At 72.9% G+C, this 42,628-nt stretch carries 41 protein-coding genes and 2 pseudogenes (1 of these 43 cut by a window edge); 30 read left to right on the forward strand and 13 right to left on the reverse strand.

Going from position 1 to position 42,628, the window contains the following annotated elements; translation table 11 throughout:
• From ACH495_RS23215 to ACH495_RS23260, 10 genes are all read left to right on the forward strand, one after another.
• Nucleotides 1-94: the final stretch of a cell division protein FtsK gene (locus tag ACH495_RS23215; RefSeq protein ID WP_396859846.1), read on the forward strand. It extends 1,436 nt beyond the left edge of the window; 94 of the gene's 1,530 nt are visible here — the last part of the coding sequence; its start codon lies off the left edge, out of view; it ends in the stop codon at nt 92-94.
• 6 nt (nt 95-100) lie between these two features.
• Nucleotides 101-355, forward strand: coding sequence for a hypothetical protein (locus ACH495_RS23220; protein ID WP_396859796.1), 255 nt, complete (start codon nt 101-103; stop codon nt 353-355).
• Nucleotides 356-361: 6 nt separating this feature from the next.
• A complete protein-coding gene (locus ACH495_RS23225; protein WP_184687099.1) occupies nt 362-553 on the forward strand; it encodes a hypothetical protein in 192 nt (63 codons plus the stop codon).
• Nucleotides 550-1,095: a DUF2637 domain-containing protein gene (locus tag ACH495_RS23230; RefSeq protein WP_396859797.1), complete on the forward strand. Its 546-nt coding sequence runs from the start codon at nt 550-552 to the stop codon at nt 1,093-1,095. Before ACH495_RS23225 ends, ACH495_RS23230 begins: the two co-directional genes overlap by 4 nt.
• Nucleotides 1,092-2,846 (forward strand): replication initiator, encoded by a 1,755-nt coding sequence (locus ACH495_RS23235; protein ID WP_396859798.1) that lies wholly within the window; start codon nt 1,092-1,094, stop codon nt 2,844-2,846. Before ACH495_RS23230 ends, ACH495_RS23235 begins: the two co-directional genes overlap by 4 nt.
• Nucleotides 2,846-3,025: a helix-turn-helix domain-containing protein gene (locus ACH495_RS23240; RefSeq protein ID WP_396859799.1), complete on the forward strand. Its 180-nt coding sequence runs from the start codon at nt 2,846-2,848 to the stop codon at nt 3,023-3,025. The genes ACH495_RS23235 and ACH495_RS23240 overlap by 1 nt, the downstream gene beginning before the upstream one ends.
• A complete protein-coding gene (locus ACH495_RS23245) occupies nt 3,025-3,318 on the forward strand; it encodes a hypothetical protein (RefSeq protein ID WP_396859800.1) in 294 nt (97 codons plus the stop codon). Before ACH495_RS23240 ends, ACH495_RS23245 begins: the two co-directional genes overlap by 1 nt.
• A gap of 518 nt (nt 3,319-3,836) precedes the next feature.
• A complete protein-coding gene (locus ACH495_RS23250) occupies nt 3,837-4,220 on the forward strand; it encodes a tyrosine-type recombinase/integrase (protein WP_396859801.1) in 384 nt (127 codons plus the stop codon).
• A 50-nt stretch (nt 4,221-4,270) separates the two neighbouring features.
• Complete coding sequence (locus tag ACH495_RS23255) at nt 4,271-4,627, forward strand: hypothetical protein (protein ID WP_396859802.1); 357 nt, start codon at nt 4,271-4,273, stop codon at nt 4,625-4,627.
• A gap of 432 nt (nt 4,628-5,059) precedes the next feature.
• Nucleotides 5,060-6,415 (forward strand): GrpB family protein, encoded by a 1,356-nt coding sequence (locus tag ACH495_RS23260; protein WP_396859803.1) that lies wholly within the window; start codon nt 5,060-5,062, stop codon nt 6,413-6,415.
• Nucleotides 6,416-6,443: 28 nt separating this feature from the next.
• On the opposite strand, the gene ACH495_RS23265 is transcribed toward ACH495_RS23260, so the two are convergent.
• Entirely contained in the window at nt 6,444-7,649 is a 1,206-nt protein-coding gene (locus tag ACH495_RS23265; RefSeq protein ID WP_396859804.1) for a pyridoxal phosphate-dependent aminotransferase, read from the reverse strand.
• A gap of 113 nt (nt 7,650-7,762) precedes the next feature.
• Nucleotides 7,763-7,929, reverse strand: a pseudogene (locus ACH495_RS23270) (ADP-ribosylation/crystallin J1); the annotation flags it as partial.
• Nucleotides 7,930-8,128: 199 nt separating this feature from the next.
• On the opposite strand from ACH495_RS23270, the gene ACH495_RS23275 reads away from it, so the two are divergent.
• Nucleotides 8,129-8,755 (forward strand): hypothetical protein, encoded by a 627-nt coding sequence (locus ACH495_RS23275; protein ID WP_396859805.1) that lies wholly within the window; start codon nt 8,129-8,131, stop codon nt 8,753-8,755.
• 94 nt (nt 8,756-8,849) lie between these two features.
• Here ACH495_RS23275 and ACH495_RS23280 read toward each other — a convergent pair whose 3' ends face one another.
• The 3 genes from ACH495_RS23280 to ACH495_RS23290 form a co-directional block, all read right to left on the reverse strand.
• Nucleotides 8,850-9,203, reverse strand: coding sequence for a hypothetical protein (locus tag ACH495_RS23280; protein ID WP_396859806.1), 354 nt, complete (start codon nt 9,201-9,203; stop codon nt 8,850-8,852).
• A gap of 71 nt (nt 9,204-9,274) precedes the next feature.
• Nucleotides 9,275-9,832 carry a hypothetical protein gene (locus tag ACH495_RS23285; RefSeq protein WP_396859807.1) on the reverse strand — a complete coding sequence of 186 codons (558 nt, stop codon included), beginning with the start codon at nt 9,830-9,832 and terminating at the stop codon, nt 9,275-9,277.
• Between the two features lie 214 nt (nt 9,833-10,046).
• The gene (locus ACH495_RS23290) at nt 10,047-11,315 is read right to left on the reverse strand and encodes a LysR family transcriptional regulator (RefSeq protein WP_396859808.1); all 1,269 of its coding nucleotides are present in this window, start codon (nt 11,313-11,315) and stop codon (nt 10,047-10,049) included.
• A 178-nt stretch (nt 11,316-11,493) separates the two neighbouring features.
• Between ACH495_RS23290 and ACH495_RS23295 the strand changes: the two genes are divergently transcribed.
• Nucleotides 11,494-12,450, forward strand: a complete 957-nt coding sequence (locus ACH495_RS23295) for a threonine/serine dehydratase (RefSeq protein WP_396859809.1) — start codon at nt 11,494-11,496, stop codon at nt 12,448-12,450.
• Nucleotides 12,451-12,463: 13 nt separating this feature from the next.
• Here ACH495_RS23295 and ACH495_RS23300 read toward each other — a convergent pair whose 3' ends face one another.
• Complete coding sequence (locus tag ACH495_RS23300; RefSeq protein ID WP_396859810.1) at nt 12,464-12,925, reverse strand: Lrp/AsnC family transcriptional regulator; 462 nt, start codon at nt 12,923-12,925, stop codon at nt 12,464-12,466.
• A gap of 96 nt (nt 12,926-13,021) precedes the next feature.
• Between ACH495_RS23300 and ACH495_RS23305 the strand changes: the two genes are divergently transcribed.
• On the forward strand, nt 13,022-13,654 hold the full coding sequence (locus ACH495_RS23305) for a LysE family translocator (RefSeq protein WP_396859811.1): 633 nt from the start codon (nt 13,022-13,024) through the stop codon (nt 13,652-13,654).
• A 77-nt stretch (nt 13,655-13,731) separates the two neighbouring features.
• On the opposite strand, the gene ACH495_RS23310 is transcribed toward ACH495_RS23305, so the two are convergent.
• Both ACH495_RS23310 and ACH495_RS23315 read right to left on the reverse strand, forming a co-directional pair.
• A complete protein-coding gene (locus ACH495_RS23310; protein WP_396859812.1) occupies nt 13,732-14,208 on the reverse strand; it encodes a roadblock/LC7 domain-containing protein in 477 nt (158 codons plus the stop codon).
• 5 nt (nt 14,209-14,213) lie between these two features.
• Entirely contained in the window at nt 14,214-14,585 is a 372-nt protein-coding gene (locus ACH495_RS23315) for a hypothetical protein (RefSeq protein ID WP_396859813.1), read from the reverse strand.
• Between the two features lie 286 nt (nt 14,586-14,871).
• Between ACH495_RS23315 and ACH495_RS23320 the strand changes: the two genes are divergently transcribed.
• From ACH495_RS23320 to npdG, 6 genes are all read left to right on the forward strand, one after another.
• Entirely contained in the window at nt 14,872-15,204 is a 333-nt protein-coding gene (locus ACH495_RS23320) for a PadR family transcriptional regulator (protein ID WP_396859814.1), read from the forward strand.
• Entirely contained in the window at nt 15,198-16,157 is a 960-nt protein-coding gene (locus ACH495_RS23325; RefSeq protein ID WP_396859815.1) for a hypothetical protein, read from the forward strand. Before ACH495_RS23320 ends, ACH495_RS23325 begins: the two co-directional genes overlap by 7 nt.
• 135 nt (nt 16,158-16,292) lie before the next feature.
• Nucleotides 16,293-16,496, forward strand: coding sequence for a hypothetical protein (locus ACH495_RS23330; RefSeq protein WP_107161651.1), 204 nt, complete (start codon nt 16,293-16,295; stop codon nt 16,494-16,496).
• A 78-nt stretch (nt 16,497-16,574) separates the two neighbouring features.
• On the forward strand, nt 16,575-17,204 hold the full coding sequence (locus ACH495_RS23335) for a histone (RefSeq protein WP_396859816.1): 630 nt from the start codon (nt 16,575-16,577) through the stop codon (nt 17,202-17,204).
• An 80-nt stretch (nt 17,205-17,284) separates the two neighbouring features.
• Nucleotides 17,285-18,721, forward strand: a complete 1,437-nt coding sequence (locus ACH495_RS23340; RefSeq protein WP_396859817.1) for an RNB domain-containing ribonuclease — start codon at nt 17,285-17,287, stop codon at nt 18,719-18,721.
• An 80-nt stretch (nt 18,722-18,801) separates the two neighbouring features.
• Entirely contained in the window at nt 18,802-19,500 is a 699-nt protein-coding gene (gene npdG, locus ACH495_RS23345; RefSeq protein ID WP_396859818.1) for an NADPH-dependent F420 reductase, read from the forward strand.
• 105 nt (nt 19,501-19,605) lie between these two features.
• Here the strand turns inward: npdG and panB are convergent, their stop codons facing one another.
• A complete protein-coding gene (gene panB / locus ACH495_RS23350) occupies nt 19,606-20,451 on the reverse strand; it encodes a 3-methyl-2-oxobutanoate hydroxymethyltransferase (RefSeq protein ID WP_396859819.1) in 846 nt (281 codons plus the stop codon).
• A gap of 117 nt (nt 20,452-20,568) precedes the next feature.
• The gene (locus tag ACH495_RS23355) at nt 20,569-22,329 is read right to left on the reverse strand and encodes an NAD+ synthase (protein WP_396859820.1); all 1,761 of its coding nucleotides are present in this window, start codon (nt 22,327-22,329) and stop codon (nt 20,569-20,571) included.
• Between the two features lie 197 nt (nt 22,330-22,526).
• Between ACH495_RS23355 and glnA the strand changes: the two genes are divergently transcribed.
• The 6 genes from glnA to ACH495_RS23385 all read left to right on the forward strand — a co-directional run bounded on the left by glnA (nt 22,527) and on the right by ACH495_RS23385 (nt 32,184).
• A complete protein-coding gene (glnA, locus tag ACH495_RS23360) occupies nt 22,527-23,876 on the forward strand; it encodes a type I glutamate--ammonia ligase (protein ID WP_396859821.1) in 1,350 nt (449 codons plus the stop codon).
• Between the two features lie 83 nt (nt 23,877-23,959).
• Nucleotides 23,960-24,385, forward strand: a complete 426-nt coding sequence (locus ACH495_RS23365) for a DUF350 domain-containing protein (RefSeq protein ID WP_107161579.1) — start codon at nt 23,960-23,962, stop codon at nt 24,383-24,385.
• 32 nt (nt 24,386-24,417) lie between these two features.
• On the forward strand, nt 24,418-25,110 hold the full coding sequence (locus ACH495_RS23370) for a helix-turn-helix transcriptional regulator (protein WP_396859822.1): 693 nt from the start codon (nt 24,418-24,420) through the stop codon (nt 25,108-25,110).
• 68 nt (nt 25,111-25,178) lie between these two features.
• Nucleotides 25,179-28,538, forward strand: coding sequence for an NACHT domain-containing protein (locus ACH495_RS23375; RefSeq protein ID WP_396859823.1), 3,360 nt, complete (start codon nt 25,179-25,181; stop codon nt 28,536-28,538).
• Nucleotides 28,539-28,578: 40 nt separating this feature from the next.
• The gene (locus ACH495_RS23380) at nt 28,579-28,950 is read left to right on the forward strand and encodes a VOC family protein (RefSeq protein WP_396859824.1); all 372 of its coding nucleotides are present in this window, start codon (nt 28,579-28,581) and stop codon (nt 28,948-28,950) included.
• A 201-nt stretch (nt 28,951-29,151) separates the two neighbouring features.
• Entirely contained in the window at nt 29,152-32,184 is a 3,033-nt protein-coding gene (locus ACH495_RS23385) for a carbohydrate binding domain-containing protein (protein ID WP_396859825.1), read from the forward strand.
• Between the two features lie 63 nt (nt 32,185-32,247).
• On the opposite strand, the gene ACH495_RS23390 is transcribed toward ACH495_RS23385, so the two are convergent.
• Together ACH495_RS23390 and ACH495_RS23395 are read right to left on the reverse strand one after the other, a co-directional pair.
• Nucleotides 32,248-32,694, reverse strand: coding sequence for a hypothetical protein (locus ACH495_RS23390; protein ID WP_396859826.1), 447 nt, complete (start codon nt 32,692-32,694; stop codon nt 32,248-32,250).
• Between the two features lie 189 nt (nt 32,695-32,883).
• Complete coding sequence (locus tag ACH495_RS23395) at nt 32,884-33,813, reverse strand: LD-carboxypeptidase (RefSeq protein WP_396859827.1); 930 nt, start codon at nt 33,811-33,813, stop codon at nt 32,884-32,886.
• A 66-nt stretch (nt 33,814-33,879) separates the two neighbouring features.
• Between ACH495_RS23395 and ACH495_RS23400 the strand changes: the two genes are divergently transcribed.
• From ACH495_RS23400 to mptB (ACH495_RS23420), 5 genes are all read left to right on the forward strand, one after another.
• Nucleotides 33,880-34,647 carry a type 1 glutamine amidotransferase gene (locus ACH495_RS23400; RefSeq protein WP_396859828.1) on the forward strand — a complete coding sequence of 256 codons (768 nt, stop codon included), beginning with the start codon at nt 33,880-33,882 and terminating at the stop codon, nt 34,645-34,647.
• A 1-nt stretch (nt 34,648) separates the two neighbouring features.
• The gene (locus ACH495_RS23405; protein WP_396859829.1) at nt 34,649-37,666 is read left to right on the forward strand and encodes a bifunctional [glutamine synthetase] adenylyltransferase/[glutamine synthetase]-adenylyl-L-tyrosine phosphorylase; all 3,018 of its coding nucleotides are present in this window, start codon (nt 34,649-34,651) and stop codon (nt 37,664-37,666) included.
• Nucleotides 37,659-39,308, forward strand: a complete 1,650-nt coding sequence (locus tag ACH495_RS23410; RefSeq protein WP_396859830.1) for a hypothetical protein — start codon at nt 37,659-37,661, stop codon at nt 39,306-39,308. The genes ACH495_RS23405 and ACH495_RS23410 overlap by 8 nt, the downstream gene beginning before the upstream one ends.
• Before the next feature lie 93 nt (nt 39,309-39,401).
• Nucleotides 39,402-40,814: a polyprenol phosphomannose-dependent alpha 1,6 mannosyltransferase MptB gene (gene mptB / locus ACH495_RS23415; RefSeq protein WP_396859831.1), complete on the forward strand. Its 1,413-nt coding sequence runs from the start codon at nt 39,402-39,404 to the stop codon at nt 40,812-40,814.
• Nucleotides 40,815-40,825: 11 nt separating this feature from the next.
• Nucleotides 40,826-42,289, forward strand: coding sequence for a polyprenol phosphomannose-dependent alpha 1,6 mannosyltransferase MptB (mptB, locus tag ACH495_RS23420; protein ID WP_396859832.1), 1,464 nt, complete (start codon nt 40,826-40,828; stop codon nt 42,287-42,289).
• Nucleotides 42,290-42,365: 76 nt separating this feature from the next.
• On the opposite strand, the pseudogene ACH495_RS23425 reads toward mptB (ACH495_RS23420), so the two are convergent.
• Nucleotides 42,366-42,628 (reverse strand): annotated as a pseudogene (locus ACH495_RS23425) (type I glutamate--ammonia ligase); the annotation flags it as partial.

A 42,628-nucleotide genomic window follows, 5' to 3' on the forward strand; every position in this document is an offset into this window, starting at 1 on the left:
CGAACCGGTACGCCTTCCGTTGCCGCGTAAGCCGTCCGGGCGGCTGCTGCCCGACGCGCTGCGCAACCTGCTCGACTCCGACGGCGAGGGGTGAGCCGCGGTGACCACCCTGCCGAACGGTCGCCGGTTCTACCGGCTGCGCACCCCCGAACCGGTCACGGCTGTGTCCGTCCGCGTCGACTCGGAACGGCCCGACCCGTACTCGGTGTATCTGGCGGTCGGTGCGGGCCGGCGACGGATGTCCCTGACGCCCGACGAGGCGTGGGCGCTGTGGCGCTGCCTCTCCGAAGCCGTCGCCGCGCTCGGCGCCCCTCCCGACTACATCCGCACCGACATCCGACCGGCCAGGAGGTAACCCGTGATGACCACCCTCACCCGCATCGTCAACCGACTCCGTCGCCCGCTGCGCATCCGCCTGGTGGGCCCCGCCGACCAGACCGCCGCCGCCCTGCACGGCCTGGCGCACATGGTCAACCGCCGCCCCGACATGGCCGACCGGCGCATCCGCATCGACCTGACCATCCGCGAGAAGCCGTTGCAGGAGTGGCGATGACCGAGCGCACCGAATCCGCCGTACGGCTGGTGATCCTGCTCGCCATCGCCGCCATGGCCGGCGCCGCCGCATTCACCCACGTCCACGACCTGTCCGTCGCCCACGGCCAACCCGACTGGATCGGCTGGGCCAACGCCGTAGCGGTCGAGCTGATGACGATCTACCTCGGCCTGGAACTATGCGCCCGCCGTCGCACCGGTCGACCCGTCGGCCTGGTCGGCTCGCTCCTGGTGGCGTTCGCGGTGCTGTCCCTCGCCGCCCAGGTCGCGGAAGCCGAACCGTCGGTGTGGGGCTGGACCGTGGCGGCGGTGCCGTCGCTGGCCTTCCTCGCCCTGGTCAAGGTCGTCCTGTCCAACGCCCCGGTCACGCCGCCGGCTGTCGAGCCGGACCAGCCCGACGCGTACCGGTACGAAGAGCCGTCGGAAGCCACCGAGGTCGAACCGGTCCGCCCGACCGTGCCGGCGTCGCCCGTCGTCCCGGCGGTGCTGCCTCCGCGCGCTGTCCAGTCCAACCGGCCGCACGTCGTCGGGATCATCCGATGACCGCGCCCACCCTGCCCGGCCTCGCGCCGACCGCCCCGACCCCGGCTGCTGCTCCTCGGCCGGGGTCGCGGGCGGCCCGCATGGCGCTACCCCGCTCGGTGGACGTGCTCAAGGAGATCGCCGCCGAGTACGGCGTGTGCGTGCGCCCCCTCGCGATGCGCCGCACGGATCTCGACACCGGCCGGACCGAGGTCATCGACCTGCCCTGCGGGGCGACCCGGGAGGACAAGTGCGCCCCGTGCGCGAAGAAGAACCGCCGGCTGCGGCAGGCCCAGATTCGGGAGGGCTGGCACCGCGACGACGAACCGCTACCGCCCCCGGAGCCAGCGACCGAGGAACAGGAATCCCTGATCCTCTTCCGCGCACACCTGGAGTTCTCGCGTGACGAGGCGTCCCGGGCGTGCCAGTGGGGCCAGGTGGAAGACCTCGACGAGGCGATCCGCGAAGTGGAAGAGGCGATCGCGGCCGAAGGGCTCCGGGGACGGGTCGCCCCGCCGCACGCGACCGGCGATGAGGACCAGGGCGACGACGACGCCGGCCCGCGTCGCAAGCGGTCCACCCGGCGGCGTCAGGACGCCCCGGAACTGCCTCGCCGCAAGGTGGAGGCGCGCACGGTCGGCAGGACGTACACCGCGTCGGACGGGGCTACCTACCGGCCGTCGATGTGGCTGACGCTCACCCTCGACTCGTACGGCCCGGTCCGTCCCGACGGCACGCCGCTCAACCCCGACCGGTACGACTACCGCCGGGCCGCGTGGGACGCGGTGCACTTCCCTCGGCTGCTCGATCGGTTCTGGCAGAACCTGCGGCGGTGTGAGGGCTGGAACGTCCAGTACGCCGGCTGCGTCGAGCCGCAACGCCGACTCGCCCCACACGCGCACTTCGCCATCCGGGGCACCATTCCCCGCGACATCCTGCGCACCGTCGCGGCGGCGACCTATCACCAAGTGTGGTGGCCGGCGGTCGACGTCGCGCGGTACACCGTCGACCGGCCTCCGGTGTGGGACGAGGACGCCTCGGCGTGGGTCGACCCGGACACCCGCCAGCCGTTGACCACCTGGACGGAAGCCCTCGACGCCATCGACGCCGACCCGGACGCGGAACCGGTGCACGTGGTCCGCTTCGGCGCCCAGGTCGACGCCCGCGGCGTCATGCCCGGCACCGCCGACGCGGAACGGACCATCCGGTACGTCACGAAGTACATCACCAAGCACACCGGCGACGTCCACAAGGCGACCACCGACCGGCAGCGGGCGCACCTGGACCGGCTGTGGCGGGAACTGCGCGTGACCCCCTGCACCGACCGCTGCGCGAACTGGCTGCTGTACGGCGTCGCACCGAAGAAGGCACACGCGAAGCTCAAGCCGGGCCGCTGCAAGGGCAAGGTCCACCAGCGCGACACCCTCGGCATCGGCGGCCGGCGCATCCTCATCTCCCGCGACTGGTCCGGCAAGACCCTCAGTGACCACAAGCACGACGTGCGGGCCTGGGTGCGGGCGCTGCTCGGCGTCACCGTCGGCCTCGATGGCGTCGACGACCAGGGCGCCACCGTCGAACCTGTCCGCCACGCCTGGGAACTCGCCCGGCCCGATGATCCCGACGTGCCGGCGATGGCTCACCGGCTGCTGCGGTCGATCAGCGAACGCGCCCGCTGGCGCTCCGAACTGCTCGCCGCCAAGGACCGCGCGGCCCAGCTCCCCGACGACAGCTCGACGACGGAAGCGGACGACAAGACGGGGGAGGGGCTGTAATGGCCAAGGACGAGCTGTGGACGGTTCAGGACGTGTCGACGTACCTCCGGGTACCGCAGGAAACGCTGTACCGCTGGCGCAAGGTCAAGTACGGTCCGCCGGCGGCCAGGGTCGGCCGACACCTGCGCTACGAACCGGAAGCCGTCCGGGCCTGGGTACGTGAGCAGGCGGCAGCCTGATGGGGCACGTCGAAGACCGCTGGTACAAGGTGATCCGGCATCCCGGCGGCCGGAAGGAGCGAATCAAGTCGGCCCTGTTCGGCACGGGGATGCGCTACCGGGTCCGCTACATCGGCCCGGACGGGAAGGAACGCAGCCAGTCCTTCCCGGACCGGGCCAAGCGCGACGCTGACGCCTTCCTGGTCTCCACCGAGACGGACAAGCTGCGCGGCTCCTACGTCGACCCGTCCGCCGGCCGGATCACCTTTCGCCGAGTACGCCGAATCCTGGCTCCGCACTCGTTCCTTCGATGAGTCGACGTTGGAGGTCACGGAGCATCGGGTAGGCAAGTACCTGTTGCCGTTCTTCGGCTCTCGGCAACTGGGGGCGATCAAGCCGGGCCACATCCGGGAGTGGGACGCCGCGTTGGTCGGCAAGCTGGCTCCGGCGACCCGGGCCGTGATCTTCGCGCACCTGCGGACCATCCTCGGCGCGGCTGTCGACGACGAACGCATCGCGAAGAACCCGTGTTCGGCAAAGTCGATCACCCCGCCGCGACCGGTGCAGCGCCGGGTGGTGCCGCTGCGCTACGACCAGGTTTCGGCAATCCGCGGTGGCCTCGCCCAGCGGTACCGGGCGATGGTCGACTTGGGCGCCGGCTGCGGTCTGCGGCAGGGCGAAATCCTCGGGCTCGGCGTCGACGACATCGACCTCGACGCCCGATGGGTGCACATCACGCGTCAGGTCAAGCTCGTCCGCTCCCGGGCTAGTCTTCGGCCTGCCCAAGAACGACCGGGACCGCCGGATACCGCTGCCCGACTCCGTCGCCCTGGTGCTGCGCCAGCACATCGACGACTTCCCGCCCGTGTCGCTCACCCTGCCGTGGGAGAACCCGGCCGACGAGGAGCGGGTGACGGTGCCGCTGCTGTTCACCACCACCCGCCGGGGTGCGATCAACCGGCACACCTTCGACGACAAGAGTTGGCGTCCCGCCGTACGCGCGGCCGGCATCACCCCGACCCGGGCCACCGGCATGCACGCGCTGCGCCACTTCTACGCCTCGTCGCTGCTGGACGCGGGGGAGAGCATCAAGGCCCTGGCGTCGTACCTCGGCCACGCCGACCCCGGCTTCACGCTCCGGGTCTACACCCACCTGATGCCGGCCAGCGAAGAACGCACCCGCCGCGCGATCGATGATCTGTTCGCGGCATCGTAGATCCCAAAGCGCCATGACCCGAGATACGTCGACAGGCAGGATGCGAACAGATGGACCGACCCGCCCTCCGACCTGGTGATCACGTCGAGCTTTCCTGCGAAGCGGTCGAGTGCATGGACCGGACCTCTTTCCCGGCCGTGGTGCGGGTCGTGTTCACCGATGCGCAGGGTCGTGCATGGTCGCTCGTCGACAAGGCGCCCATCTTCGGTGGCGACCTCGACCCCGAGTCGACGTTGCCGACGCCAGCTGCGGTGCGGTGCGTCGTCAAGGAGTTCCGCGACATGCCTGACGCCTCGTCGGTGCCGTTGGTCCTGGTCTCGACCGAGCCTGACGGCGTAACGGCCGAGGACGGAACGGCCGTCTTCCTCGTCTCCGTGGATCTCCTGGGTCCGGCGGCATCCAGATAGTTGGGCGTGATCCGGTCGGCTTGTGACCCCGGCGGACGTGCGGTCGTCGAGGCTTCCGAAATTTCGCCAGACGGCCTGGCGACGGCCTGAGAGGGTGTCGGAAGGGTAAAACGCCTGCTCAGAGTACGTGCAACCTTCACAATCCGGCGTACAGGTCGACTCGTCCGTCGCCCACCAGCTCAGAGCCGTGGTCAAGGCTCTGAGCTGGCCGTTTATCCGGTGCTGTTGGTTGAGCTTGGTCATCGTTGGGTGGCGTTTGGCGGCCCGGGACGGCCTGAGTGCTGGCTCAGTTGGCCTCGCTTCGTCCCTCGGGCACTCCGACCCCGGCTTCACGCTCCGGGTCTGTACCCACCTGATGCCGGCCAGCGAGGAACGCACCCGGCGTGCCATCGATGATCTTTTCCAGGAACCCTCGTTCACTACGGTGGCGACGTGAAGGACGCTAAGCCTGTAGTCGAAGTGGTGCCCTACGATCCGGCCTGGTTGAAGCTATTCAGGGTCGAACAACGGCTGTTGTCTGAGGTGTTGCCTATGGCGCTGAGCGTCGAGCACTTTGGGTCGACCAGCGTTCCTGGACTGGCGGCCAAACCCATCATTGACATCATGGTGGTAGTACCCGAGGTTGATGCGGTTGTCACTGACCTCCGGGTACTTGAACAGCTCGAGTACGTCTATCGTCCGACGGCTTTTTCTGAGGACAATGACCACTTGTTCTTCGCGAAGGACACCGCCGGCATTCGAAGCCACCACCTGCACGTCTTCGGCGTCACGTCGCTGGTGCCGGAAGCGAACCGCGTCCTTCGCGCCTACCTCGCGGCCACCCCCGACGCTGCCCGTCGCTACGAGGCGGCAAAGCGGCGTGCAGCCGAGCTGTACCCCTACAGCCGAGCCCAGTACGGCGCCGCAAAGGAAGAAGTGGTGGCGCACTTGTCGGCCGAGGCCCGCCGGTGGAGCCTGCGAAATTCGCTGTCCGGTCGTCGGGGCCCAGTGGTAGAAAGCCGGGTGCGCAACATTCTCACGTTCTCTGACCATCTGCGGCTGATCGACGAACGGTCGACCGCCTTCCGCGCCGCGGTCGCCGCGGCACCCAGTCTCGACCTGCAGGTTCCGACCCATCCCGAGCGGACGCTGGTCGATCTCGTGCACCACGTGGGCCTGGCCCGCCGCAAATCGGCCGCCATCGTCGCCGCCGGGCCGGCAGACGCGCCCCCGGAGAAGTCGGCTTGGGACGACGGCACGGGTGCGCCTCGGGAACGCGAGGCACTGCTGGCCTGGTGGACCGAGTCCGTCGAGCAACTGACGAGCGCACTGCGTGAGGCCGGTCCGGATCGCCGTTGCTGGACGTGGTGGGACGACTCGCCGTCGCCGCAGACCTCTGGTGCCTGGGCGCGTCGACAGGTCCCCGAGATCGCGGTGTACACCTACGACGTCCAGCTCACCCTGGGTGCCCCGCAGCCGCTACCGGACGAGGTCGCCCTCGACGGTTTCGACGACTGCCAGTTCACCCTCTGTGCGACCACGGTCGCCTGGCCACACCACCCCGCCATCGTCGACTACCACGCCACCGAGGGCCGCTCCTGGCGCCTTCGGCTTTCCCGCGACGGGGCACAGGTCGCCCGCGTCACGCCCGCTGCCGGCGAGGATCCCGAGACGGCCGACGCCTCCGCCCGGGGTACGGCAAGCGACCTGGTCCTGTTCTTCTACGGCCGCATACCGCTGGAGGCGCTGACGTTCGAAGGCGACCGTTCCATCTTCGATCAGCTCGCCGCCTGGGACCCGTCCGTGTGACCACCGACGACTTGCGCTCCGACTTCTCCTACTGCCGGTAGGTGGCCAGGAAGGTTCGGATGCGGCCGACCGCGTCGTCGAGCACGTCGGTCGGCGCCAGGAAGACCAGGCGCAGATGATCCGGGGTGTCGATGTTGAAGCCGCTGCCGTGCGAGATCAACAGATGCTGTTGCTCCAGCAGGTCGATCACCAGCTTCTCGTCGTCGTGGATCTTGTGGACGGCCGGGTCGAGGCGGGCGAAGAGGTAGAGCGCGCCGGCCGGCTTGACGCAGTCGACGCCGGGGATCGAGACGAGTTCGCGCCAGGCGTGGTCGCGCTGTTCCAGCAGGCGACCGCCGGGGCGGATCAGCTCGTCGATGCTCTGGTATCCGCCGAGTGCGGTCTGGATGGCGTGCTGGGCCGGCACGTTCGGGCAGACCCGGAGGTTGGCCAGCAGTTGCAGCCCGTCCAGGTAATCGGTGTCGGTGCCGGTGAAACCGCTGGTGGCGAGCCAGCCGGAGCGGAAACCGGCGGCCCGGTAGACCTTCGACAGGCCGCCCATGCTGACCACCGGCACGTCCGGGGCGAGCGCCGCGAGCGGGTGGTGCGTGGCGCCGTCGTACACGATCTTGTCGTAGATCTCGTCGGCGAAGATCAGCAGGCCGTGCCGGCGGGCCAGTTCGATCATGCCGTGCAGGGTTTGTTCCGAATACACCGCGCCGGTCGGGTTGTTCGGATTGATCACCACGAGGGCGCGGGTGCGTTCGGTGATCCGGGAGGCCATGTGCTCCAGGTCGGGCTGCCAGCCGGCGCCCTCGTCGCAGCGGTAGTGCACCGCCTGCCCGCCGCACAGGGTCACCGCGCCGGTCCAGAGCGGGTAGTCGGGGCTGGGCACCAGCACCTCGTCGCCGGAGTCGAGCAGCGCCTGCAACACCATCACGATCAGCTCGGAGACCCCGTTGCCGAGCAGCACGTCGTCCGGCTGCACGCCGGTCACGCCGAGGCTCTGGTAGCGCTGGGCGACGGCGACCCGGGCCGAGTAGATGCCCCGGGCGTCGCTGTAGCCCTGCGCCTCGACGATGTTCTGCACCACGTCGGCGACGATCGGCTCGGGCGTGGCCAGCCCCCACGGCGCCGGGTTGCCCAGGTTCAGCTTGAGGATCCGGTGGCCGGCGGCTTCCAGCTCCTGCGCCCGCCGCAGCACCGGGCCCCGGATGTCGTACCGGACGCCTTTCAGCCGTTGCGCCTGCCGCAAAAGGACCTCCTTAATCGCGGTAAACACGTCATCCGGGAAAATGGCGTCGGAACAGTCTATCAAGCCATGCATTCGAGCCGTCGATGACCAAGAAGGAATTGACCTCGCGAATTGATGGTCTGCCCGCCGGCCTGGCGCACCGGGTAGCGCGTGAGGAACTCCGACTGCACGTGGAAGCGGGTCACGTAGCCGACGCCGGAGGCCGGCACGTTCCAGTCCCGGGCGATCCCGACGCCCGGACGAGGGCCAGCTCTTCCGGCCCGGTCGGGCGCCACCGCACCGTCGTACCGTCATCGGCCGGGACGCTGGTTGACGCGGCACCTGCCGAAAACCGCTCATATTGACGGATCTCGGTCTTTGCGCGCGGTTGCCGATAGATGGGCCATAACGTCTCCCTTGCCGGGCACCGTCCGCCACACCGGCCCGAGCCGGCGAAAGTTGGCGGACGGGGGTGATCGACCCGGCGAATGGAGGACATCATGAGGTTCCGTTCCAGGACCGTCGGGGCGGTGCTCGCCGTGGCCGCCGTGAGCACGCTCGTCGCCGCGGGCGTCGTCAAGAATCCCGCCAGCGCGGATGGGCGCACCTTCTCGTTCGCGATGGTCCGCTCGCAGGGCGCCGAGGCCGCCAACTGCATTCCGAACGCTCGTGCCGTCGTACGGGTCCACCCGGAAGGGCCCAACGAGATCCTGACGATCCGGGCCGCCGGCCTGCCACCCCGTACCAACTTCGATCTGTTCGTCCTGCAACTGCCCGACGCGCCGTTCGGGGTGTCGTGGTACCAGAGCGACATGCGGTCCAATCAGTACGGCGTCGCCCGGGTGACGGTGATCGGGCGGTTCAACATCGAGACGTTCGCCGTCGCGCCCGGCAGTGGGCCCGCGCCGAACACCCATCCTGGCCTCGACGCGACGACCAACCCGCCGTTCGGCCCGGTCCACACCTACCACCTGGGCCTCTGGTTCAACTCGCCGCAGGAGGCGGTGGCGGCCGGCTGCCCGGGCGCGACCACCCCGTTCAACGGTGATCACACCGCGGGTGTCCAGGCCATGAGCACCCGTAACTTCCCGAGCCTGGCCGGTCCCCTGAGCCAGGTCGGCTCCTGATCCTCCGGCAGCGGCGCCACGGGTGAACGTGGCGCCGCTGCCCGTGCCCCGCGACCGCGACCGGCGTCATGCGCCGGCCGCCGCCGCGCACCGGTCAGTACGGGTAGATGGTGAACCTGTTCAGGTAGGCGCAGTTGGGGTCGTTGGCCAAGACCTGGGACACGTACCAGCCGTCCGGCACGTTGCTCGCCGCGCACATGCTCATGCCGGGGTAGATCTCGTTGGTGATCTGCCAACGGTTCAGGTAGCCGCAGCTCGGGTCGTTGGAGCGGCCCAGGGTGGCGACCCATCCGGCGGGAATCGAGCCCACCGCACAGATGGAGGTCGACGCGGCCTGTGCCGGGCTGCCGATCGCCAGGGACGCGCCCACTCCGGCCACCGTGACGGCCAGTGCCACCGCGCCGTTCCGGGTCGTCGTCGCCCACGTTCTGAGGTGTCTTCTGTCCATTGTCTGCTGCCTTTCTCGGGTGCGGGATGCTGACTGCGCGGAATGGGATTCCGCTGGAGGGCGAACCGGGATCAGAGCCGTCGAATGACGTACCGGTTGAGGTATGCGCAGTTCGGGTCGTTGGCCAGCACCTGCGTGACGACCCAGCCGCCGGGGACGTCGGACGCCGCGCACATGGAGATGCCGTCGTAGAGGCTGGAGGTGATCTGGTAGCGGTTGAGGTTCGCGCAGTTCGGGTCGTTGGAGCGGGCGCCGGTGGCGATCCAGCCGCCGGGAATGCCGGTCGCCGCGCAGACGGAGATGCCGTCGTAGAGGCCGGCCCTGATCTGGAAACGGTTGCTGTATCCGCAGGTGGCGTCGTTGGCGGCGCCGCCGGTGGCGTACCAGCCCCCGGGGATGCCCCACAGGCTGCAGACGGGGATGCCGTCGTAGAGGTCGTTGGTGATCGCCAGCCGGTGGTAGCCGGCGCACTGGTTGATCCCGACGCCGGTGACCACGTAGCCGGCCGGCACCCCGGCGTTGGCGCAGACGACAGTCGAGTCGGCGCGGGCGGGTTCGGCGTTGCCGGCGACGGTGCCGACGAGGGTCAGGCCGAGCACGGCCAGGGCGGCGAGTCCGTGCCGCAGCATTGCTCCCATCCGGCGGGGAACGCGTTGTCGCATACGTCTTACCTCCAGTTCGCGAGCCACTTCGGAGCGTGGACAATTGCTCGCCGTCACATTGACGACGAACGCTCAACGAGATCGGACGTTAGCAACCAGAGGTGAATCGCGCGAAGCGAGGATCCGGCTTTTCCGCTCCGGAAAAGCCATTCCGCCAAGGCTAAGACAATGTTAGCTGCGGCTATGTGTTGTTGGAGATCAGCGGCGTCCCGGCGGTCAGTTCCGCATCGCGCGCCGCCTGCGCCCGGTAGAGGTGGTGCAGCAGCAGGAAGCCTCGTACGGTCGGCTCCGGCCGGCCCTCGGCGGACCGCTCCAGCAGCGTGCCGCCCAGCTGGCGCTCCAGCCGGTGGAGGCGTCGTTGCACGGTGCTCGGCGAGCAGCCCAGCCGGGTGGCGGCCTGCGGGGCCGAGCCGGTGCGCAGCATCTCGAAGGCGGCCTGGAGGTCGTTCCAGTCGATGACGTCGCGGGCCGGGGCGGGGTCGCCGGTTTCGTCGACGTCTATCGTCGCACCGCTGAACACCTCGGCGTGGTGCGCGTCCAACCAGGACCGGAAGGGCGACACGGACCACGCGCGGTAGAGGTACCAGCCGATGAGGACGCCGCAGAACTGGTCGGCGAGTGCGGCGGAGAGCCGGTCGGGATTCCAGGCCACCACCAGGTCCAGGCTGGGCAGGCCGGTCACCGGGCGGACCACCACCTCGTCGTCGGTGCGCGCGACCGGCACGCAGAGCGTCACCGCGTGCCCGCCCGCCACCAGGTCGCGGATGCTCCGGGTGCGGTCGGTCCGGTACGCGATCCGAGGGTGGAAGCCGTAGCCTCGGCACGCCTCGACCAGGAGTTGCTCGACCGCCGGGTCGTTGCTGGTCAGCCAGGGCTCGTGCCGGAGTTCGGCGAGTGTCAGCACCGGGTTCCGGGCGAGCGGATGCCGGGTGCTCATCGCCAGCCGCAGGGGATCGCGGACGGCCACGTGCCGCCGTACCGATGCGGCAACCGGCGCGTGGTGCAGCGTGTGCACCCCGAGGAAGACGTCGAGGGCACCCCGCGACAGGTCGGCCATCGCGAGGTCCGGCCGGAGTTCGGCACCGTGCCACCGACTCGTCGGCCAGCGCTGCGAGAACCACCGCACCAGCTCGCCGAGCGAGGTCACGTAGGTGGCGAAGGCGCACTCCGGCGGGCCGGCGACCGGGGGAACGGTGGCGGCCCGCAGCGGGCCCGCCATGCGCCGAGCGGCGTCGGCCAGCGTCCGACCGGCGGCGGTGACCTGCACCCCGCTGCCGGTACGGTCGAACAGGTCGGCGCCGGCGAGTTGTTCGGCGGCGTTCACCCGTCGGCTCAGCGCCGGCTGCGAGACCCGTAACAGCTCGGCGGCGCGGGTCATGCTCGGCGTCGTGCTCACCACGCCGATGGTGTGCAGCATGCCCCACGGCAGCGCGGACCCGGGTTCGGACATCGCGCTCACCGTCCCGCCGGGAGGGTGGCGAGGGCGACCGCCCCGCACCGCGCCACGGCACCACCGGCCACCGGCAACGACATGCGCGCAGCCTAGGCGACCGACCGGCGTCCCGCCGCCCAGGGCCACCGGGACGGCTCGCCCGTCCTGGACCGAGGGGTTGTGGCACGCTGCGGTGATGATCGAACTTGCGGACATCGAGGCGGCCGCCGACCGGATCGCCGGTCATGTGGTCCACACGCCCACCGTGCCCAGCCCCGGTCTGTCCGAGCTGCTCGGCGTGCCGGTCACGGCGAAGCTGGAGCTGTTGCAACGTACCGGATCGTTCAAGGCCCGGGGTGCGGCGGCGAAGCTGCTCGCGCTGGACGAGGCCGAGCGGGCGGCCGGGGTGGTGGCGGTCAGCGGCGGTAACCACGGCATCGCGGTGGCGGTGATGGCCGGCACGCTGGGCGTGGCGGCGACAGTGGTGATGCCCCGGACGGCGCCGGCGCGGGCGGTCGAGGTGGCACGCGCGGCCGGTGCCGACGTCCGCCTGACCGACGACATGGCCGCCGCGTTCGCGCTCATGTCGCGGTTGCGGGAGGACGGTCGCACGCTGCTGCACCCGTTCGACGACCCGGTGGTGCTCGCCGGGCAGGGCACGGTCGGGTCGGAGTTCGCCGACGACGCCGGTGAGCTGACCGACGTGCTGGTCAGCGTCGGTGGCGGGGCGCTGATCTCCGGGGTGGCCGCGGCCCTGCGGGCCCGCCGGCCGGGGGTACGGGTCTGGGGCGTGGAGACCGAGGGCGCGCAGGCGATGTCGCAGGCTCTCGCGCAGGGCGGGCCGGTCGAGGTGCCGCTGTCGTCGATCGTCACCACGCTCAGCGCGCCGACCGTCTCACAGCTCACCTACGATCACGTGACTGCGCTGGTCAGCGACGTGCTGGTGGTCTCCGACGCCGAGGCGGTGCGGGGCACGGTGGAGCTGGCCGAACATGCGAAGGTGTGGGCCGAGCCGGCCGCCGGATGCCTGCTGCCGGCGGCCCGCCGGGTACGCGACCGGGTGGGCGCGGACGCCCGGCTGGGCCTGGTGCTCTGCGGCGGCAACACCACAGTCGCCGACGTGGCCGCCTGGACCACGCGCTTCGGCGACTGAGTGCCCTCGGGCACTAACCGAGGTCGGTGGGGTAGGGCCGGTCGAGCACGAAGCTCTTCATCACGAGCGTGGAGTTCAACCGCTGGACGCCGGGGAGTGCCGACAGCACGTCGTCCTCGAGCCGCGCGTACGCGTCCAGGTCGGCTGTCCGTACGCGTAGCAGGTAGTCCGGGTCACCGAACAGGCGCTGGGCCAGCAGGACGTTCGGGACGGCTGCCACGCGCTCCTCGAAGGCGAGCAGCGTGGCCCGGTCCTCCTGCCTCATGGTGACGAACACCAGGGCCTCGAAGCCCAACCCCAGCTTCTTCGGGTCCACCACCGCCCGGTAGCCCACTATCGCCCCGGACGCCTCCAGGTCGCGCACCCGCCGATGCGTCGGAGACACCGTCAACCCGATCCGTGCCGCCAGGTCGGTCAGGCTCAGCCGCCCGTCCTGCTGGAGCTCAGCAAGAATCTTCCGATCGAACGCATCCACCGTCGAGATTCTTCCACAACCTGCGGTCATCGTCGCAAAAGAAGGAAACACATTCTGCTGCTCGGCCGGTAGGTTTCCTCGCAGGAGGGAGGAATCGTGGACCTCGCTGCCGTGCTCGCGTTCTCCGCCGTCGCATTCGCCCTCATCGTCGTCCCCGGTCCCGACTGGGCCTTCGTGCTCGCGGCCGGCACCCGGGACCGGGTCGTGGCGCCGGCCGTGGGTGGCCTCATGGCCGGCTACGCGCTCATCACGCTCCTGGTCGCGGTCGGCGTCGGTCCGCTGGTCGCGAGCCTGCCCCTCGCCCTGACCGGGCTCACCGTGGGCGGGGCCGCCTACCTGATCCACCTCGGCGTCCGGACCCTGCGCGGCAGCGGGCGCATCGGCGACGTCGACGCGCACACCGCGCCCGCGTCGTCCCCGGCCCGCTGCTTCACCCGAGGGGTCGGCGTGAGCGCCTTGAACCCCAAGGGCCTCCTGATCTTCCTGTCGGTCCTGCCGCAGTTCACCGTGGGCACCGGCGGATGGCCCCTGCCGGTGCAGCTCGCGGCCCTCGGCGGCATCTTCGTGCTCATCGTCGCCCTCTTCTACCTCCCGCTCGGTTACGCCGCCGATCGCATACTCGGGGTGCGACCCCGCGTCGCCCGGATCACGACCGACGTCGCCGGCGCGGCCATGGTCCTCGTGGGAGCGGCGCTGCTCGTCGAGCGGCTCGTCAAGACGGCCGCGTAGGACCGCGGGACGTCCGCCGGTGACGCGACGACCCGGTCGCGCCGAGCCTCGGGGGCCGGCGCGACCGGGTCGGTCGGTCAGGGCGTGGTCGGGGTGACGCCGTCGAGCAGGTCGGCGAGGCGGGCCGCGACGGTCGGGGCGTGCAGGTGCAGGCGGGCCACGTTGATGCTGTCCGTGCCGACCACGGCGAGCAGCGCCTGCGGGCTGACCGCGTACACGCTGAGGTAGCCGTGCTCGTTGCGCACCGTGGACTGCTGGAAGTCGCCCTGGCCCAGCCGGAACCCGACCTGCCGGCCCAGCCCGAACATGGTGGCGGCGAGTGCCGCCAGGTCGTCCGGGTTGGCGTCGTTCTGCAGGTTGTGCGTGATGAGCAGGCCGTCGACGCCGCCGAGGACGCAGCCGTGCACGCCGGGGATCTGCAGTCGCAGCGAGGACAGTTCCTGGCCGATGGCCGGGTACGGCAGCGCCGGGTTGCCGGCCAGCGACGGCGGCAGCCGCCGCGCCGGTGGCAGCGTCCCGGCCGCGGCCGGCGTACGGCGGGGGAGATTTTCCACCCGGCTCACAGTTCCAGGCTCTCCTCGATCGTGCGCAGTTGATGCCGGGCCATCGCCAGGTTGGCCCGGCTCTTGCTCACCATGAGGTAGAGGAACAGGCCCTTGCCGGTGCGGTTGCTCAGCGGCCGGATCAGGTGGTATTGGCTGCCGAGCGTGATGAGGATGTCCTCGATCTCGTCGTCGAGCTTCAGCATCTCGATGGTGCGCAGCTTGGCGCGGACCACGTCGGTGTTGCCGGCGGCGGCGACCGTCAGGTCGATCTCACCGGTGCCGCCGGCCACGCCGAGTGTCATGCCGCTGGTGTAGTCGACGAGCGCGGCTCCGATCGCGCCGTCGATGCTCATCGCGTTCTTCAACGCGACGTCGAGGTTGCCCACGGTGTTCCCCCCAGGGTGTTGGCCGGGTGGGCCGGTCTCCGCTCGGGGTGTCGTGCGGGCTGACAGCCGGCGCCTCCCGTGAATATGCTTCGTCGAAGGCTTCCACAGGGAGGTCCGGCCTGCCACCTGCCCGGCCGGTGATCCACCTGTGCGGTCCACCCCCGGCCGACCGCTGGTCCCGTAAATGGGACTCACCGGCCGATGGTCGATCGTGGACCCACCTGCTAGATGTCGCCGAGCATTGATGCGGGCCCCGACCTATGTAGAGAAGCGATACAGTACGGCGGTGCGACTGACCATCCCGGTGGTGAAGGTGCTCTCGGCGTTGCTCGCCGCGCCCGACGAGCCGCGCTACGGCCTCGACCTGATGCGCCTCACCGGCCTGCCCAGCGGGACGCTCTACCCGGTGCTGCACCGCCTCCGGGCGGTCGGCTGGCTCACCGCCGAGTGGGAGGACGTCGACCCGGTCGCGGCCGGCCGGCCCGCCCGCCGCTACTACCGCCTCACCATCGACGGGATCGGCGCGGCCCGGCTGGCCCTGGCCGAACTGCGCGCGCTGGCACCCGGGGAGCGTCCGCACGTCGGCGGCGTCGGGCCGGCCGGAGCCCCGGCGTGGTGACCCGGCGGGTGGCCGCGCTGCTGCTGCGCGCGGCGGTACGCCGCTGGCCGGCGGCCTCGCGGGCCGAGCTGGGCCGGGAGTGGGCCGCCGAGCTGCACGAGCTGGCCCGGACCGGGCGGCGGTGGACGATGCTCCGTTTCGCCACCAGGCTGGCGACCAGCCGGTCGGCCCCGCCACTGGTCGACCGGGCGGCACCGCGCCGGGACGTGTGGCGTACCGCCGGGGTGTTGCTGCTCGCGCCGCCGGCCTGCCTCGTCGCCCTCGTGCTCGCCGCGACGGTGATGAACCTGACCGACGAGTGGCTCGCTGGCCACCTGGCCTGGGCCACGGCGGCGCAGTTACCGGTCTGGGCCGGCGGCACCGCGCTGCTGGGGGTGCTGCTCGCGTGCGCCGTGACCCGGGGCGCGCGGCGGACCGTACGCGTCGGGGCGCTGCCCACGGCGCTCGGCGTGGTGCTGCCGATCGCCGCGACGGCGGCGGTGGTGCTGGGCCTGTTCGCCGGCCGGGGCGAGAGCGGCGTGGCGGAGATGGTGCCCGGCGTGCTGCTCTGGCTGGCGCTGCTGGCGCCGGCCGTCTGGGCCGCCGGGGCGCTGGCCCGGCGGGGGCGGACCCGGGCGGCCTGGCTGGTCGGGGTGCTGGGCGCGCTGGTCGCGGCCGACGCGGCGGTGGCCCTCACGGTGATCGCCACGATTCCGGCCGCCGCCCCCGCCGCCGCCGACCTGCCGCCGGACGCGGTGGACCGGGTCTCCGCGCCGCTCTGGCTGCTGACCTGCTGGACCGACTCGTCGTGGGGGCTGCCCCGCCCGACCGAGTGGGAACGGTTCCTCATCACCGACCGGGTGGGGGTCGAGCCGATGTTCTACCTGGCCTGCACGCCCTACGCGGTGGCGTACGCGGTCGCGGCGGCCCGGGTCGCGGCACCCGGTCCGGAGCCCGTCGCGGCACCCGCCTGACGCCCTGCGGGACCCGGCGGAGGTCTTCCGTCGTTCCCCGCCGCAACGGCCCCGAACACGTCTAATGTGGAGAAGGCGGCGACTATTTGTGGCGTTCCGGTGGCGGCCGGGCGGTTCCCGGTGCACAGTGATCGCATGAGCGACGACGGAAGTGGTGGGCACTACTACTGGTGCACGCGACACCACCGGGTCGAGACCGATGCCGACGTGTGCCCCGCGAAGCACGTTCTCGGACCGTACGCCTCAGCCGCCGACGCGGAGAACGCCCTGCAACAGGTGCGGGAGCGGAACGACGCGTGGGACGCCGAGGACGCCCGTTGGGCCGGGGAGGGCCGATAGACGGCGCGGGATGGACCGCGTCGAGGTGATCCGTGCTCTCGCGAGGGCGAGAGCACGTCCCCAGGAAAGGGAACCGAGATGGCCGTAGCACAGCAGGCCACCCGCCCGGCCGCGAAACGGACGACCGCGAAGAGGACGACGACGGTCACCAAGGCGTCGCCGAACGCCTCGGGCGCCGGCGCCGGACGGACGCCGGCCAGGAAGGCGGTCGCGAAGAAGGCGGCGGCCAAGAAGGTCGTGTCGGCGGCGCGCAAGGCGCCCGCCTCCAGGACCACCGCCAAGAGCGCGCCCGCCAAGAAGGCCACCGCGAAGAAGACGGTCGCGAAGAAGACCACGGCGGCGAAGACCACGGCGGCGCGGAAGACCACGGCGGCGACGAAGACCACGACCGCGAAGCGGACCACCGTCGCGAAGAAGGCGCCGGCCAGGAAGACCACCGCCGCCAAGAAGACCACGGCGGCCAAGAAGACCACCGCCGCCAAGAAGACCACGGCCGCGAAGAAGGCGCCGGCGAAGAAGACCACCGCCTCCACCCGGCCGACGGCCGGCAAGGCGGCGGCCAAGAAGGCGCCCGCGCGCAAGACCACCACGGCGCGCAAGACCACCACCGCCGCGAAGAAGACCACGGCGGCCAAGAAGGCGCCGGCCCGCAAGACCACCACCGCCCGCCAGACCACCGCCCGGAAGGCGCCGGCCCGCCGGGCCTGACGGCTGATCTCGACCCGTTCACCGGCGGCACCCGCCGCGCCGGTGAGCGGAACGGGCGGGGCGCTGTCAGGATTGACCGCGTGGTGATCCGACGCGTACTGGCGCCCCGCATCGACTTCGGCGCGCTGCGCCGCGAGCTGGGACTGCCCGAGAGCTTCCCGGCCGCGGCGCAGCGCGAGGCCGACTCCGCGGCCGCGGCGCCGCTGCCGGCCGTCGCCGACCGGACCGACGTCCCGTTCGTCACGGTCGACCCGGCGACCTCGCGCGACCTCGACCAGGCCATGCACCTCGCCCGCCGGCCCGGTGGCGGCTACCGCGTCCGGTACGCGATCGCGGACGTCCTCACCCACGTCCGCCCCGGTGGTGAGCTGGAGGCGGAGACCTGGCGCCGGGGCCAGACGGTCTACCTGCCGGACGGCAACGTGCCGCTGCACCCGCACACGCTCAGCGAGGGCGCGGCCAGCCTGCTGCCCGACGTCGACCGGGCCGCCGTGCTCTGGACCATCGACCTCGACGCCGACGGCGGCACCGTCGCGGTCACGCTCGAACGCGCCCGGGTCCGCAGCCGCGCCAAGCTCGACTACGGCGGCGTGCAGCGCGACGCCGACGCCGGCCGGCTGCCCGAGCCGATCGCGCTGCTGCCCGAGATCGGCGCGCTGCTCACCGAGCGCGGGCTGCGCCGCGGCGCGATCAACCTGCCGCTGCCCGAGCAGGACGTCGAGCCCGACGGCGACGGGTGGCGGCTGGTGCTGCGCGGCCCCGGCGCGATGGAGGAGCACAACGCGCAGATCTCGCTGCTGACCGGCATGGCCGCCGCCGACATCATGCTCGCCGGCGGGATCGGGTTGCTGCGGACGATGCCCCGCCCCCGGCCGGAGGCGGTCGACCGGCTGCGGCTGGCCGCCGGCCCGCTCGGCGTGCCCTGGCCGGACGGCACGTCGGTCGGTCAGGTGCTGGCCGGGCTGGACGCGTCGCAGCCCCGGGCCGCCGCGTTCGTCGACCAGGCGGCCGAGCTGATGCGCGGGGCCGCGTACACCGCCTTCGACGGCGCGGTGCCCGAGCAGCCGGAGCACGGCGGGGTGGCCGCCGCGTACGCGCACGTCACGGCGCCGCTGCGCCGGCTCGCCGACCGGTACGCCACCGAGGTCTGCCTGGCCCTGCACGACGGCCGGGAGGTGCCCGCGCACGTCCGCGAGGCGTTGCCGAAGCTGCCGGAGGTGATGGCGGCGACCGACCGGACCGCCGGCGCGGCCACCCGCGGCGCGGTGGAGCTGGCCGAGGCGGTGCTGCTGGCGCACCGGGTGGGGGAGGAGTTCGAGGCGGCGGTGCTGGACGTGGACGAGCCACGCCCGGCGGGCAACGGCCGGCCCGGTCGCCCGCCCGGCGGCACGGTCGCGCTGGACGAGCCGCCGGTGCGGGCCCGCTGCACCGGTGAGCTGCCGCTCGGCGAGCGCGTGCGGGTCCGGCTGACCGTCGCCGACCCGACCGAGCGGAAGGTCGCCTTCGAGCGCGCCTGACCGTTGATCGCCCGCGCGCGGGGACATTGTCACAGCGCCTCGACGCGCGGCGCGGCGCCGCCCTTTGCGAGGATGGCCGCATGGCTTACGACGCGACCACGCTGCCCGACGTCTCCGGGCTCACCGTCGGCATCATCGGGGGCACCGGTGACCAGGGGCGGGGTCTCGCCTACCGGTTCGCCCGGGCCGGGCAGACCGTGCTGATCGGCTCCCGCGCGGCCGACCGGGCCGCCGAGGCCGCCGCCGAGATCGCCGCGCTGCCCGGCGTGCCGGCCGACGCCACGGTCGCCGGCGCCGGCAACGACGAGGTCGCCCGGCGCAGCGACGTGGTGATCGTCGCGGTGCCGTGGGACGGGCACGCCGCCACCGTCACCGCGCTCGCCGAGCCGCTGGCCGGCAAGATCGTGGTGGACTGCGTCAACCCGCTCGGCTTCGACAAGCAGGGCCCGTACGCGCTCACCGTGGCCGAGGGCAGCGCCGTGCAGCAGGCCGCCGCGCTGCTGCCCGACTCCCGCGTCTGCGCCGCGTTCAACCACGTCAGCGCGCCGCTGCTGGCCGACCCGGAGGTCGACCGGATCGACCTCGACGTGCTCATCTGCACCGAGGACCGCGACCTGGTGGGCGTGGTCGCCGCGCTGGCCGCGCGGATCCCCGGCATGCGCGGCATCTACGCCGGCCGGCTGCGCAACGCCCACCAGATCGAGGCGTTCACCGCGAACCTGATCGCGATCAACAAGCGCTACAAGGCGCACGCCGGCATCCGGGTCACGGATCTCTGAGCGGCGTCGCCCCCGCGGTTAGGCGGGGGCCCCGGTTAACAGTCGGCTGTTAAGCGGGGGCCCCGCCTCTACCGAATGCGTTAAGCGGGGCCCCCGCCTTACATCTCAGAAGGTGTGTTCGGGGGCGGGGAACTCGCCGGTGCGTACCTCGTCGGCGAACCGGCGGGTCGCGTCGGTCAGCGCGCCGGCCAGGTCGGCGTAGCGCTTGACGAAACGTGGCGCCCGGCCGGCCCGCAACCCGGCCATGTCCTGCCAGACCAGCACCTGGCCGTCGGTGTCCGGGCCGGCCCCGATGCCCACGGTCGGGATGGACAGCTCGCCGGTGACCCGCTTGGCCACCTCGCCGGGCACCATCTCCAGCACCACCGCGAACGCGCCCGCCTCGGCCACCGCCCGCGCGTCGGCGAGCACCTCCTCGGCCGTGTCGCCCCGGCCCTGCACCCGGTAGCCGCCCAGCGTGTGCTCGCTCTGCGGAGTGAAACCGATGTGCGCCATCACCGGGATGCCGGCGCCGACGATCGCCTCGATCTGCGCCGCGCAGCGCCGGCCGCCCTCCAGCTTCACCGCGTGGCAGCCGCCCTCCTTCATGAACCGCACCGCGGTCCGCAGCGCCTGCGCCGGCCCCTCCTCGTACGAGCCGAACGGCAGGTCGCCGACGACCAGCGCGTGCTTCGTGGCCCGCACCACGGCGCGGACCAGCGGCAGCAGCTCCTCGGCGGTCACCGGCAGCGTGGTCTCGTAGCCGAAGACGTTGTTCGCGGCCGAGTCGCCGACCAGCAGCACCGGGATGCCGGCCTGGTCGAAGATCGAGGCGGTGTACTGGTCGTACGAGGTGAGCATGGCCCACCGCTCGCCGCGCTCCTTGGCGGCGAGCAGGTCGCGGGTGCGGATCCGCCGGGTGGCCGGCCCGCCGTACAGGGCGGTCACCTCGGTCGCTGTGGACTCCACCATGACAATCTCCTTCCTCGAGGCCGCGCACGCGGTCCCCGGGTTCCCCGCGATCGTCGCACCGGGCGGCCGGCCACGGGCAGGTCGGAGTGGAGGAATTCACTCCCGGCCGAGGTGCGCTCAGCCGTCCTCGCGCCAGCGGTTGGTGATCGGCAACCGCCGGTCCCGCCCGAACGCCTTCATGGAGATCTTGGTGCCGGGCGCGGACTGCCGCCGCTTGTACTCGGCGGTATCCACCATCCGCAGCACCTTGTCCACCACCGCCGGGTCGTGGCCGGACTCGACCAGGCCGTCCCGGCCCAGGTCGCCGTCGACGTACCCGATCAGGATCGGGTCGAGCACGTCGTAGTCGGGCAGCGTGTCGCTGTCGAGCTGGCCGGGGCTCAACTCGGCCGACGGTGGCTTGCCGATCGAGTTCTCCGGGATCGGCGGCGTCTCGCCGCGCCGCGTCGCGTCCGCGTTGCGCCACTTCGCCAGCCGCCAGACCAGCGTCTTCCACACGTCCTTGACCGGGTTGTAGCCGCCCACCGAGTCGCCGTAGAGCGTCGAGTAGCCCACCGCCAGCTCGCTCTTGTTGCCGGTGGTCAGCACCAGGTGGCCCTCCTGGTTCGACAGCGCCATCAGGATCACGCCGCGGACCCGGGCCTGGAGGTTCTCCACCGCCACGCCGGACAGCGACATGTTGGCCAGGAACGTGTCGACCATCGGCTGGATCGGCTCGACCCGGTAGTCCAGGCCGGTGCGCTTGGCCAGCTCCTCGGCGTCGGTGCGGGAGTGCTCGGAGGAGTGCTGGCTGGGCATCGAGACGCCGACCACCCGGCGCGGGCCGAGCGCGTCCACCGCGAGCGCCGCCGCCACCGCCGAGTCGATGCCGCCGGAGAGCCCGAGCACCACCGAGGGGAACCGGTTCTTGTCGGTGTAGTCGCGCAGGCCCAGCACCAGCGCCTGCCACACCTCGGCCTCGTCGGCGACCGGCTCGATGATCCCGCCGGTCGCCGCCGGCCCGGTCGGCGCGGCCGGGATCGCCGGCACCTCGTGGCGGACCAGCCGCATCCCGTCGGCCAGGTCGGTGGCGCCACCGGCCACCGCCGGCGCCGCCGGCAGCGCCACGTCGTGCACCAGCAGGTGCTCGACGAACTGCGGCGCCCGGGCGAGCAGCGTGCCCTCGGCGTCCACGATCAGCGAGTCGCCGTCGTAGACCAGCTCGTCCTGGCCGCCGACCATGTTCACGTACGCGATGGCGGCGCCCGCCTCGGCGGCCCGCCGGCGCACCAGCGGCAGCCGCGCGTCGTCCTTGTTCAGCTCGTACGGCGAGCTGTTGATGCTGAGCACCAGCCCGACCCCGGCCTGCCGGGCCACCGCGAACGGCCCACCGGCCTGCCACAGGTCCTCGCAGATGGTCAGCGCCACGTCGACGCCGCCGACCCGGACCACGGTCAGCGTGTCGCCGGGCACGAAGTAGCGGTCCTCGTCGAACACCCCGTAGTTGGGCAGGTGGTGCTTGAAGTAGGTGGCCACCACCTCGCCGCGGTGCAGCAGCGCCGCCGCGTTGCGGGCCCCCCGGCCCGGCTCGGCGTCAGCGCTGACCTGCGGCGGCCCGTCCGCGTCCAGGTAGCCGACCAGGACCGGCAGCTCACCGAGGCCGTCGCCGGCCAGGTCGGCGGCGAGCCGGTGCAGCGCGGCCCGGGACGCGGCGACGAAGGACCGGCGGAAGACCAGGTCCTCGACCGGGTAACCGGTCAGCATCAGCTCGGGGAAGAGCACGAGCTGGGCGCCGGAGTCGGCGGCCTTGCGGGTCCACGCGCGGACCCGGTCGGCGTTGCCGGTGAGGTCGCCGACCGTCGGGTTGACCTGGCACAGGGCGAGACGCAGGGTGGGCATGTCCCCATCTTCCCCCAGCCGTCCGGCCCGAATCCGGCCGGACGGGGGAGAGCCGGGCCACCGTCTCCCGGGCCGGGACACGGTGGGACGCCACGCCGGGGAAGGGCGTAACGTCGGCGTAACGAGGTCGGTGGAGACTGAGCGGTCAGCCGGTCCGGCCCGATCGGTGGAGAACGTACGTGTCACGAGGGGTGGATGTGGACCGTCAGCAGGAGTTCGTCCTCCGTACGCTGGAGGAGCGGGACATCCGTTTCGTCCGGCTGTGGTTCACCGACGTGCTCGGCACGCTCAAGAGCGTCTCGGTGGCCCCGGCGGAGCTGGAGGCGGCCTTCGAGGAGGGCATCGGCTTCGACGGCTCCGCCATCGAGGGCTTCGCCCGGGTCTTCGAGTCGGACATGGTCGCCATGCCCGACCCGACCACGTTCCAGGTGTTCCCGTTCGAGGGCGGGGTCAGCGGCGAGAGCGCCCGGATGTTCTGCGACATCCTGCTGCCCGACGGCAGCCCCTCCTGGGCCGACCCGCGACACGTGCTGCGCCGGATGCTGTCCCGGGCGGCCGACAAGGGCTTCACCTTCTACACCCACCCCGAGATCGAGTTCTTCCTGCTGGAGAACGGTCCGCAGGACGGCTCGGTGCCGGTCCCGGTGGACACCGGCGGCTACTTCGAGCACACCACGCACGCGGTGGCGCGTGACTTCCGCCGCCAGGCGGTGCTGGCGCTGGAGCGGATCGGCATCTCGGTGGAGTTCAGCCACCACGAGGTCGCCCCCGGCCAGCAGGAGATCGACCTGCGGTACGCCGACGCGCTCACCACCGCCGACAACATCATGACGTTCCGGCACGTGGTGAAGGAGGTGGCGCTCTCCACCGGCGTGCAGGCGAGCTTCATGCCGAAGCCGTTCACCGACCAGCCGGGCAACGGCATGCACACCCACCTGTCGCTGTTCGAGGGGGAGCGCAACGCGTTCCACGACGCCGGTGACCCGATGAAGCTGTCCAAGGTCGCCAAGTCGTTCATCGCCGGGCTGCTCACCCACGCCCGGGAATACACAGCGGTCACCAACCAGTGGGTCAACTCGTACAAGCGGCTGTTCCCGCAGGCGCTGCCGGACCGGATCACCGAGAGCCCGGCGTACGTCTGCTGGGGTCACCTGAACCGGTCCGCGCTGGTCCGCGTGCCGGCGTACGGCAAGCCGAACTCGGCCCGGGTCGAGGTGCGCTCGCTGGACTCCGCGACCAACCCCTACCTGGCGTTCGCGGTCATGCTCGGCGCCGGCCTGAAGGGCATCGAGGAGGGCTACGAGCTGCCCCCGGGCGCCGAGGACGACGTCTGGTCGCTGAGCAGCGCCGAGCGTCGCGCCATGGGCTACGAGGCGCTGCCGGAGAACCTGTCCGAGGCGATCGACGTGATGGCCGGCTCGGAGCTGGTCGCCGAGGTGCTCGGCGAGCACGTCTTCGACTTCTTCCTGCGCAACAAGCGGGCCGAGTGGGAGCAGTACCGCCGCGAGGTCACCCCCTACGAGCGGCAGCGCTACCTCTCGCTCTAGATCGAGTTTGCGCGGTGCCGCTATCGTCTGCGGCACCGCCCGCGCATCCGCGCCCGGGCGGGCGGAGCCGGGGAGGGCGTTCGGTGCTGGAAGACCTGCTCAACGGGGCGTGGCAGAGCATCGTGTTCGGGGTGGTGGGGGTGGCGCTGATGGCCGCCGGTTTCCTGCTGGTCGACCTGCTCACCCCGGGCAAGCTGCGCGAACTGATCTGGACGCGCCGCAACGGCAACGCCGCGCTGCTGCTCGCCGCCAACCAGCTCGGCATCGCCGGCATCGTCTTCACCGCGGTGCTGACCAGCTACAGCTCGTTCGCCAAGGGGCTGGCCTCCACGGTGATCTTCGGGCTGGTCGGTCTGCTGGTGATGGCGCTGGCCTTCCTGGTGCTGGACCTGCTCACGCCGGGCCGCCTCGGTGACGTCATCGCCGCCGACGAGCCGCACCCGGCGGCCCGGGTCAGCGCCGCCACCCACTTCGGCGCCGCGCTGATCGTCTGCGCCTGCATCGCCTGACGGCTGTCGTACCCCGGGGCTAGTTTTCCGGGGTGAACCGCACGGATCGGCTCTACGCCCTGGTCGAGGAGCTGCGCGCGGTGTCGCCGCGCCCGCGCAGCGCACGCTGGCTGGCCGGGCGGTTCGAGGTCAGCACCCGCACCGTCGAGCGTGACATCAGCGCGTTGCAGGCCGCCGGGGTGCCGATCTGGGCCGAGCCGGGCCGCACCGGCGGCTACGTGGTCGACCGCGCTCGCACGTTGCCGCCGGTCAACCTGACCCCGGCCGAGGCGGTGGCGATGGCCGTGGCGCTGCACCGGCTGGGCGGCTCCCCGTTCGCCCCGGCCGCCGGCGCCGCGCTGCGCAAGCTGGTCGCGGTGATGCCGCCCGCCGACGTGGCCGAGGCGCACCGGCTCGCCGGCCGGGTGCACCTGATCGACCGCGGGCCGGCCGGTCCCGTCCCGGCCGCCGTCGCCGACGCGGTCGCCGCCGGGCGGGTGCTGCGCCTGCGGTACGCGGACCGCAGCGGCGCGGATTCGGCGCGCGACGTGGAACCGCTGGCCTACCTGGGCAACGCGACCCACTGGTACCTGGTGGCCTGGTGCCGGCTGCGGGACGAGGTGCGCTGCTTCCGCACCGACCGGATCGTCTCGGTGCGCCCGCTGGCCGAGCCGGTGACCCGGGAGCTGCACCCGGAGGACATCGACATCCCGCAGCACCGGCTGCGCCCGCTGAGCCTGGTCTGAAACCCGATAGCGTTTTCGTCCCGAATGGGGGATCCTGGCGGGTCTGCCGCCCTGTGGGAGGAATGCCGGTGCCCGACACGCTCAGCTACGCCGACGCCGTACAACTGCTCGGCGGGGAGAAGAGCAAGGTCGTCGACTGGTTCGACAGGCTGACCGGAGGGGTGCTGCTGGCCGCGTCGGTGCCGGTGCCGGCGCTGCTCGGCATCTTCGACGCCAAGGCCGAGTTCGTCCGGCTCGGCCACGAGCTGGTGCGCGGCGTGTCCGAGAAGCGCTCCGGCCTGTCCCGGTACGGGCGGACGCAGCGGCTGGAGGCGGCCCACGCGGTGATCGCGGTGACCGCGTTCTTCGAGGCGCTCGACGGCCTGAAGCTGCCGTTCGACCTGACGGAACTGGCGATCGACCGGTCCGACCAACTGCGGCTGGCCGGTGCCCGGCACGTGGCGGACGACCTCACCGCCGCGTTGTTCGGCACCACCGCTCCGGTGCCCGGCCCGCACCTGCCCCAGCCGGTGCTGCGGTCGGCGCTCGCCCACTGGTACGGGCAGCAGACGCGCGCCCTCCTGGCCTTCCTGAACGGGCTGGCCGTCGGCGACGCGCTCTCCGGCGCGGGCTGGCGGGACACCGAGGAGGCCCTCGCCGGTCTACCCGGCGTCGCCGTCGAGCGGTACGGCGCGCTGCTGAACCGGCTCGCGGTGGACTTCCCCGAGGTGTCCTTCTGGATCGACCTGCACGAGCACGAGGCCACCCGGGTCGAGGTCCGCCGGCTGTCGGTCGGCCTGGCCGACCTGCACCGGGCCTTGGCCGAGCTGTCCACCGGGTCGGCTCCGGACGGGCGGCGGGCCGGTCTGGCCGCCGCGTACGCCGCCGAACTGGACCGACCGATCATCACCTCCGGCGACGTGCCGGCCGGGCTGACCGTGCCGACGCTGGGCGAGGCATACGTGCCGCCGCTGTGCCGGATCGCCGAGCTGGACCGGGCCGCGCGGCCCAGCGACGAGAACTGGTGGCGTGACCGGCCGGACCGCGACGACCTCTGGCAGGCGCTCGTCGTTCACTTCACCTCGCCCGGGGCCGTCCGGGCCCCGCTGCTGGTGCTCGGCCAGCCCGGCTCCGGCAAGTCCGTGCTCACCCGGGTCGTCGCCGCCCGGCTGCCCGCCGCCGACTTCCTGGTGGTCCGGGTGGTGCTCCGCGACGTCCACGCCGCCGCGGACATCCAGGACCAGATCGAACAGGCGGTCCGCAACGACACGGGCGAGCGCGTCGAGTGGCCGGCGCTGGTCCGCTCGGCCGGTGACGCGTTACCGGTGGTGCTGCTCGACGGGTTCGACGAGCTGTTGCAGGCCACCGGCGTCAGCCAGACCGACTACCTGCGGCGGGTGGCCGCCTTCCAACGGCGCGAGGCCGACCAGGGGCGGCCGGTGGCGGTCGTGGTGACCAGCCGGACCAGCGTGGCGGACCGGGCCCAGCCGCCTTCCGGCACGGTCGCGGTCCGGCTGGAACCGTTCGACGAGCCGCGCGTCGATGCCTGGGTGCGGACCTGGAACCGCGTCAACGCCGTGGCGTTCCGGGCGCCGGGCGCCCGGCCGCTCGACCCGGCCACGGTGCTGTCGCACCGCGAGCTCGCGGGGCAGCCGCTGCTGCTGCTGATGCTGGCCCTCTACGACGCCGAGGGCAACGACCTGCGCCAGGCCGGCGCGCTGCGCCGCGGCGAGCTGTACGAGCGGCTGTTGCGACGCTTCGCCCGGCGGGAGGTGGTGAAGCAGCGCGCTGGCCTGCCCGAGCCGGAGCTGGACCGGGCCGTCGAGGAGGAGTTGTGCCGGCTGGCCGTGGTGGCCTTCGCGATGTTCAACCGGGGCGTGCAGTGGGTGAGCACCACAGAGCTGGACGCCGACCTGGCCGCGCTGCCCTTCGGTGGGTCGAAGTCGGCGCGACGGGACGGGCTGCGTGCCCCGCTGGCGGCGGCGGAGGTGGTGCTGGGCCGGTTCTTCTTCATCCACCGCGCCCGCGTCGGTGACGAGGAGCGACGCCGCGAGACGTACGAGTTCCTGCACGCCACGTTCGGCGAGTACCTGGTGGCCCGGCTCATCGCGCAGGCGGTCGATGACCTGGTCGCCCGGCATCGGGCGACCAGCCTCACGTTGACCGGCGAGCCGGTCGAGGACGACCTGCTGCACGCCCTCCTGTCCTACTCCGTGCTCAGCAGCTGGGCCACCGTGCTCGGCTTCCTTCGGGAGCGGCTGGCCGACCGCGACGACGTCGGCCGAGCCGCCTGGGCGGAACTGCTGACGCGACTGTTCTCGGAAGCGCCCTACGCCAACGGAAGCCGCCGCTTCGACGCCTACCGGCCCCGCCGCCGGCGGATGCCGGCCCGGTGCGCCGCGTACGGCGCCAACCTGCTGCTGCTGGTCCTGGTGGCGGTGGAGGAGGTCAGCGGGAGGACGTTGTTCCCGGAGACGGTGGAGCCGGTGGCTGAGTGGCGGGCGCAGGTCGGGTTGTGGCGATCCCAGCTCTTCGCCGAGGAGTGGCAGAGCCTTACCGACCTGCTGGCGCTGGCACGACTCGGCACGGAGCCGGACCGGGACGTGCGGGTGTGGCTGCACGACCGGCCCGAGGTGCCGCCGGACGTGGATCCGCTGTGGGTGCTCGGAGTGCCCGGGGCGGCGTCCGCGCGCGGCGTCGGCCTGTCGGCCGCACTGCTGTCACGGGTCCGCCGCAATGCCCACCTCACCTGCGACGTCGACGGTGCGGTGCTGGTCGGCGCGCTGGAGCCGGTGTTCGACAAGTTGGCGACGGCCCTGGCCCTGATCTCCGAGTCGAGACCGGGTGACGCCTCGTCCGCCGCCCATGCGTTGCTCGAGGCGTGGCTGCTGCCGTTGCGCCCGGCGTCGCAGCAGGAACGGCAGCGCGTGTATCTGCGCTGCGTGGACATCGCCGTACGTGGCGCGGGTGTGGTCCCCGACTGGGATCGGCTCGCCTTCCTCCGTCTGCTCCTGGACCGGATGGCCGGCGACCGCGGCGTGTCCGCCGAGGTGATGGTCGAGGTGTTGGAGGCCGCGTGCCGGCCCTCCCTGCTCTCCGGCAGAGCGGTTCCGCTCGCCATGCTGCGTTGCGTCCAGCGGGTGCTGGGCGTCAACCGGCGGATCGACCGGCGCCTCGCCACCATCGTGCGGATGGTCGCCGACGTCACCCTGCCGCCAGACGAGTCCGGGCTGGAGGATGTCGCGGCGGACGTGGTGGTCCGGCTGTACGAGTTCGGTGTGGCGACGGTGCCGGTCGGCGCGTCGGAACTCGTCACGTTCGACGCGCGGTACGGCGAACGGTGGCCCGACCTGGTGCGCCGGCTGGTTCCGTTGGTGGAGGATCCGGAGAATCTGTCGCCGAAACTCCGACAGGACGCTGTCGCGGACACCCTTGACGCTGGGTCCTGACGACGTCGGCCGACCGGCCGGCGCGACGACAGGAGGCAGCATGTCCAGCACGCCGGTGACCTGGTTCGAGATCGGCTCCGACCGCCCGGACCAGGCACAGCGGTTCTACGCCGACCTGTTCGGCTGGAGTTTCGAGGAGCAGGGCGGCCCGGATAACTCGTACCGGCAGACGGCGGCCGGCGGCGAGCGGGGGATCGGCGGCGCGATCCGGGGCACCGACTCGGCCGCCGACAACTACGCGATCTTCTACGCCCAGGTGACGGACGTGGCGGAGAGCTGCCGGCAGGCCGAGAAGGCCGGTGGCACGGTGGTGGCGAAGCCGGTGACCGCGCCGAGCGGCCTGACCCACGCCCGGCTGCGTGACCCGTCCGGCAACCTGCTCGGCGTCTTCACCCCGCCGGCCGAGGGCTGAGCGCTCCTTGCTCCCGGTTCGGTGACGTGGCCGGGAGCAAGGAGTTGCGGGGGATGCAAGGGGTTGCGCACAGCGTCGATTGTGAACCCCTGGTTTCCGGGGATTGAAGCTGGTAACTTCCTGGCACCACGCGTCGCAAGTTCTTGCAACGCCTTCATCCCCTTGCGCCCGTCGTGCGGGCGTGGGTGTCAGGAGAGCGCCATGAGGGGCACCACCACCAACCGCCGCCGGTGGGGAGCGCTCGCGCTCGCCGCCGGCGTGCTCGCCGCGCTGTTGCCGTTCACCGCCGCCGCGGCGGCGAACACCGTCACCGTCTACTACCAGCCACCGGCCGCCTGGGGCGCGTCGGTCAACATCCACTACGGCGTCGACGGGCAGGCCTGGACGCCGGTTCCCGGTGTGCCGATGGACGCCGCCTGCACCGGCTGGCGTCGCAAGGTCGTCGACCTCGGTTCCGCCACCGGCCTCCAGGTCGTCTTCACCAACGGCAGCGGCGTCTGGGACAACAACAACGGCGCCAACTACCGCCTCGGCGTCGGCCCGGTCACCGTCGCCGCCGGCCGGATCGGCGCGGGCGACCCGTGCGCCACGGCCACCCCGACGCCGAGCCCGTCCGGCCCCACCAGCCCGACGCCGACGCCGACCGGCAGCACCGGCGCGGGGAACACCGCTGAGGTCTGGTACCACCTCACGCCGCGCGGCTGGACTGCCGCGAACCTGCACTACCGGCCCACCGGCGGCGCCTGGACCACCGCGCCGGGCGTCGCCATGGAGACGCGCTGCGCCGGCTGGGCCCGCCGGATCGTCGACCTCGGCGCGGCCACCGGGCTCACCGCCGCGTTCAACAACACCGCCGGGGCCTGGGACAACAACGGCGGCGCCGACTACACCATCGGCACCGGGCGCAGCGTCGTCGACAACGGTCGGGTCACCGCCTCCGCCGCCGACCCGTGCGCGCCGACCGTGCCAGACACCACGCCGCCGTCCACGCCGGCCGGTCTTACCGCCGTCGCCGACGGGCTGGCGGTCACCCTGAGCTGGACCGCCGCCACCGACGACCGGGGCGTGACCAGCTACGAGCTGACCCGCACCGGAGGTGCCGGCGGCACCACCGTCACCAGCACCACCACCCGGTACGTGGCGTACGACCTGCGACCCGGCACGGCGTACACCTGGATCGTGCGGGCGCTGGACGCGGCCGGCAACCGGTCGGCGGCGAGCGCGCCGGTGTCCGCGACCACCGGCAGCGCGCCGGCCGGCGGCGCCCCGCTCGGCGGCGATCCGCGCGAGGACAGCATCTACTTCGTGATGACCGCCCGGTTCGCCGACGGCGACCCGGCCAACAACCGGGGCGGCAGCCAGCACGTTGCCTCCGGCAACGCGGCGAACGACGACCCGATGTTCCGGGGCGACTTCAAGGGCCTGGTCGACAAGCTTGACTACATCAAGGCGCTCGGGTTCTCCGCCCTCTGGATCACGCCGGTGGTGCTGAACCGCTCCGACTACGACTACCACGGTTATCACGGCTGGGACTTCTACCGGGTCGACCCGCGGCTGGAGAGCGCCGGCGCGTCCTACCAGGACCTGATCGACGCGGCGCACGCCAAGGGCATCAAGATCTTCCAGGACGTGGTCTACAACCATAGCTCCCGGTGGGGCGCCAAGGGCCTGTTCACGCCCACCGTCTACGGCACCCGCGACGACCAGTGGAAGTGGTACTACGACCAGCAGCAGGCCGGCCGGGAGTACGACCCGATGGTCGAGGCTTCCGGCACCGACCCGGCGCTCACCCCGGCGCAGAACGCCAAGGCCAAGGGCCGGCCGTACAACGGCGACGTCTGGTCGTCCGCCGCGCCCGCCGGCAACCAGTGCCTGAACTGGGGTACGCCGACCGGCGGACGCAGCGCCGAGGGCTACATCCTCTACCAGTGCCAGTGGCCCACGCCGACCAGCAAGCTGTTCCCCGCCGACAAGTACCACCAGTGCTGGATCGGCAACTGGGAGGGCGAGGACGCGCGGAGCTGCTGGCTGCACGAGGACCTGGCCGACTTCAACACCGAGAACGCGGCAGTGCAGGAATACCTGATCAACGCGTACAACCGGTACATCGACATGGGCGTGGACGGCTTCCGGATCGACACCGCCGTACACATCCCCCGGGTCACCTGGAACCGGCGCTTCCTGCCCGCGATCCAGCAGCACGCGGTGTCGAAGTTCGGCGAGAAGGGCAAGGACTTCTACGTCTTCGGCGAGGTCGCCGCGTTCGTCAACGACAAGTGGAACCGCGGCTCGGTCAACCACTCCGCGCAGTTCTTCACCTGGAAGGAGCGCAAGGAGTACAGCCCGGACGACGTGCGGGCCGCGATCGAGCAGTACGACTACGAGCAGCTCCTCGGCCCGGCCGGGCAGCCCACCACCGACAACGCGTTCCTGCGCGGCAACGCGTACCACGCGCCGGACCACTCGAAATTTTCCGGCATGAACGTCATCGACATGCGGATGCACATGAACTTCTCCGACGCCGGCAACGCGTTCGGCAACGGGAAGGACTCCGACGACAGCTACAACGACGCCACCTACAACGTCGTCTACGTCGACAGCCACGACTACGGGCCGAACAAGTCCTCGACCCGCTACACCGGTGGCACCGACGCGTGGGCGGAGAACATGAGTCTGATGTGGACGTTCCGCGGCATCCCGACGCTCTACTACGGCTCGGAGATCGAGTTCCAGAAGGGCGCCCGGATCGACTGCGGGCCGACCTGCCCGCTGGCCACCACCGGCCGCGCCTACTACGGCGACCACCTGGCCGGCAGCGTCACCGCCGCCGACTTCGGGGTGGTCGGGTCGGCCAGCGGGGCGGTGGCCACCACGCTCGCCCAGCCGCTGGTCAAGCACGTGCAGCGGCTCAACCTGATCCGGCGGGCCGTGCCGGCGCTGCAGAAGGGGCAGTACTCGACCGAGGGCGTCAGCGGCGCGATGGCGTACAAGCGGCGGTTCACGCAGGGCGCGGTGGACAGCTTCGCACTGGTCACCGTGTCCGGCTCGGCCACGTTCCGGGGCGTGCCCAACGGCCGGTACGTGGACGCGGTCACCGGCGACGTGCGGACGGTCACCGACGGCACGTTGACCGCCTCGGTCAGCGGCAAGGGCAACCTGCGGGTCTACGTGCTCGACCTGCCCGGTAACCCGGCGCCGGGGAAGCTCGGCGCGGACGGGCCGTACCTGCGCTGAGCGGGAGGTGTTAAGCGGGGCCCCCGCCTATGCGAAATGCGTTAAGCGGGGGCCCCGCCTTACTCACCAGCCGCGGTGGCCCATGCCGCCGGGGCGGCCGGGGCCGGGGAACACGCCCGCCTCGGCGGCCTTGAGCACCGCGTCGGCCTGCTCCTGGGTCAGTTTGCCGTCCTTGACGGCCTGGTCCAGCCGCTCCTTCAGGGCGGCCTGGCGGTCCTGCGCCGAGGGCGGCGTCGGCCGCTCCGGCCGGTCGGCCTGGCGCTGCTCGCGCAGCTTCTCCAGCGCCGCGGTGACCTTGTCGGCCGGCACGCCCAGCTCCTTGGCGAGCGACTCGGCGAACTCGGCCTGCCGCTCGGCGTGGCGGTCACCGCCCTGGTCGGTGCGGGCACTCGACGACGGGCTCGGGCTCTTGTCGTCGGCGAGCGCCACCGTCGGGGCGGCGATCCCGACGGTGAGCACGCCGGCGGCGGCGAGGCCGACCAGCAGGCGCTTCCTCGTCGTGCGGATCATGCGGGTCTCCTTCTCGGTGGTGATGCGATGACGTCACCGACAGTGACTGCCGGAGCTGGGGGCAACCCATGGCGAACCTGTCAGCGAGCTGGCAATCGGGGGCGCGAATCCGGACAAATGCGGTTGCAGTCTCGCCGATGCGGGCGCGACGCTGGGCGGCGGCGTCGCCACCTCACCCCACCCGGGGGGTCAGCGGACGGCGGGGGTGACCGTCAGGGTGGCGGTGGTGGTGTCCAGGACGGCGGGGGTGCCGACCGGGACGGTGAGCTGGCCGGGGCCGTGGCCGATCGGGAGGCCGCCGAGGACCGGGACGCCCAGGTCGCCCAGGCGGTCGGTGAGCACGTCGACCACCGTGGTGTCCCAGCCGTCGGCGCACTCGGTGAACTGGCCGACCGCCACCCCGGCGAGCCCGGCCAGGGCGCCGCAGCGGCGCAGGTGGGTCAGCATCCGGTCGATCTTGTAGGGCGGCTCCTGCACCTCCTCGACCAGCAGGATCGCGCCGGTCAGGTCCGGCATGTCCGGAGTGCCGATCGAGGCGGTGAGCAGGCACAGGTTGCCGCCGAGCAGCCGGCCCTCGGCCCGGCCGGGCACCCGCACCGGGAACGTCTCCTCCGTCCCGACCGCCGCGACGGTCACCGGTTCGGTGGTCATCAGCGCGGCGTGCAGCGACTCCGCCGAGCGGAGCGGGGTGCGCTCGTCCCGCCAGGCGGCACCCGGCCCGTGCACCCCGGCCAGCCGGGCGCCCCGCCAGAGCGCGAACTGCAACGCGGTGATGTCGGAGAAGCCGGCCACCACCTTCGGGTCGCGGCGGACCGCCGCCATGTCGATCAGGTCCACCACCCGCTGCGCGCCGTACCCGCCCCGGGTGCAGAGCACGCCGCGGATCTCGGGGTCGGCGAACGCGGTGTTCAGGTCCGCGGCCCGCAGCGCGTCGTCGCCGGCCAGGTAACCCCGCCGGGCGTACGCGTTCGGCGCCGGCACCGGCCGCAGCCCCCAGCCAGTGAGCAGCTCCATGCCGCGGGCCACCCGTTCGGGGCGGGTCGGGCCGGACGGCGACACCAGCATCACCGCGTCGCCGGGACGCAGGACCGGTGGGCGCAGGCAGTCGTCGGTGGGCACGACCGCGAGCCTAGTGCGGCCGAGCCGGACCGTCCGGTGTCGGGCGTACCGGCTAGCCTCGACGTCGTGGCGACCGCGCTGGTGATCGAGAACGACCCGACCGACGACCTCCGCCGACTGGGGGAGTGGCTCACCGAGGGGGGTCTGGAGCTGCGCGTCCTGCGCCCGCACGCGGGCGACGCGCTCCCCGCCGACCTCGACGGGTACGCCGCCCTGGTGGTGCTCGGCGGCGACCAGCAGGCCTACCCGGCGGCCGACGACAGCCCCGGCGCGCCCTGGTTCCCGGCGCTGGAGGGGCTGCTGCGCAAGGCGGTCCGCCACCGGGTGCCCACGCTGGCGATCTGCCTGGGCGCGCAGTTGCTCGCCACCGCGCACGCCGGCCGGGTGGAACGCAGCCCGTCCGGGCCGGAGATCGGCCCCACCGTGGTCGGCCGGCGCGACGCCGCCGAGACCGATCCGCTGTTCCGCCACGTGCCGCTGATGCCCGACGTGCTCCAGTGGCACGCCGACGAGATCACCGAGCTGCCGCACGGCGCGACGCTGCTCGCCGCGTCCACCCGCTACCCGCACCAGGCGTTCCGCCTCGGCGACCGGGCCTGGGGGCTGCAGTTCCACATCGAGTGCGACACCGCGATGATCGCCGAGTGGTCGCGCGACTCGGCCACGCTCGCCGAGCTGGGCTACGACCCGGAGCTGGTGGTGGCCGCGTGCGCCCGGGCGATGGCCGACGTCGAGGAGGCCTGGCAGCCGTTCGCGATCCGGTTCGCCGCGCTCGCCCTCGGCGAGCTGGGCGACGACAGTCCGCGCCGCAGCCTGCCGCTGCTCGGGGCGTGAGGTGACCCGGCCGGCCCGCGGGCGCCTGGCCCGCTACGGCTTCGCCGAGGCCGACACCGGTCCGCGCGCCGTCGACCTGCTCGGCCCGGACGGGCTCGGCCTGTGGCGGCCGGACACCCAGGAACCGGCCGACGACCACGCCGCCGAGCTGCTCACCGCGCTCTCCCGGGCCGCCGACCCGGACCTGGCGCTGCGCCAGCTGCACCGGCTCGTCGAGGCGGAACGACAGCACGGCGACGAGGTCGCCGTCCGCGACGCGCTCGCCGCCGACCCCGGCCTGCGCCGCCGGCTGGTCGCGGTGCTCGGCGCCTCCTCGGCGCTCGGCGACCACCTGGTGGCCAACCCGGGGCAGTGGGCGGTGCTGGCCACCGAGCCGGACGGGCTCGCCCCGACCGCCGACGGCCGGCTCGACCTGGCCGTCGCCGCCAAGCTGACCACGCTCACCGGTGCGGTGCCGCTGCTGCGGCAGGCGTACCGGCTGGCGTTGCTGCGGATCGCGGCGGCCGACCTGACCGGCGGGCGCGGCCTGGAACAGACCATGGCCGCGCTGTCCGGGCTCGCCGACGCCACGCTGGCCGCCGCCTACGACATCGCGGTCGACGAGCTGCCCGAGGGCACGACCCCGCCCCGGCTCGCGGTGGTGGCGATGGGCAAGTGCGGCGGCGACGAGCTCAACTACGTCTCCGACGTCGACGTCATCTTCGTCGCCGCCGGTGATGACGACCTGACCGCCGCCACCCAGGTCGCCACCCGGCTGATCGGGGTCTGCGGGCTGGTCGCGTGGCCGGTCGACGCCGCGCTGCGCCCGGAGGGCAACCGGGGTCCGCTGGTCCGCACGCTCGCCAGCCACCTGGCCTACTACAAGCGTTGGGCCCGCACCTGGGAGTTCCAGGCGCTGCTCAAGGCCCGCCCGGCCGCCGGTGACCTAGCGCTGGCCCGGGAGTGGGTCGCGGCGCTCGCCCCGCTGGTCTGGACCGCGGCCGAGCGGCCGGAGGCGGTCTCCGACGTCCGGTCCATGCGCCGCAAGATCCTCGACAACGTCCCGCCCAAGGAGCTGGAACGTGAGATCAAGCGCGGTCCGGGCGGGCTGCGCGACATCGAGTTCGCCGTCCAGTTGCTCCAGCTCGTGCACGGTCGTGGCGACGAGTCGCTGCGCGTGGCGGGCACCGTGCCGGCGCTGCGCGCCCTGGTCGCCGGCGGCTACGTCGGCCGCGCCGACGGTGAGGCGCTGCTGCGCGGCTACCGCTTCCTGCGCGCCGTCGAGCACCGGCTCCAGCTCCAGGGCCTGCGTCGCACCCACACCGTGCCGACCGAGCCGGCCGCGCTGCGCTGGCTCGCCGCCGCGCTCGGCTACGCGGCCACCCCGGGCCGCAGCGCCGTCGAGGAGTTCCGCGCCGAGTGGGTCACCCACGCCACCGAGGTACGCCGGCTGCACGCCAAACTGCTCTACCGGCCGCTGCTGGAGTCGGTGGCCCGGGTGCCGGCCGAGGGGTTGCGGCTCACCCCGCAGGCGGCCCGGCACCGGCTGGAGGTGCTCGGCTTCGCCGACCCGGCCGGGGCGCTGCGGCACCTCCAGGCGCTCACCGGCGGGGTCAGCCGCACCGCCGCCATCCAGCGCACGCTGCTGCCGGTGCTGCTCGACGAGTTCGCCGACGCCCCGGAGCCGGACCGCGGCCTGCTCAACTATCGGCAGGTCTCCGACAAGCTCGGCAGCACCCCGTGGTATCTCCGCCTGCTGCGCGACTCCGGCCCGGTGGCACGCCGGCTGGCCCGGGTGCTCTCCTCCTCCCGCTACGCGGCCGACCTGCTGGCCCGCGAGCCGGAGGCGCTGCGGCTGCTGGCCGAGGACAGCGAGTTGACCCCGCGTCCCCGGGAGACGCTGGTCGAGGGCTTCGTCGCGGCGGCGGCCCGGCACGACGACCCGGTCGAGGCCACCCGGGCGGTCCGCGCGCTGCGCCGCCGCGAACTGGTCCGGATCGCCGCCGCCGACGTGCTCAGCCGGGCCGGTTCACTCGCCCCGCTCACCCCGCGCCCGCCGGGCGGCGGGCCACGCCGTCCCACGGTGGTGGACGTGAGCGCGGTCGGCACCGCGCTCTCCCACGTCACCGACGCCACGCTGGCCGCCGCGCTGCGCGCCGCCCGGGCCGCCCAACCCGGCCCGCCGGGCCTGCGTTTCGCCGTGATCGGCATGGGCCGGCTCGGCGGGTACGAGTCCAACTACCTGTCCGACGCCGACGTGCTGTTCGTCTACGACCCGCCGCCCGGGGCGGACGAGAGCGCGGCCGGTGCCGCCGCGCACGCCGTCGCCGAGGAGCTGCGCCGGCTGCTCTCCGCGCCGGCGCCCGACCCGCCGCTCGGTGTCGACGCCGACCTGCGTCCCGAGGGCCGGCAGGGCCCCCTGGTCCGCAGCCTGGCCGCGTACGCCCAGTACTACGCGCGCTGGTCGAAGGTGTGGGAGGCGCAGGCGCTGCTGCGCGCGCGTTTCGTCTGCGGCGACGCCGACCTGGGCGCCGAGTTCGAGGCGATGATCGAGCCGGTGCGATACCCGGCCGACGGGCTGAGCCGCGAGCAGGTGGTGGAGATCCGCCGGATCAAGGCGCGGGTGGAGACCGAGCGGCTGCCCCGCGGCGCCGACCCGGCCACCCACACGAAGCTGGGCCGGGGCGGGCTCGCCGACGTCGAGTGGGCCGTGCAACTGCTCCAGCTCCGGCACGCCGGCGGGCTGCCCGCGCTGCGCGGCACCCGTACCCTCGACGTGCTGGCCGCCGCCCGCGAGGCCGGCCTGCTCGACCCCGACGACGCGGCCGAGCTGGCCGCCGGCTGGACGCTCGCCGCCCAGGTCCGCGACGCGCTGATGCTGGTGCGCGGCCGGGCCGGTGACCAGCTTCCCCGGCACGGGGTGGAGCTGGCCGGCGTGGTGCGCCTGCTCGGCCACGACGACGCCGGCGAATTCCTCGACGGCTACCTGCGCACCGCCCGGCACGCCCGGTCCGCGATGGAGCGGGTCCTCGATGCCTGACGCGCTGGGCCGGCCGACGCGGGCCGGGACCGCGGGGCGGGCCGGCCACCTCCGGGTGCCCGGATGGTTGCCGGCCGTCGCGACGGCGCTGCTGCTGTCGGTGGCGTTCCTGCTCGCCCCGCCCATGGGCACCGACCTGGCCGCACAGGTCGCCCGCGCCGACTTCGTCGCCCAGCACGGCGGCACGCCTGTCGACCTCGGCTGGTACGGCGGGGTGAACCAATACGGCTACAGCTTGTTCACCGCCCGGCTGGGTGCGTGGCTCGGGGTGCGGCCCCTGGGCGCGTTGGCAGCCGTGTTGGGCGCGGCGGCCCTGGGCTGGTTGTTCGTCCGGCACCGGGCACGCCGGCCGGTGCTGGCCGGGGTGCTTGGCGCGGTGGTACTGGTCGGCAACCTGGCCAGCGGCCGGATCACCTTCGCCGTCGGCCTCACGTTCGGGCTGCTCGCACTCTGCGCGGTCAGTGCCGAGCGGCTCACCCGGTGGGCGCGCCTGGTCCTGGCCGCCCTGCTCGCCGCCGCCGCTACCTGGGCCAGCCCGGTCGCCGGGCTTTTCACCGGACTGGCCGGCGCGGCGCTGCTGCTGGCCGCGCTGCGCCGGGGCGACGGGGCGGGTCGTCCGCTGCCCGGCGGCTGGCGGGCCGACCGCCCGCTGGCCGAGAGCCTGGTGCTCTGCCTCGCGCCGGCGCTCGCGCTCGCGCCGATGGCCGTGCTGTTCGGCAACGGCGGGACCCAGCCCTACTCGGCGGAGTCGATGCGGGTCAACGTGGCGTTGGCGGTGCTGGTGTTCGTCGTGGTGCCCCGGCGGCGCCGCGCCCTGCGGATCGGCGCGGTGCTTGCCGTGCTGTTGCTGATCGGTGCCTACTACCTGCCCAGCCCGATCGGCTCCAACGCGCTGCGCCTGCCAATGCTCTTCACGCTGCCGCTGCTTGCCGGGTTCGCTCCGCTGCCCGGCCGGTGGCTGGCCGGCCTGCTCGCCGCCACCGTCTGGTGGCAGAACCCGGTCATGGTCAGCGACGTCACCCGTGCCGGTTCACCGGAGAGCGCCGCCGCGTTCCACCGCCCGCTCAGCGAGGAGTTGGACAGGCGGCAGCCGGTGGGTCGGGTCGAGGTGGTGCCGCTGCGCGACCACTGGGAGTCGGCGTATCTGCCGCCGACGGTACCGCTGGCGCGTGGCTGGGAACGGCAGGTCGACACCGATCGCAATGCTCTCTTCTATTCCGACGGTCTCACCCCGGACTCATACGGGGAGTGGCTGCGCCGCAACGCGGTCCGGTACGTCGCGGTTGCGCCCGACGCGCCGCCGGACCGGTGGGGTCGGAAGGAGGCCGAACTGGTGCTCGCCGGTCAGCCCTACCTGCGCGAGGTCTGGCGTGACGCGAACTGGCGTCTGTACGCGGTGTCCGATCCGACACCGTTGGTGGGTGCTCCGGGCTCGTTAATTGCCTCGGACCAGGCCCGGGTGCGGTTCGCCGTGGACCGCGTCGGCGACGTGCCGATCCGCATACGTTGGTCGCCCTGGCTTTCCCTTGAAGGGCCTGGCGGTTGCCTGCGGCCGGGGGCGGACGGGTGGACAGACGTCGAGGTACGCGTCCCCGGTGACTTTTCGGTCTTCAGCGGTGTCCCGGCGAGGAATCACTGCTGACGGCGTGATCGCGGGGCCTCGGCTACGCCCTCGCGTCCGCTGCGGTCACCGAGGTCGGTCCTGGCGGCGGCTGGACCCGGCGGGGCTGGCAGCATGACGAGCGTGTCTCACCAACTGTCACGCTGGACCGGCCTGGCCGGTGCCCTCCTGCTCGCGCTGGCCGCCCTACTCGGGGGCGCCCTGACCGACTCTTCGTTGCGGACGAACCCGGTGAAGATCTGGCAGGGGCCGCACGGCCCGTTGATCGTCCTGGCGTGGCTGGTGGGCACCGCGCTGCTGGCCTGGGCTTGGTGGTCGCTACGCGACCGGGTGCCGTCCGTGCGGTGGGCTCTGGTCACCGCCGCGCTCTGGCTGACGCCGCTGCTGCTCGCGCCCCCCTTCGGTAGCCGGGACGTCTACGCGTACGCCTGTCAGGGAGCCAGTTACGCGGCCGGGATCAGTCCGTACGAGCAGGGTGTCTCGGCTCTGCCGTGCCCGTGGTTGGATACCGTCTCCTACATCTGGCGGGACAGCCCGGCCCCCTACGGTCCGCTCTTCGTCGTCATCGCCGGTGCGGTGGTGAAGGCCACCGGCTCACTGACCGCCAGCATCGTGTTGTTCCGGCTGCTCGCCCTGGTCGGAGTGGTGCTGACGGCGTACGCGGTGCCGGTGCTGGCCCGCCGCTGCGGCGTACCGGCCGAGCGGGCGGTGTGGCTGGTGCTGGCCTGCCCGCTGGTCGCCGTGCACCTGATCGGCGGGCCGCACAACGACGCGCTGATGGTCGGCACGCTGGTTGCCGGGCTGGCGGTGGTGGCGTCCCGGCCGGGTCGCCCCGGTCCGTTGCTGGTGGGAGGGGTGCTGCTCGGCGTCGCCGTGGCCATCAAGGTGACCGCCCTGGTCGTCGTGCCGTTCGCCGCGCTGGTGGCGATGGTCGGGCCGTACCGGATCCGGGCGCTGCTGCGCGACGGTGGGTGGGTGGTCGGCGGAGCGGTGGCCACCGTCGTCGGTGTGACGGTTGCCGGCGGCCTGGACTTCGGCTGGGTCGGCGGACTGTCGCAGGGCGGCGTCGCGGTCGCCTGGACCTCACCGCCGACGGCGGTGGGACAGACCGTCGGGTACGTCGTGGCGCCGTTCGGTGTCCACGTCGACGCGCTCCCGGTGACACGGGGGATCGCCGTGGTGCTCTTGGCCGTGCTGCTGGTCTGGCTCTGGTGGCGGGCCCGCACCCGTGACCCGCTCTATTACGCCGGCCTGGCACTGGCCCTGACGGTGGCCCTCTCGCCGGTGGTCCACCCCTGGTACTGGACCTGGCCGCTGGCCGTGCTCGCCGCGACCGCCCCGGTGCGGGAGAAGTGGTATCTGGTGGTCGCACTGGTGGCGTCGTTCCTCATCCTGCCCGACGGCACCGGCCTGCCGCGGTACACCAAGATGCCGGGTGCGCCGCTGATGACGCTGTTCGTGATAGTCCTGGTCGGATGGTTGGTACGGTCGGCTCGGAAGGGGCGGCAGCCGGTCCCCGTGGAGTGAGGAGGGTGCCGGTGAGCGAGCCCGACGCGCCGGTCCGGCCGGTCGCCGCCGCGCTCGCCCGGTACGCCGGTCTCGCCGGGGCGGTGCTGCTCACCGCCGCCGGCTGGCTGGGCGGGGCATTGCCCGGCGCGCCGCCGCGCGCCACGCTCGCCGCGCTCTGGCAGGCTCCGCACGGGCCGGTGGCGCTCGGCTGCTGGCTGGTGGGAACCGTGCTGCTGGTGGGCGCCTGGTGGTCGCTGCGCTGGGGCGCCCCGTCGGGCCGGTGGGCCTACCTGACCGCCGTGCTCTGGGCACTGCCGCTGCTGGCCGCGCCGCCGCTGGGCAGCCGCGACGTCTACTCGTACGCCTGCCAGGGCTGGACCTGGACGCAGGGGGTCAGCCCGTACCGGGTGGGGGTGGCGGCGGCCGGCTGTCCGTGGACCGGGTCGGTGTCACCGATCTGGCGGGACACCCCGGCGCCGTACGGGCCGTTCTTCGTGCTGTTGGCCGGGCTGGCGGTGCTCGCCGGCGGCGGCCTGGTCGGGACGATCGTGCTGTTGCGGTTGGTCGCGGTGGCCGGGGTGCTGCTGGCCGCCGTCGCCCTGCCCGGCCTGGCCCGGGCCGCCGGGGTGCCGGCCCGCCGGGCGGCCTGGCTGGTGCTGGCCTGCCCGCTGGTCGGGGTGCACCTGGTCGCCGGCGCGCACAACGACGCGCTCGCGCTCGGGCTGGTCCTGCTCGGGCTGCTGGTGCTCGTCCGCCGACCGGGCACGTCGCGCGCGCTGGTGGTGGCCGGGGTGCTGCTGGGCCTGGCGGTCGCGGTGAAGGCGGTCGCCGTGGTGGTGCTGCCGTTCGCGGCGCTCGCCGCCGTGCCCGGTCGGCACACCTGGCGGGCGCTGCTGCGCGACGGTGGCCGGCTGGCCGCGGCGGTGCTCGGCACGCTGCTGGTCCTCTCGCTCGCCACCCGCCTCGGGTTGGGCTGGGTGGACGGGCTCGGCCGCAGCGGCGACTCGCAGCAGTGGACCTCGCCACCGACCGCTGTCGGTTTCGTGATCGACTACGCCGGCGAACTGGTCGGGCGTGCCCCGCACGCCGTGCCGGTGACCCGGTTGGTCGGGCTGGTGCTGCTGGCCGGGCTGCTGGTGGCGCTCTGGTGGCGGGCGTGGACGGCGCTGCGCCGGTCGGGCGCGGATCGGCAGCGGGTGGTGCTGCTCGGCGCCGGGCTGGCGCTGGCCGCCACCGTGCTGCTCGCCCCGGTCTTCCACCCCTGGTACGCGACCTGGCCGCTGGCGCTGCTCGCGGTGGCGGTGGTGTCGCCGGCCCGGGCCGTCTGGTTCGTGGCGCCCTGCGTGGTGGCCTCGGTGCTCGCGCTGCCCGACGGCACGAACCTGGCCCGGTTCACCAAGGCGCCCGGCGCGGTGCTGATGACGGTGCTGGTGGTGGTCGTCGTGGCGGCCGGCGTCCGGGCCGGGCTGCGCCACCGGCACGCGCCGCGCTGAGCCGGCCCGGCAACGGAACGGCCGGGCCGGCCCCGCGAAGGCGGAGCCGGCCCGGCCGGTGCTGACGAGAGCGTGCTCAGCAGTCGAAGTACATCGCGAACTCGTGCGGGGTCGGGCGCAGGCGCACCGGGTCGACCTCGTTGGCCCGCTTCCAGTCGATCCAGGTGGAGATCAGGTCCGGCGTGAACACGCCGCCGTCGAGCAGGTAGTCGTGGTCGGCCTCGAGCGAGTCGAGCACGGCCGGCAGCGAGCCGGGGACCTGCTTGACGTCGCCCCACTCCTCCGGGGGGAGGTCGTAGAGGTCCTTGTCGATCGGGGCCGGGGGTTCGATCTTGCTCT

Source organism: Micromonospora sp. NPDC018662, from assembly GCF_044391475.1.
Taxonomy (GTDB): domain Bacteria; phylum Actinomycetota; class Actinomycetes; order Mycobacteriales; family Micromonosporaceae; genus Micromonospora.

Coding starts and splice junctions, on each gene's coding strand:
- ACH495_RS23225 (WP_184687099.1), top strand. CDS start 362: ATGACCACCCTCACCCGCATCGTCAACCGACTCCGTCGCCCGCTGCGC.
- ACH495_RS23230 (WP_396859797.1), top strand. CDS start 550: ATGACCGAGCGCACCGAATCCGCCGTACGGCTGGTGATCCTGCTCGCC.
- ACH495_RS23235 (WP_396859798.1), top strand. CDS start 1,092: ATGACCGCGCCCACCCTGCCCGGCCTCGCGCCGACCGCCCCGACCCCG.
- ACH495_RS23240 (WP_396859799.1), top strand. CDS start 2,846: ATGGCCAAGGACGAGCTGTGGACGGTTCAGGACGTGTCGACGTACCTC.
- ACH495_RS23245 (WP_396859800.1), top strand. CDS start 3,025: ATGGGGCACGTCGAAGACCGCTGGTACAAGGTGATCCGGCATCCCGGC.
- ACH495_RS23255 (WP_396859802.1), top strand. CDS start 4,271: ATGGACCGACCCGCCCTCCGACCTGGTGATCACGTCGAGCTTTCCTGC.
- ACH495_RS23275 (WP_396859805.1), top strand. CDS start 8,129: ATGAGGTTCCGTTCCAGGACCGTCGGGGCGGTGCTCGCCGTGGCCGCC.
- ACH495_RS23280 (WP_396859806.1), bottom strand. CDS start 9,203: ATGGACAGAAGACACCTCAGAACGTGGGCGACGACGACCCGGAACGGC.
- ACH495_RS23285 (WP_396859807.1), bottom strand. CDS start 9,832: ATGCTGCGGCACGGACTCGCCGCCCTGGCCGTGCTCGGCCTGACCCTC.
- ACH495_RS23290 (WP_396859808.1), bottom strand. CDS start 11,315: ATGTCCGAACCCGGGTCCGCGCTGCCGTGGGGCATGCTGCACACCATC.
- ACH495_RS23295 (WP_396859809.1), top strand. CDS start 11,494: ATGATCGAACTTGCGGACATCGAGGCGGCCGCCGACCGGATCGCCGGT.
- ACH495_RS23330 (WP_107161651.1), top strand. CDS start 16,293: ATGAGCGACGACGGAAGTGGTGGGCACTACTACTGGTGCACGCGACAC.
- ACH495_RS23335 (WP_396859816.1), top strand. CDS start 16,575: ATGGCCGTAGCACAGCAGGCCACCCGCCCGGCCGCGAAACGGACGACC.
- npdG (WP_396859818.1), top strand. CDS start 18,802: ATGGCTTACGACGCGACCACGCTGCCCGACGTCTCCGGGCTCACCGTC.
- panB (WP_396859819.1), bottom strand. CDS start 20,451: ATGGTGGAGTCCACAGCGACCGAGGTGACCGCCCTGTACGGCGGGCCG.
- ACH495_RS23355 (WP_396859820.1), bottom strand. CDS start 22,329: ATGCCCACCCTGCGTCTCGCCCTGTGCCAGGTCAACCCGACGGTCGGC.
- ACH495_RS23380 (WP_396859824.1), top strand. CDS start 28,579: ATGTCCAGCACGCCGGTGACCTGGTTCGAGATCGGCTCCGACCGCCCG.
- ACH495_RS23385 (WP_396859825.1), top strand. CDS start 29,152: ATGAGGGGCACCACCACCAACCGCCGCCGGTGGGGAGCGCTCGCGCTC.
- ACH495_RS23390 (WP_396859826.1), bottom strand. CDS start 32,694: ATGATCCGCACGACGAGGAAGCGCCTGCTGGTCGGCCTCGCCGCCGCC.
- ACH495_RS23410 (WP_396859830.1), top strand. CDS start 37,659: ATGCCTGACGCGCTGGGCCGGCCGACGCGGGCCGGGACCGCGGGGCGG.
- mptB (WP_396859831.1), top strand. CDS start 39,402: ATGACGAGCGTGTCTCACCAACTGTCACGCTGGACCGGCCTGGCCGGT.